Consider the following 55435-nt stretch of genomic DNA (forward strand, 5'->3'; position numbering starts at 1 on the left):
GTGATTGCTCCTTTGTTGATGATTTCTCGCAAAACCATTTTAACATGAAGCTTCACTATGGATTTTTGTTTTTTTGATTACCTGTTCAAATTCATTTTACAATTAACCTCAAAATAGGAGGTATATACCTATTGGATATATGGAACCCAAATTTATTTGTGGGGATGCTAATTTATTAATACCTAATGCCTCGTTATCTCTTTTTGGAATATTAACTTCTAACGTTCATATGGCATGGGTACGTACGGTATGCGGACGTATAAAAAGCGATTATCGGTATTCTAAAGATATTGTCTACAACAACTTCCCTTGGCCGACGCCGACAGACGAGCAAAGGGCCAAGATAGAACAAACGGCGCAGGGGATTCTTGCTGCGCGGGCATTATATCCTGACGCTAGTTTGGCCGACTTATACGACGAGCTGACCATGCCGCCGGAGTTGCGCGAGGCGCATCGGGAAAACGACAAAGCCGTCATTGCGGCGTACGGGTGGAATTGGCGCGGCCTGAGCGAATCGGAATGCGTTGCCAGATTGATGAAGTTATACCAACAGATCAGTTCACAGACTTAGCTTTTTCTTGTATATGCAATATCCCCGTTTGCAAGATATGTTTTGTTCTTGCAAACGGGGATGTTTCTATGCTGTATTGTCGTCATTTCAGCAGTTTATGGGCTAAGGCGTAGTCGACGAGCTCCGATTTCGTCGTGCAGCCCAGCTTCTGCATGAGCCGCGACTTATACGTCGATACGGTCTTGATGGAAATGTGGAGCGTATCGGCGATGGCTGCCAGGGAATAGCCGTGGACGAGGTAGGTCAGGACTTCCCGCTCGCGGGCCGACAGGTCGACGGGGTCCTTCGGCGGGTCGATGAGGCTGTTCAAGAGGGTGTGGGCGTCTTCGTCGCTGAGGTAACGGCGGCCGTCCATGACGGTGCGCAGGGCCTGGAACAGCTCCGTGTCGATGGCGTCCTTGCAGATGTAGCCGTCGGCGCCCTGGGTCATGACCTCCTTGATGTACTGCTGCTCGCTGTACATGGTGAGGACCAGGATTTTGACGGCCAGGCCGCGCCGTTTGATTTCCTTCAGGCAGTCGAGGCCGCTCATGACCGGCATGGACAGGTCCAGCAGGACGACGTCGACAGGCGTCGTTTTTAAGATGTCCAGTACCTCGCGGCCGTTGGAGGCCTCGGCGGCGACGTGAAAATCGCCTTGGGACGACAGGAGCAGCTTGAGGCCCGTGCGCAGGATGCGGTGGTCGTCGGCGAGCAGTATGTTAATCGGTTTGGTCATGGGAGAGGCCTCCTTCGTCAGATGAATCTTTCAGCGGCAAGGTGATGACGATGCACGTACCGTCGTTGGGATAGCTGTCGATATAAAAATGGCCGTTGAGCAGCTCCGCCCGTTCGCGCATGCTGACGATGCCCAGGTGGTTGTCGAGGCGGGCCTGCTCCAGCGTATCTTCGCTGAAGCCGATGCCGTTGTCCGTAATGGACAGGGTCAGGGTCTCGTCGTCGGTTTTGATTGTAATATCTACCGCATCGGCCTGGGAATGGCGGACGATGTTGGTCAGGGCTTCCTGCATCAGGCGGTAGCACAAGAGGGAAATCGGATGGGACAGGTGGGAAAAATCGCCGCTTTGGGAAAAGGAAATGTGAATGTGCGGCTGGGCGCGGCGGAACGTGTCGAGGTATTTTTCCATAGCGACGATGAGTCCCAGGTCGTCGAGCAGGGGCGGGTGCAGGTTGACGGCCAGGTGGCGCAGCCCTTCCAGAGTATCCTTCATCAGGTCGCGGACGCCGCACAGGAGCTCTTTGGCATCGGCGTCGCTCGTCTTGTCCATGATGATGCGCAGGTAGGCCAGCATGGTGACCATGGACTGGCTCGTCTCATCGTGGAGCTCCCGGGAAATGCGCCGCCGCTCGTCTTCGCGGGCCGAAAAGAGCTGGCTGATGAGCCACATCCGCATCTTTTCCTTTTCCTGCAGGGCCTGGAGGAGTCGCGAGTTTTCCTGCTCGCGGGCAGACAGGCGCAACGACAGGGTGTTGAAGGCCCGGGCCAGGCGGCCTACGTCGTCAGGCGTCTTTTCCGGTACCTTTACCTGATAATTGCCCCGTCCCAGCTGGCGCACGGCGGCGGCCATCTGCTGGATCGGCTTGAGGAAGCTGCGGGCGTAACGCGTAGCCAGCCATGAAGAAGCGAGGCAAATGAGGATGATGAGGACGATCATTTCCAGAAAGCGGCGCTGCATGACCTGTGTCATGGTCTTTTCCGACAAGCCGATGCGGAAATATCCGACCAGGCCGTTGTCGATGGGGCAGAGCACTTCGCGGATGTACCCTTCGTTGCTGTCAAAGGTCATCGTATCTACGGTGACGCCGGGCTTCGGCTCCCGCACCAGGGGCAGGCCCTTGGGGATGCCGTTCGTAAAGGTGCTGGCTAAAATCTGGCCGTTGGGGTGGAAGACGATGATGTAGCGGATCTGGTCGTTCAGGGACTGGATCTGCATGAGCCGCTCCGTCATGGAAAACCGGTCGTCCAGGAGAATGTCGCTGCTGATGACGGCGCTCATGGTCTGGCCGATTTCGACGCCCGACTTGTCGAGCTCCCGCTCCATTTCGGAGCTCGTCGTGTACAGCAGGAGGCTGCCGATGAGCAGGCCGCAGATGAAGATGGTGCCGACGATGAGGGCGTTAAATTTTACGTACAAACTGTAATTTCTCATGGTTATTCTCCAGGTACGTTGTTGCGGATACTGTATTTATGGCGGAGGGCGGCGTACAATTCCGGCTCAGGCGGCACGAATTTGTCGATGAGGGTGCGCTGCATGGCCTCGTGCAGGGCCGGGTCCTGGTCCATGCTGTAGAAGATGCGGCGCAACTCGGCCTTTTCGGCGTCGGGCAAATCGCTGCGCATCACGACGGGCCCTGTCGGAGCCGCCGGCAGGACGGCGAAGACCCGGACCTTTTCGCACAGCTGGGGATTCCGCCGGTTTACGAAGTCGTAAATCTGGCTGTCGACGCTGGCAGCGTCGGCCAGGTGGTTGGCGACGGCCCAAATGGATTTATCGTGGTTATAGGTGTAAAAGGTCGATTTGAAATAGGCCGAAGCCGACGTATTCATGTCCAGCAGGAGAAAGTCGATGGCCTGCCGGCCCGAATAGCTGAGGGGATCCGTAAAGGCGAAGACCCGGCCCTGCAGCTGGCTGAAGTCGGTAATGTCGCTGTCCGAGGCGGCGATGAGGTAGGTCTGGTATAATACTGACCCATTGGTCTGGGTCATGGCCAGCAGCTCGATCGGCGTTTTGCCCCGGTAGGCCGAATAGGCCCCGGTGGAGAAAAAGGCGATGTCGGCGCCGCCGTTGTCCATGAGCTTGTTCAGTTCCTCGTAGGTTCGCTTTTGCAGGAGGACGGCCGGCTTTTGCAGCTCCTGGGAAATGTGGCTGACGAATTTCTGGTACGACTGGCGCGTTTCCTTAGGCGACATGACCGAGGCGAAGGCGATGCGCAGGGGCTGGACAGACGACGCCGCGGCCGCCGGGGTTGTTTGCGGCTGAGTCTGGGTAAAGTCGATTTTTCCTGCCGGCCGGTCGCAGCCGGCGCAGCACATCAGGACGGCTGCCGCCGCCGTAGCGAGCAGGCGAAGCCAGGTTTTGCTCCGTTTCATAGCATAGCTCCTTCACAGAATGATACGTAGTCTTTATATGTATCATATCATGAAATGACAGAGAGAGAAACTGACGGCGCCGTATAAAAAAAGAAGCAAAGAACGATGTCTTCGCTTCTTTTTCTAACTGCCGGAGCAGTTCCCTAGAAGAGTTTTGAGATGTATATGAAAGAGAGAAAGCAAGGGGGATTAATCTTCCTGCGGTTTGGCGTTCCAAACGAGGAGAGCCAGCAGGGTGGAGACGACGGCCGCACCGACCCAGAATTCCGTAGCGTAGCCGAAGTCGTATACCTTTTCGCCGCCAACGACGGTGATGGTCATGAGCTTGCCCGTGACGAATTCCTGAATGGCCGCGCCGGCATAGCTCAGGAGGCCGATCATGCCCATAGCCGCGCCGGTAACGCGCTTCGGCACGATGTCGACAGCCATGAGGCCGCCCATGTAGCAGACCAGAGCGCCCATCGTAAAGCCGTAGAAGGTCATGCAGAGCATGTCGACTGTAAAGGAATGGGGAGCCCAGACGAAGCCGGCGATGGACAGGGAGTACAAGATGCCGTACAGCAGGGCCGGTTTATTGCGCTTGTGGTTGAAGAACTTGTCGGAAATGAGGCCGCACAGGAGAGCGCCGAAGATACCGGCAACCTGCATGTAGGCCATGACGCCGGCTGCGCCCATGATGTCGTAGCCCTTTTCCGTCGTGAGGTAGATGACGCCCCAGCTTTCGACGGCGTAGCGGGCGATGTATACGCAAAGGGAAGACAAGCCGAGAATCCAGACGGCCGGGTTTTTGACGACGGCGTTCCACTGCTGGGAGCTGACGGATTTTTTCTTTTCCGCGTCGACCTGTTCCTGCGTCTTTTCGCCGTAGTAGACGGCGCCGTTGGGCAGGCCCATCGTTTCGGGGCGGTCGCTCATGCCGAAGTAAATGAAAGCCGTGCCGATCAAGGAAATGATACCGGCGGCAACGAAGCCCATAGACCAGTTGTAGGCTGATACGATAGCGGCGATGGCGAAATAAGCGAAGGATGAACCGAGGTTATGGCTCGTAAACCATACGCCGTACAAGGTTCCGCGCTGTTTGTTGCTGAACCATTGGTTCAATGCGACGATAGACGGGCCTGCGCCGTAAGACTGGAACCAGCCGTTGAGGCCCCATAATACGGCTAAGGGGACGAAGGAGTTTACCAGGCCCATGCCGACCATCGTAAGAGATGAAATGAAAAGACCGAAGGAGAAGAAACGCTTGTTGTTCATTCGGTCGGCGAGGAAGCTGTTGGTAAATTTCCCTAAGCCGTACGTGACGAAGAAGATAGAACCGATAATACCGATTTCCGTCGGCGTGACGATGCCCGACGCCAGGAGCGGCTTTTTGATGACCGAATAGCTCTGGCGGATGATGTAGTAAAAGGCATAGCCAATGGTGATGGAGGCGAATACGCGCCAGCGGACGCTGTTGAACTTCCGCTTGACGACTTCCGAATCGGCGATCTGCGCGATATCCGGACCGGTTTTGAAGAACTGCCACAATAAATTCAACATACAGAAAAACTCCTTTCTTCATACTGCCTGTGTTTGGTCGTTCTTATTTGTTGAATTTATTATAATAAAACATAGTAACCATGCGGTATCGGAAAAAGTCTGATTTTGTTGTAGGAATTTTTCTGACAACGGAGGACGAGCCGGAGGGACTTTGATATATGAGATTTCTGCATGAAAGGGAGCGTTTTTGGCAAATATATATGGCAGTTTTGCGTGCGTGAAAATTTCTTTTGTATCACTCCATATTGTATAAAAGTATACAAATACATATTGAACAATAGTAGACATAAACGAGCGTTTTCTCCGGTAAAATTATTTCTAATTTGGAGAAAAGGCTCTTATTTTTTGAGAGTATCTTCAGAAAGTAAGAATGCTATGCCGTACACATTCAGACAAAATAACGCAAAACAAGACAATGAGAAAATACGATAGCATTTAACAAATGGGGAAAAATCCAGTACAATGTGCACGAAGCAAGAATTTGACAGAAAAACAGATGGTCTGAGCTTGCAGAAAGCTAAAATTTTTTTGAAGGAAAGGTGAAGTATGATGAACAAAGGTATTTTGGACGGCGTCGTTGTATTGGATTTGACTCGCGTATTGGCCGGCCCGTATTGCGGCATGTTTTTGGCCGACATGGGAGCGACGGTCATAAAAATTGAACGGCCGGGCAAGGGCGACGACAGCCGCGCGTTCGGACCGTTTCTCAACGGACAAAGCTGCTATTTTATGAATTTGAACCGCAATAAATACGGCGTCACGCTGAATTTAAAATCGGACGAAGGAAAAGAAATCTTCAAGGAAATGGTCAAAAAAGCCGACGTCGTAATTGAAAATTACCGGCCGGGAACAATGAAAAAATTGGGACTGGACTACGAGGTGCTGAAAGGGATTAATCCCCGCATTATTTACGGCGCTTGCTCCGGTTTTGGCCAATATGGGCCGTATAGCCAGCGTCCGGGATACGATATTATCGGACAGGCTATGGGCGGCTTAATGAGCGTTACGGGATGGCCTGGCGGACAGCCGACACGATGCGGGACGGCTATGGGCGACGTACTGGGCGGCTTAAGCTTGACGGCCGGCGTGCTCGGTGCGTTAGTTCGGCAGGCCAAGACCGGACAAGGCGAAATGGTAGACGTATCCCTTGTCGATTCGGTCGTATCATCGCTGGAAATTATTACGCAGATTTACCTGGCAGACGGCCGTATTCCTGAACGTATCGGCAACCGATATGAATCGACATATCCTTACGATTCCTTTATTGCCAAGGACGGCAGCGTCATTATCGGCTGCGGCAACGACAAATTGTGGAAGTTGCTGGCGACGGAAATGGGAAGACCGGAATTAGTCGACGATCCTGATTACAAGGCGACCAAGGATCGCGTGGCTCACCATGAACAGCTGAAGGTCATCGTTGAAAATTGGACGAAGGATCAACTTGTAGAAGATATTGCAGAACGTCTTACTAAAGTCGGCGTACCGTCTTGCCCGATTATGACGATTGATAAAATCGTCAAAGATCCTCACATTGCCGGAGCTCGCAAGATGTTTGTCGAAGTAGACCACCCTGTAGCGGGACATACGACGTTGACTGGCGATCAGATTAAATTTAACGATTGGGAACAGTCGGTTCGTATGCCTGCGCCTACGTTAGGTCAGCATAATGAAGAGGTGTACGGCAAACTGCTGGGATTTGACGCTGCTAAAGTTCAGACGTTAATGGAACATAACGTATTATAGGGCGTTGTGATGAGGGTAAAGGCATGAAGATGAAAAAAATAGACATATATGAAGTAGGCCCTCGGGATGGATTCCAGAATATAAAGGAGTATATTCCCGAAGCGACTAAAAAAGAGATAATTGACGGTTTGATTGCATCCGGAATAAAACATATCGAAATAACATCATTTGTTTCTCCAAAGGCCATTCCGCAATTAAGAGATGCGCAGGATATTGCAAAAGCTTGTTTAGAAACTTACCCCGATGTAGATTTTCTGGCGCTGGTTCCTAATCTCCGCGGCGCGCAAACGGCGGCCGACGTGGGGATTCAGCGAATTGCCTACGTAGTATCTTTGAGTGAAAGCCATAACAAAGCCAATATCAATAGAACGCACGAACAATCCTATGAAGCGTTAAAGGAGATTATGACCCAATGCCCGCAGCTGGACATTATCCTAGATTTAGCGACGACGTTCGGTTGTCCCTTTGAAGGAAAGTTTTTACCGGAACAGGTCGTTGAATTTTTAAAACAATACGTTGAGTTAGGCGTTAAGCAGGTCTGTTTGTGCGATACGATAGGGATTGCCAATCCGAGGCAGGTAAAAGACATTATTGCGGCCGTGTGGGAAGCCTATCCGCAGCTGGATTTGCAAGTACATATTCATGATACGCGAAATATGGGGGTCGCCTGTACCTTAGCGGCTATTGAAGCCGGCGTCACAAAGGTACAGTCGACGCTGGGCGGCTTAGGCGGATGTCCCTTTGCGCCGGGAGCGTCGGGAAATTTAGCAACGGAAGATCTGGTATATACGCTGAATGAAATGGGATATGATACGGGAGTTCAGTTTGAACCGATCTTGCAGCTGGCGAAGCAAGAGGTAAAAGCGATTCCGACCGGCGTATATAGCGGGCATCACATTCGGATAGATCAAACCTCCAAGTGTTTTAGATGATAAAATATAAGATATTTTTCGGTCATGTTTAGGTTAGAAAAGGAGAAATTTTTATGAAAGCTGTAACAAGAGGATATTTTAGAACATCTGACAACTATCATGTATATTACGAAGATTATCAAACTGCAGGAACCGGGACTCCTATTGTTATGTTGCATGGTTTTTTGTGTAGTTCAAAGTTTTTCCATAAGAACGTAGAAGCATTAGCGGAAAACCATAGAGTCATTTTAGTAGATTGGAGAGGCCATGGCCAATCGGCCAAAAATACACAGAATCTGACGATGAATCGCTGTGCAATGGATTTGAAAGAATTATTTGATTATTTAGATTTAAAAAATATTACATTATTTACACATTCTATGTCTAGTTCCATTAATTGTGAGTATTATAAGAGCTTTGGACCGTATCGTTTAAAAAAGATGGTTATTTGCGATAGTAATTTATATCCATTTTCTTCAGGAAGTTGGAATACGCATCAGTTGAAGAATTGCAATATGGATAGAGTTTCTGTTCTTGCAAACTATTCTAAAGAAGAATTTTTTGCTTATTGCGACGTATTTGCTGAAGCTTTATTTAATAAAAAAATTTCTGATGAGACAAAGACATATTTTGCCGATGAAATGAAAAAAATGCCTTATTGGATGGCGTGGCCATTATATTGTGATTTTGCAATTAATGATTATACAAGTATACTGCCAGATATAACAATTCCTCTTTTAATTATTGGAGCCAATAGCAAAGCCATTGATGGGATTGCTTGTGCTAATTACTATAGCAAACTTGCTTTAAATGCAGAAATACATTTGTTTAAAAAAAACGGGCATATGATGTTTTACGAGGTACCGGAAGAATTTAATCGCTTGCTTCTTGATTTTGTTGAGAAGAATTAGTTTATATATGGGGCTGCCGTATCCAGGTGTGACAGCCCCATAAAGCTCCAAAAGTATCTGAAAGGATGGAGGATCAGCTATGTTAAGTTATATTGCGTTATTTGCACTGGTTTTAGCAATTGCAATTGGCATTAAGATGCGTTTAAATATAGGGATTGTTGGAATCGGTATCGCATTTATTTTGGGAACAGCTAACCAAGTAAAAGATGTAGAAATTATTGCTGGTTTTGGGACTTCTTTATTCGTTATGCTGTTTGGCGTTATGTATATGTTTGGAATTGCGCAAGTAAATGGAACGATTGAATTACTTGCGAAGAAAATCATTTTTTTTACAGGTAAACGTGCTAATTTAATTCCAATCAGTTTGTTTTTTGTTGGCGCGTTTGTTGCGGGAATCGGGCCAGGAACTGTACCAACTATATTAATTTTAAGTATGTTTTCTATTGCTTTGGCAAAAGAATTAGGAATGAATCCTGCTATGATGGGAGCAATGGCTCTATATGGGGCAGAAACTGGCGGATTATCTCCCATTGCGGCTACCGGCATTATAGGGAATGATTTATCTGCTAAGATTAATGTGTTCAACGTGAACTTTGATTTTGCAATTGCTACTCTTATTGCTACATTTGTTTCGTCTATGATTATTTATGTTATGTGCAAGGGGTATTCTGTTAAAACATCAGTTGATGTCGAAAATTACACCCTGGCCCCGTTTAATAAGGTACAAAAATTGACATTAGCTGGAATGGTTATGCTAGTATTAATCGTACTAGTATTTAATGTCAATGTAGGCCTGACGGCATTTGCTATAGGTTTAGTTCTCTTATCTTTAGGATGTGCAAGTGAAAAAGAAACTATGGGAACTATTGCTTGGGGAACGATTATTCTTGTGTGTGGAATGGGCGTCCTTATGGGGGTTATTGCGAAATTAGGAGGAATAACCTTGTTAGCTAATATTTTAGCAACATTAATGGCTCCTTCTATTGAAACCTCAGTCATGACTGTGGCCGCTGGCGTGCTTTCTTACTTTAGTTCGGCTTCGGGTGTTGTTATGCCAACCTTAATTCCCACGATTCCGGATATTTTGACGAATATATCTGGGAGCACAACTCCTGTTGAATTGATATCTGCTGTTATTGCAGGCGCACATATAGGCGGGTTAAGCCCTTTGACTGGGGGAGCTTTAATTTTATCTGCATATAGCACGATTTATCAAGCTTCGACAGAAGAAGTGCAAAAAATGTACCTTACGTTATTTAAAATGGCAGTGATCTGTACCGTTGCTGGAGCAGTATTGGCTTTTGTCGGAGTATATAAGATCTAGGTGTAAATATAATAAAAGCTCATGGCAGGTTCTATGATGTGATGCCGTGAGCTTTTATTTTTATAGCTGAACAAGGAGAAAATACATTTGTCATTGTTTTTTATGGATTGCTTTTATATTATAATAGTATGACTTGACAAGATGGTGATACTGATGAAACAAATATTATTTATTGCTCCTTCTGAAGAAGTGGCAACACGTGCCCATGAAATTATCGCTAGAAAAAAAATAGCTGTTGATGTCAAATTAGGGGCCATTGAAAAAGCTAGAAAAATTGCAGAAAAAGCTATCAATTCTGGCGTTAAGGTAATAATTAGTAGGGGTGGAACAGCTTCTGAGTTAAGAAAGATAATAGATATTCCTGTCATTGATGTAAAGTTTTCTAGCGGTTGTTATATTGAAGCGTTTGAAAAGATTCGCAATATAAGAGGTAAGATTGCTTTTTTTTCAATAGAAGAAATTCAAGACAATGTAAAATCTCTCTGCTATATTTTGGATGTTGAAGCAGAATACTATAGATTTTATAATGAAGCGACCGCAGAGGCTGCGGTAAAACAAGCAATTCAATCGGGGAATGTATTGGGAGTTGGAGGAGCAGTTACTGCTAAGTATGCTAAATTATATGGGTTAAAATATATTACTTTGGAAAATACTCGGGAAGATATAGAGGTTTCATTAGATGCTGCTGAAATAACTTTAACATCGTTAAATATGGAAGAGGCGCGGAGAAAATCGCTGCAATTGCAATTAGAACGATACGAGGCTATTTTTAATTACACCCACGACGGAATCATCGCTATTGATAAATATGGCAAGGTTGAAGTCGTAAACAAACAGGCGGAGGAAATTTTGCCATTGGAAGGAAAGCCTTATGAAGGCAAGTTTATCGAAGACGTGCTGCCGTCGACAAAGCTATTGACGACTTTAAAAAATGGAGAGACGGAAACGGATGAACTCATGAAGGTGGGAAATTCTATTATCAATACCAATCGCATTCCCATTATTATTGATAGTAAGGTCGAAGGCGTAGTGGCTACCTTCCGCGACATTGAATCGATTCAGCTCAGCGAACAGAAAATCCGCAGCAATCTGCATAAAAAGGGAATGGTTTCAAAGTATCGGTTTGCCGATATGATTGGAACGTCCGAGGCCATTCAAAAAACGATACGAATTGCCAAAAGCTATGCCAAGAGTCATTCTAACGTGCTGTTATTAGGAGAGATTGGCACGGGAAAGGAAATGTTTGCCCACTCTATTCATCGGGATAGTAAAAGGCGGAATTGTCCTTTTGTTACGGTAAATTGCGCCAGCATTTCTTCTGTTGGATTATTGGCCGACTTGCAGGGATATGAAGAAAATGCCTGTCCCTTTGGGGCAAAGGGGAAAAAGGAAGGGCTGTTTGAATTAGCCCATGGCGGCACGATGTTCCTGGACAAGATAGATGAAGCGCCGCTGGAAGTACAGACCTTTTTGCTGAGGGTATTGGAGGATAAGGAGGTTCGTCGAATAGGCGGCGATCATGTGATTCCCGTCGACGTAAGGATCATTGCGGCCTCAAGTAAGGATTTGCTTCATGAAATGGAAGCAGGGAGATTTCTTGAGGAGTTGTATTATATGCTTGGCGTTTTGATTTTGGAAATTCCGCCGCTGCGCAAGCGAGGCGGAGACTACGTGTTGTTGTGCGATTACTGGTTCCGCCGGGAGTTTGGAGCCGAGTTCAAACAATACGAGGAGAAAATAAAGGAGATCGGGCAGTATGTCAATGAAAATACCTGGAAAGGCAATATACGGCAGCTATCGAATTTCGTAGAACGCGTCAGCGTACTGCTGCGAAGCGGAGAATCCGTAGAGGATATCGTATACACGATGCCCCAGGTACAAATTTATGAACCGAAGGAACTTGCTGATGTTACCATGAAAAAGTGGACGCGATCTGACATTATTAAAGCGCTATCAGAAAGCCGGTTAAATGTTTCCAAAGCGGCCCGCCTGCTCCATTGCAGCCGCAGTACCTTGTATAAGAAAATGGAAGAGTTCAACATTAAAATTACAAATATTAAATAGAAAAACGAACATACGCCGGCGATACACGAGCTAATGGCTGCGGTATCACCGGCGTATGATTTGTTTTTATTGGTAACGATAGTATTTTTTCTGAATAGCAGAGATGTCTTCTGTTGTAAGATTAGGAAGTTCCGTTGTCATTGTCTGTTCTATCGCCTTGGCGTCGACGGTCCAGCGTGTTTTCTTCATGGCTTCGCCGTGGGCTTGGATGTACCGGGCTGTGCTGCGGGCCGCGGCGCTGCAGGGCAGGCTTTGGACGACGTAGCGGAAATTGGTCCGCGGCACCGATTTCATGGGCTGCTTCCATACGTCTTCGATTTCCAGGGTATAGTCGCATTCGTGATAGCCGTTGGACACGGCTTCGCGGCCGATGTCTTCCGTGTTTTTCAGGCCCATATCCAGGAGCAGGTAATCGTAGAGGAGGATGTGCTCCCACTTTTCCCTGAGGAATTCCCGTTCGGGAAAGAGGCCGCACGGGTCTTCGCCGTACAGCCGGAGCAAATCCAGCAGGAAGGCCAGGCGGTGGCGCTTGAAGGTGAAGGACACGGCTTTGAGGAAGATCTCGCGCATCATGACGTACCGTTCCGCTTCGTCGCGGAAGTCGGCGTCAAAGTAGCTCAGCGGCGTTTCTTCCCGTATGTAGCGGACGAGCTTGCCTTCCAGGTCGACGAGGCGACGGCGGGCCGCCCTTCGTTCTGCCGGCGGCAGGGATGGGTCGAGGCGCCTCCGGTTCAGCCGTTCCATGCGGTTCAGGCAGGCCGTTTCCACGGCTAAGGCGCTGAACAGGCCGTTGGCCTGCTGGCGTGAAAATATTTCCGATATATCGTCTTTCGATAAGGACTGTGCCATTAGATATCATGCTCCTTATTGGCGAGATTAGTCGTCGATGGTAATTTTTACGTCTTTAAAATAGTCTTTAAAGGATTGGACCCACGTGCGGGCCGGATGGGACAGGAAGCCCTTGCTCTTCCATATCAGGGCCAGGGTCCAGTAGATAGACGGGTCGACGAGGGGGATATGGACGGCTTTGCCGGAAGGGATGCGTTGGCAGATGCTCCGCGGCAGCAGGGCGATGCCCATGCGGGCGATGACCATTTCTATCTGCAAATCCCAGTTGTTGCTCTGGCAGATGATCTTGGGATGGGCCATGATGTTCTGGTAGAACGAGTGTATGTATGGATTGAGGGCAAAGGACGGCGCATAGTATACGAGGGGCTCGTCTTTGATGTCGTCGAGGGTCAGCTCGCGGGCCTTCGCCAGCCGGTGGTCGGGAGGCATGACGATTTCCAGCGGTTCCCGGTGGAAGATGAAGAAATCGTAGGGCATTTCCGTCGTAATCGGCAAGGCGACGAAGCCGACCTGCACGAGGCCGTCGTCGATGGCCGAGACGATGTCCAGTGAGCCGACCTCTGTCAGCTCCAGCTCGATTTGCGGATAGGACGTGATGAAATGGCCGATAAACGGCGAAATGAGGGACGACGCGATCATCGGCGGGACGCCGACGGTCAGTTTTCCGGCGTTCAGCAGCTGCGGAGATTCCATTTCTTCGTTCAGGGCCGTGAAGTCGTTTAAAATGCCTTCGATGCGGGGAAGGAGGTATGCGCCCATTTCCGTCAGCTCGACGTTTTTTCCCTTGCGGTCAAAGAGGCGTATGTTCCAATGTTCTTCCAGCGCCTTGATGCCTTTGCTGATGGAAGGCTGACTGATATGAAGCGCTTTGGACGCTTTTGTAAAGCTTTTTTTATGGGCTACTTCGACGAAGTAGGTCAGCTGGAATAAATCCATAGTTATATTTCACCTCGCATTAATATCCTTAATAGTACCATATTTCAAAAGAGAATAGAATACGGTTGCCTTCGATTCCTTCCGAATTTCGTCACTTCGGCGGGATATGCTGAGATTTTAAGCGCAGGCTGTGGACAGGCGCAGGTTTTTGTGGGAAAATTTAATATGGATACGATTCTGTTTTACAGAGACAAAAGGATGTATAATACTTACAGAGAGAAGACGAAAAGGAGGAGCCTATGACGACGGTACGTTGGATCATGCACGTCGATATGGACGCGTTTTACGCGTCTATCGAGCAGCGGGACAATCCGGCCCTGCGGGGGATGCCGGTCATCGTCGGCGGACTGACGGGGCGCGGCGTCGTCGCGACGGCGTCGTATGAGGCGCGGCAGTTCGGCGTGCATTCGGCCATGAGCATGAAGCTGGCCCGCAGGCTTTGCCCGGACGGCGTGTTCCTGCCGGTGCGCATGTCCCATTACCGGCGTATTTCCCATCAGATTCGGCTCATTCTGTCCCATTACTCGCCCTTCGTAGAGCCCCTGGCGCTGGACGAAGCTTTTTTGGATGTGTCGGGCATGGGACTGAAATATCCCAATATCGTCGACATTGCCAAGGCGGTCAAGCAGGATATCCGGCGGACGACGGGCCTCGTCGCCTCGGCCGGCATCGGGCCGAATAAGTTTTTGGCCAAGCTGGCGTCGGATTTGAAAAAGCCCGATGGACTGATGTGGATTCCCTACGGCGAGGAACGGGCCATCCTGGCGCCCCTGCCGGTGAGCCGCCTGTGGGGCGTCGGCAAGGTGACGGAGCAGGCCCTGCGGCGGGCTGGATTTCATACCATCGGCGACGTTGCCGATGCCGGCCCGGAGGCGCTGATGCCCATTGTCGGCAATCAGGCTCATCGGCTGCACGACCTGGCGTTGGGCAAGGACAACCGGCCTTTGGAGGTCAGCCGCCGTCCCCAATCCGTCGGCAACGAGCATACCTATGCTCACGATTTGGTCAGCGACGACGAAGTGGACGAGCAGTTCCGCCTGCTGGCCAACGAGGTATCGTGGCGGCTGCGGCAGAATCATCTGATGGGGCGGACGATTACGATCAAAGTACGCTTCGCCTCGTTCCGCACCATTACGCGGTCCCTGACGATCGACGGCATGGGGACCTGCTCGGAAGAGCAGCTGTATTTCTCGGCCAAGCGGCTGTACAATAAATGTAGCGGTGCAGAGCCTATCCGGCTGCTGGGATTGTCCGTCAGCCAGCTGCAGCCCCTGCAGGTACAGTGCGATTTATTTTCCGACGATTCGGAAACGAAGGCCAAGGTAGCCGAGGCCATCGACAAGCTGCAGAAGCGGTTTGGCCGCCAGGCTATCATGAAGGGATTTTTATGGGAAATGTCTCATGAAAAAGACTAAAGCACCATATACTATAAACGAGGAGTGTATATCATGGCGATTTTTAAAGTAGCAGCCCATACGGGAGACAACAACAACGGATACATCGAATACGATACGGAAACGAAGGAGCTGGGCGTCCATCTGAACGACGAAGACATCAATGCCAAGGTCCGGGAGTACTTGACGACGGAACGGCCCCTGCACCGTTTTACGGATTTATCGTACTACGAAACGGTCAGCGTCGTGCCGACGGACGACGTAGAGTCGCTGAAATTAGCCTTGTGCTATATCTGGCTGGCTCTGGGTGTCCACGTCGACTGGAGCCGCCCTGTCGAAGGGTGAGGCGAAACGAGAGGGAAAACGACATGTCCACAAGATATCCACATTCTGTGCCCTGCGGTGTGGCTAGAATGTGGATGTTTTTTGCAAACGGCGAAAATACGCCGTCCGCGGCGGTGCATAACTTGGCGGATGAAGCGGGCAAAATGTGTATAACTGGACGCCGGGTTATGAAAACAAGCGTTTGCGTTAACATAAAAACCGCATAGCTGCGCCGTTTTCAGAAATTTGTAAAGACTTGTTTACAATGTGCATAACTGACGATGAATTGTGGATAATTTTTACGCACAGCCTGTGGACATCTGAAGAAAAGGGAAAAAATCAGGTAAATACGGGCTGTATGGGAGTTTCCCAGCTGTGAAATTTTCCAGTTATCCACAATGTATGCAGTGTATTCGATATGTAGGAGTGGAGTAGACAAATGAAAGCGATTATTGACGGATTACTCGTATTGTCTAATGAAATCGTAACGGGACATATTCTGATGTATGAAAAGGACATATGGAAAATCGTGCCGCGGCACCAGTTCCGCGCCGGCATGTGCACGGAATTGATTGACGCCAACGGCGGCTTCGTCGTGCCGGGCTTTATTAACGAGCACATCCACGGCTGCGCCGGCGCCGACGTGATGGACGAAGACGGGCAGGCCTTGGAAACGATGCGGAAGGCCCTGCCGGCTACGGGCGTCACGTCCTTTGTGGCGACGACTATGACCCAGTCGAAGGAAGCGATGGCCGGGGCGCTGGAACGCATTCGCCAGGCCATGGGCAAGCAGGGCGGCGCTCAGGTTCTCGGCGCCCATCTGGAAGGACCCTTCGTGAGCGAAGCCTATAAGGGGGCCCAGGCGGCGGGGCACCTCGCGGCTCCCGATTTTTCCTGGATTGCGCCCTATGCTGACGTCGTGAAGATCGTCACCGTAGCGCCGGAAGTATTGAAGAACAAAGACTTTTTGAAGGATTGCCGGGACCATCAGATTCTCGTGTCGCTGGGACACAGCGCGGCGACGTATGAAGAGGTCATGGAAATCGTCGACGCCGGCGGACTGTGCCATGCGACGCACCTGTACAACGCCATGGCTCCCTTCCACCATCGGCAGCCCGGCCTCGTCGGCGCGGCCCTGCTGTCGCCGAAGGTACACTGCGAGTTGATCTGCGACAACCTGCATGTTCATCCGGCGGCGCAGAAGCTGGCCTATCAGCTGAAAGGCCGCGACGGCATTATTCTCATAACCGATTCGATGCGTGCCTGCCTGCAGGGCGACGGCGAATCGGAATTGGGAGGCCAGGCCGTATACGTCAAGGACGGACAGGCCCGTCTGGCCGACGGTACGCTGGCCGGAAGCACAGCCGTCATGAATCAGGTCGTGCTCAACTTCCTCATCAACAGCGGCGCGTCCCTGCCCGACGTCGTGGCCATGGCTTCAGCTAATCCGGCAAAGGACTTGGGCCTGTACGACCGCCTGGGCTCGCTGGAAGAAGGAAAGCAGGCCGACGTCGTCGTATTGGACAGCAACGATTTCCACGTGAAGCAGACGGTCATCGCCGGCGAGCTTGTGTATGATGAATTGGCAAAATAGGTTAAATCGATGGATCACAATCGGGGTCGGTTTTCTCGTAGCAGCAGCGCTGCTTACGGCCTGTCAGCCGGCCCCGGAAACAAAGGCAAATGTATCTGGCAGCGAAACAGTGGAAGAACGAGCTGCGCGCATCGTTGCGGCCATGTCGCCGGAAGATAAGGCCGGACAGGTGATGATGGTCGGTTTAATGAATGAGAAGCTGCAGCCTGAAGACCTGCGGCAGCTGGCAATCTGCCGGGCCGGCAACGTCATTTTGTTTGACCGCAATATGCAGTCGCCGGCGCAAGTCCGGGCTTTGTCCGGCGAAGTGAAACAAACGATTGAAAGGCAATGCGGCATAGCGCCATTTATTGCTGTTGACCAAGAAGGCGGACAGGTACTGCGCATGCGGGATCAGTTTCTTCCTGTTCCCAGTCAGGAAGAAATCGGCCGCGGCGGCAGCCCTGGGAAAGCCAGACAATGGGCTGCCGATACAGGACGTGAATTGAAGTCTATGGGGATTAACGTCAATTTTGCGCCCGTTGTCGATTTAGGTTCTTCGGCAGAGCGCTCATACGGCAGCGATCCGGAAATGGTATCGGCATATGCAGTACAGGCTTGTCAAGGCTATGCAGAGGCGGGTATTTGGTGTGCTCTTAAACACTTTCCCGGAATCGGCAAGGTTCAGACAGATCCGCATATAGACGGAGACAGCGTTGCGGCTTCTAAAGACGAGCTGATGCAGCAGGATCTGAAGCCCTTTGCAGCGATTATACGGCAAATACCTGCTGATGCCATGTTCGTTATGGTGTCGAATGTTACCTTTCCCTCTTTGGATGCGGAATATCCGGCATGCGTATCGCAGCCGGTTATGACGGATTTGTTGCGGGAGACATATGGCTACAAGGGCCTTATCGTATCGGACGATATGGAAATGGGCGCCATGGCCAAGCATTATGCCTTTTCCGACATGGGTGTCATGGCCTTGAAAGCTGGTGCCGATATGGTGCTGGTTTGTCATGATTACGGTCATGAACAAGAGACACATGACGGCATAGTAAGGGAATATAAGGCAAATCCGGAATTTCGCCAAATGGTTGATGAAAAAGTAATGCGTATTGTAGAAACAAAATTGAAAATGAATTATTTGTAAACTGTGTTCTGTAGAATATAGTAAAAGACCATGCAGCGTCGGTTCGTAACGGCCGAACGAGGCATGGTCTTCTTTGTTTCCGAAACGGCTTCAGCGAGGAGCCTTTCGGTATGTTTTTCTGTAGTCGCGGGGAAGAAGCTGCGTCGCTTCCTTGAAGGCCTTGGTGAATTTTCCCTGCGTTTCGTAGCCTACGGCGGCGGCAATCGCGGCGATGGAGTCGTCCGTCTGCTGCAGGAGCTCCATAGCCCGGCGGATTCGGTAGGATCGCATGTAGGCGGCGATGGGCTGGCCGTAGACGGCTTTGAAGGTCGTTTTCAGGGACGACGTGTTGATGAAATACGTCTTGGCTAATTCGTCGATGGTGTACCGCTTGTCCAAATTGGCCGTCATGACGGCGTGGATGTCCTGTACGACCGACGCCAGCTGGGCGTCGCAGCTTTGCTGGGCCGCGGGAGCGTCGATGTCGGCGCGGACGAGATACAGGAGCAGCTCCAGGGCGGCGATCTTGCAGGCCGCCGGGCGGTAGGGCTCCGGCGTGTCGTACAGGGAGGAAAAGAGACGTTCCAGCTCCTGATTCGGCGGGAAAACGACGGGCGCCGCACCGTATTTTTCGATGAGTTTCTCCGCCGTCGTGCCGGCGCTGGCGATGATGTCGGCCGGCGTGCCATTCAGAGCGCGGAAATCGACGGCCAGTCCCGCCCCTTCAAAATAGCCTAAAGGCAGGGACATGGCCGAATCGGCGCAGCAGTCCATCATGTGAGCTGCCGTCGCTCCCGCGCCGACGTAAGAGACGAAGCCCTTCGTCAGGTTCCAGCCGGCCCGGCCGCTGCGGCAGAAGGTGACTTCGATGGCGTCGTGCAGCGCTTCATGGCGGAACGATACGGTCGGCGCGAGGATTTGCCAATAGGACAGCTCGATGCCGGGAAATATCGTCGCCGCCGTCATGCATCCCTTGCCCTCTGTGCGGACGGTCACGCTGCGGATAGGCGGCAGGCCCGTTTCCAGTATCTGAATGGAGCAGACGCCGTCCGGAATAGAGCGCAGCGCGTCTTCTAACTGAGCCCGGCGGTCATTCATAGGAATCACCTTCCTTGTCCGGCATCGGGCAGGCGATGTCGACGAGCTGCTCCGTCATGGCGTGCAGTGCTTCGGCTTGCCGGGTTCGTACGGCCTGATAGTATACTTCTTTGCCGTCGCGGCGGCTGGTAATGAGGCCGCCGGCCTTCAGCAGCTTTAAGTGATGGGATACGGCGGGGCTGCTCATGCCGACGAGGGCGGAAATATTGATGACGCATTCTTCGCAGTGGCACAGCAGCCAGAAAATGCGCAGGCGGCTGGCGTCGCCCAATAATTTAAATATATTCGATACGGTTTCAAAATCCTGTACGGCCGGCATGTGCTCCAGATGCTCGATAGACTGGCCGTGATGGTGCGGCAACGTAATCGGTTCCATAGAATCGGGTCTCCTTTCGCCCTTATTGTATCATAGGGGGCTGCCGAAGAAAACGGGAAGATAGGCTGCGGAAGCGGCGACGCCGGACGATTTTGCCCGATTGGAAATGGTTTTTGCCCAAACGGAACGGACTGGCTGCGCCGCGTTGACTTTCGCCGCCTCTATGGTATGATGTAGTCAAGAAAACGATTAAACAAACATTTAATCGTAAATGCACATACAACGAGAGGAGAGCTTACACATGAAAAAGACCTATAAAATCGACGTAGACTGCGCGAACTGCGCCAACAAAATGGAAGATGCGGCCCGCCGTACGGCAGGTGTCGCGGCGGCGACGGTAAACTTCATGACCTTGAAGATGATCGTCGAATTCGAAGAAGGGGCCGACGTAAAGGCCGTCATGGAGGAAGTCCGCAAGAACTGCAAAAAGGTCGAAGACGACTGCGAGGTTTTCATCTGATGTACAGAAGCCGCCTGGTACAAGGCGGCATTTGCTTTACGAGGTGACAGAATATGAATAAGAAACAGAAAAAAATGCTCCTGCGCATCGTCGCTGCGGCCATACTCATGGTGGCCCTGGCCTTTGCGCCTGTCGACGGAGCGGCCCGGTTCGTGGCGTATACCGTGCCGTACCTGCTCGTCGGCTATGATATTTTATGGAAGGCCCTGAAGGGCATCAAGAACCGTCAGGTCTTCGACGAAAATTTCCTCATGGCCGTAGCGACGGTCGGAGCCATCGCCCTGGCCGTATACAGCGGCAGCGGCGACTATACGGAAGCCGTCGCCGTCATGCTCTTTTATCAGATCGGCGAACTCTTCCAGAGCTACGCCGTCGGCAAGAGCCGCCGCAACATCAGCGAGCTTATGGATATCCGCCCCGATTACGCCAATATAGAAAGAGACGGCCAGCTGGAACAGGTCGATCCTGACGAAGTGGAAATCGGCAGCATCATCGTCGTCCAGCCCGGCGAAAAGGTACCCATCGACGGCGTTGTCACAGAAGGGATGTCGAATCTGAATACGAGCGCCCTGACCGGCGAAAGCCTGCCGAGAGACGTCGCGCCAGGAGACGAAATCATCAGCGGCTGCATCAACATGACCGGCGTCCTGCGCATTCGGACGACGAAGGACTTCGGCGAATCGACAGTATCGAAGATTTTGGATTTGGTCGAAAACGCCAGCTCCCGCAAGTCCAAGTCGGAAGACTTCATTTCCAAGTTCGCCCGCGTCTATACGCCGGCGGTCTGCATCAGCGCCCTCGTCCTGGCTATTGCGCCGCCTGTCGTCCGCATGGCCGCCATGGGCCTTGCGCCTGAATGGGGCACGTGGATTTACCGGGCTCTGACCTTCCTGGTCATCAGCTGCCCCTGCGCGCTGGTCATCAGCATTCCCCTGAGCTTCTTCGCCGGTATCGGCGGGGCCAGCAAGGAAGGCGTTCTCGTCAAGGGCTCCAACTATTTGGAAACCCTGTCCCAGACGAACATCGTCGTCTTTGATAAGACGGGCACCTTGACCCAGGGCGTCTTTGAAGTCAACGGCATTCACCACAGCGGCATGGATGAGGCCGAACTCATCGAGCTGGCGGCCCTGGCTGAAAGCGCTTCGTCCCATCCTATCAGCAAGAGCCTCCAAAAGGCTTACGGCAAGCCGATCGACAGAAGCCGCGCGATGGATATTCAGGAAATCAGCGGCCACGGCGTCATAGCTATGGTAGACGGCCGGCAGGTCGCCGCCGGCAACGACAAGCTCATGGCCAAGCTCGGCGTCAAAGCCATTCCCTGCCATCAGGCCGGCACGATTATCCACATGGCCGTCGACGGGGTCTATGCCGGCCATATCGTCATTTCCGATGTCGTAAAGCCCACGTCCCGCCGGGCCATCGCGGCCTTGAAGGACGCCGGCGTTCGCAAGACCGTCATGCTGACGGGCGACGCCAAGGCTGTGGCCGCACAGGTTGCCTCGTTCTTAGGCATCGACGAAGTATTCAGCCAGCTCCTGCCGGCCGATAAGGTGACAAAGGTAGAAGAGCTGCTGAGCCGGAAAGGGAAGAAGGAAAAGCTGGCCTTTGTCGGCGACGGCATCAACGACGCGCCGGTCCTGCGCCGGGCTGATATCGGCATCGCCATGGGGGCCATGGGCTCCGACGCGGCCATCGAGGCGGCCGACGTAGTCCTCATGGACGACGACCCGCTGAAAATCGCCAAGGCTATCCGCATTTCCCGCAAATGCCTGGGCATCGTATACCAAAACATCGTCTTTGCCATCGGCGTCAAGCTCCTCTGCCTTGCCTTGGGAGCTGTGGGCCTGGCCAACATGTGGCTGGCCATCTTCGCCGACGTCGGCGTCATGATCCTCGCCGTCCTCAACGCCATCCGGGCGTTATTCGTACACAACCTAGGAGGAACAGACTATGAAATTTCAACAGATTCGCAACGCGACGACCAAGCTGGAGTACGGGGGAACGACGTTCCTCGTCGATCCGTGGCTGGCTGATACCGATGCTATGGGCTCGTTTCGCCAGATCAATAATCCTGACTTTTCCCCAATGCTGGACGAACAGCTCGATATTCCCATGCCTATGTGCGGATTGCCCATGGCGGCCAACGAAGTATTAAAAGGCGTCGACGCCTATATCGTGACGCACGTGCACCCGGACCATATCGATATGGGCCCCGACGGAACCTGCGGCGGACCACTCTGCCATGATACGCCCCTATGGGTGCAGAACGAAGGCGACGCCGCTGTCATGAAGGCATCCGGCTTTACCGATGTTCGCCTGCTATCGGAACAAGGGACGACGGTACAGGGCGTTAAGTTGACGAAGATTGAAGGTCAGCACGGTACCATCGAGCCCTGCGGCCCGTCGTGCGGCGTCGTCTTAGAGGCTGAAGGCGAACCGACGGTATACCTCGTCGGCGATACGGTCTGGTTTGACGCCGTAGAGCAGGCTCTTCGGACCTATAGGCCCGCCGTCATCGTCGTCAACGCCTGCGCGGCGTACCTCAAAAAGAACGGCCGCCTCATCATGAATGCCGACGACATTGAGCTGATTCGCCGGGTTTGCCCCGACGCCTGGATTATTGCCAGCCATATGGACACAGTAGCCCACGCGGCTTTGACGAGGTATTCCCTGCGCCTGGTCTTGGAGGCTAAGGGTTTAGACAACGTATATATCCCCGACGACGGCGAAACGTACGTCTTCGATTGACATATTCATATCCCCTCTTTAATATATAAACGCGGCGGGGCAGATTCCATGATGCAGTATCGGGAATCTGCCCCGCCTTTGTTATGCGCTGTCGGATATTGTGAATTTGCAGTGAAAAAGACATGTCGGAACTTCTGGCGAGAATATAAGCTGGCGATACGATTGGCGATAAGCAGATAGTTGTTATGCCTGCCATGTTTTGATGGTATAATATAAATGAATAGAATTTTGTTTGCCATAGCAAAAGAATGAGAGGAGGCGATTGTTTTGAGTGAAATGGCTATGTTTTTTGGCGAGTCTCGGTACATAGAATATAAGCGGGAAGTTCCGAAAGATAGTTTAAAATACATGAAATCTGTTGTAGCGTTTGCTAATGGTGACGGCGGACAAATTATCTTTGGCGTTGAGGATAATACCGAAAAGGTTATTGGTGTACCTGCCGAGACCTTATTTCAAACGATGGATGCGTTGACGAATGCCGTAACGGATAGTTGTGAACCCATGATTATACCTAATATAATGGTTAGAGAAATAGATGAAAAGCAAATTATTATCATGGAGATAATGCCGGGAATGGAACGGCCATATTTTATTAAAAGCAAAGGAATGATTAACGGTACCTATATCAGGACTGCTGGAACGACTCGTCCTGCCGATCAAGTTATACTGCAAGAGCTAATTTTAGAAGGCCGTAATAAATTTTTTGATCAGGAACCTGTTTGGCATGGAATGGTTGCCGACTATGAAATTGATGCATTATGCCGGCAGTTGTATGAGATTGCGTTAAAAAATGCTAAAACGGCAGAACAAAGACAGGCTGTAAAAAGAGTTACAAAGAATACGCTGTTGTCTTGGGGCGTATTAGCGGAACGGCAGCATATGGTGCTGCCGACGAATGCATATTCCATGCTGACGAATACGAACGGTTTGCCGCCGCTTATCCAATGCGCCGTCTTTAAAACGGAAAACAGAGCTATATTTGTAGATCGCAGGGAAATAACCGGGACAGTACAGGAGCAAATAGAAAAGGCGCTGCAATATGTGCTGGAAAAAATAAATATGGGTGCCCGATTTCACGGCATCTATCGAGAAGATGTGTATGAATTGCCGCCAGATAGTCTAAGAGAATTAATTGCAAATGCAGTAGTACATCGAAGTTATTTAGAACCAGCTCCCATACAAATTGCCTTATTTGCCAATCGACTGGAGATTACATCTCCTGGTGGTTTGATGCGCGGCGTGACCGTGACAAAAATGAAAGAAGGCTTTTCGAAGATTAGAAATAGAGCTTTAGCAAGCGCTTTTGCTTACATGAATATCATTGAGCAATGGGGAAGTGGTATTCCTAGAATTATGCATGAGTGCCAAAAGTATGGGCTTCCAGAATTGGAAATTATAGACTTAGACGGAGATATGCGAGTTAATTTATATAGGTGTACCAAGGCGAAGACTGACCAAAAGACTGACCAAAAGACTGACCAAAAGACTGACCAAAAGACTGACCAAAAGACTGACCAAAAGACTGACCAAAAGACTGAAAGCAACCCTATACTAACAGACAATGAAGCGGCTATTTGGCAAATATTGCAGCAAAATCCAAGTTGTACGCAGAAGGAAATGGCCGGGATCCTGCGATGGAAGCCGGGAAAAATTAAATACCATATCCGCAATTTGCAGGCAAAAGGCCGAATCATACGAGTTGGGTCCCATAGGAAGGGATATTGGCAGCTCGTTCAGCCAGAAAAATGATGAATATTCCCGATTCGAAATGAAGAAGCCGGCGATGCCGTTTACATTTTAGACTATACGCACAACGCTCCGGCTTTATAACGAGAAAACGCCCCGTGTCAGCAGTATGACTGATACAGGGCGTTTTGTCATTTCTTCGTATTGGACAGTACGATGGCGGCGACCATGAGGACGCTGCCCAGGCATTCCTGGAGGCTGACGCCGTGGTTGTAGAACCAGACGGCCAGGAGAAAGCCGAAGACGGCTTCCATGGAAATGATGAGGGAGGCGTGGGCGTCGCTCGTGTGCTGCTGGGCGATGTTTTGGGCCGAGAAGGCGAAGACCGTATTGAGCAGGACGAGGTAAGCGATGCCGGTCAGGGCGTTTTCACCGGCGCAGACCAGGGCGTCGGGCAGGCCGGAAAAGGGCAGGGCCAGCAGCCCCGGCGTCAATAGCTGAAAGAAGGTCATGGAAAACATGTCGGCTCCCTTGACGAAGTTGCCGACATATACGATTTGAATGGAAAAGCAGATGGCCGCCATGAGGGACAGGACGTCGCCCAAGGTAGGCGTCAGATTTCCCGGCTTCAGGCACAGCAGGGCCAGGCCGGTTACGGCCAGCAGGGCGCAGCCGACGTCGCGGCGGCGCAGGGGATTGTGAGCCAGGGCGACGGACAGAAAGGGGACGAAAACGGCGTAGGATGTGACGAGGAAGGAATGGCGCTCTACCGTCGTCAGGGCCAGGCCGTTGAGCTGGAAGATAAAGGCGATGAACTGAATGGCGCCGATAATGACGCCGTATCGTATTTCGCGCCCCGTGCCGCGGAGAATTTTCTTATGGAAAATCAAGAACATGACGGCGGCGGACAGGAGGAAGCGGGAGCTCATGACGCCGAAGGCCGACAGGGAGGACAAGGCTTCTTTCGATGCGATAAAGCCGCCGCCCCAGATGGCGGCGACGAGGAGAAGGGCAAGGTCTGCGGCGAGCATTTTAAGCCGCGGCGTACGGGACAGGTTCATGAAAACACCTCTGTATTAATGTGGCTGAAGACGCGGCGATGGCGTCTTGACTAATTACTGTATTATAACAAGTTTTTGCCATGCTTAAAAGGTAGGGCGAGACATGTGTCCAAAGTATTTGCCTGTCGGGGCTTTTCTTTTTATAATGGAAGACATGAAACCGAGAGCGCCGCAGCAGGCGCACTATAGAAAGGGAGAATATACGATGAAACGCGTACTGATAATTACTTCGAGCCTGCGGGCTCACAGCAATTCCGACGCCCTGGCCGAGTCCTTTGCCCGCGGGGCGAAGGACGGCGGCTGCGACGTGACCTGCGTCAGCCTGAAAGGAAAGAACATCGCCTTCTGCCGGGGCTGCCTGGCCTGTCAGGAACGGCAGGACTGCGTCATTGCCGACGACGCCGCGCCCATTGCCGAAGCGATGAAAGAGGCCGACGTCATCGCCTTTGCTACGCCTGTATACTATTACGGCTTGGCAGGACAGCTCAAGACCCTGCTGGATCGGGCCAACTGCCTGTTCCCGTCGGACTACCGGTTCCGGGACATTTATCTGCTGGCTTCGGCGGCTGAAGACGAGGCGACGACGATGGACGGGCCTATCCGCGGCATACAGGGCTGGATCGACTGCTTTGAAAAGGCACGGCTGGCCGGCACGGTCTTTGCCGGCGGCGTCAACGACGGCGGCGATATCGAAGGCCATCCGTCGCTGCAGCAGGCCTACGAAATGGGAAAAGAAATCTAAAAAAAAGAGTTGAAATCGCCGTTTTTTGGTGATATAATTAAAAAGCTTGAATCGTGTCAAGCTCCTAACCCTTCTGCGGGAAGGGTCATATGTCCAAAAGAGGAGGTGATTTCGTGAACAAGTACGAAGTCATATTTATTGCAAAGCCGCTTGAAGAAGCAGAAGTAGATCCGATCGTTGAATTCGTGTCTAATTTGCTTACGAAAAACAGCTGCAATATCGAAAAGGTAGATCGCTGGGGCAAACGCCATTTAGCTTACCCGGTCAAGAAACAGGCCGACGGCTACTATGTGTTGATCAACTTTGAAGCAGATCCTGCTACGATCAAAGAAATCGACCGCGTTTTGAAAATCCGCGACGAAGTCCTGAAACACTTGATCGTCAAGATCGACGAATAACCGGAGGCGCGAAGGTATGAATTCAGTACAGTTATTAGGCAATTTGGCCCGTGACCCGGAAATCCGTTTTACGAAGACGGGCAGAGCCGTAGCCATGTTTACCGTCGCCTGCACTCGCACGTACGTGCCGATGGGCAGCACGGAACAGAGAGAATTAACTGATTTTATTCCTTGTGTTGCTTGGGGTAATTTGGCGGAAAGCTGCGGCAACAACTTAGCAAAAGGCAGCCGCGTGTTCGTTCAGGGCCGTATTTCCGTGCGTTCCTATGAAACGCCGGACGGTCAGAAACGGTACCGCACCGAAGTCGTTTGCGATCTCGTTGCCCAGGCCTTGGGAAGCGATCACCAGCAGCAGATGCCTGTTCATCAGGCCGCTCCTGTACAGTCCAGACCGGCCGCTCCTGGCGCAGGTTTCGGCAGCATGGGTTCCGATGCTGTTGACGAAGAAATCCCATTCTAAAGTCAAACAAAGCCCTTCTTAATTTTTGAAGGAGGATACATAGATGAGAAGAGAACGCTCGAGAAAACCGAGAAGAAAAGTTTGCAGCTTCTGCGTAGATCATGCTGAACAGATCGACTACAAAGATATTGCAAAACTTCGCCGTTTCACAACAGAACGTGGCAAAATCCTGCCGCGCCGCATTTCCGGCGTTTGCGCAAAACATCAGCGCAAACTGACTGTTGCAATCAAACGGGCAAGAGCTATCGCTCTGCTTCCGTACACGGCAGAATAATACACCATGACATGAACTGTCCTGTAAGATCGTCTTGCAGGACAGTTTTTTTGCGCCTGTTTTGCGGCAGATGCAAGGGGCGAAATATGGTATAATTGGAATCATACCTGCGAAAGAGAGAAGGAGGCGCCGCTCGTGTCGATGCTGGAAGAAATGCTGTTTTTGCTCGTCCTGTTTGGAGCCAACGTCATTCAGGGGATTACGGGCTTTGCCGGGACGCTCCTGGCGATGCCGGCGTCGATTCTGCTCATCGGGCCGGATAAGGCCAAGGCTATCTTAAATATCATGGCCGTGCTGTCGTGCAGCATTATCGCCGTGCAGTCCCTGCGGTACGTCGACGTCCGGGAGCTGCTGAAAATCATCGCGGCGATGCTGTTTGGCATGGCCGCCGGCATGTATGCATACGCTGCCTGTCCCCTGTCCTATCTGATACCCGTGTACGGAGCCTTCGTCATGGCCGTCGGGGCGCGGAATCTGTATGCGAAAAAAGCCCCTTCCTTCTCGCGGAAAGGGGCTTGGGCCGTTCTCCTGGGAGCCGGCGTCGTCCACGGCATGTTCGTGTCCGGCGGGGCCCTCCTCGTCGTGTATGCGGCGGCGACGTTCCGGGACAAAGAGGTGTTCCGCAGCACCCTGGCCGCCGTGTGGGTCATTCTCAACGGACTGCTCATGGGAAAGGATTTTTTCAGCGGCGTGTATGACGGCGACGTCGTCTTTCTTACGGCGGTCAGCGTCGTCCCCCTGGCAGCGGCGATTTACGTCGGCACGGCGATTCACCGCCGCATCAACCAGGCCTTGTTCATGAAGCTGTCCTACGCCCTGCTGATCCTGTCGGGAGCTATGCTCGTCCTTTAGCGGCGGAGGATTTTTTCGATGCCTTCAATAGACGTAACGAAATTCGCTTTTTCACGGCCGGCTTGATTGAGAAAGCCGGCTCTTACCATGTGGTCGAATAATTTCTCTAAGTGGTCGTAGCAGCCATGGATGTTGTACAGTATACAGGGCTTGGCGTGGCGTCCCAGGCGGGCTGCCGAGATGGCTTCGGCGATTTCCTCCAGCGTGCCGGCCCCGCCGGGCAGGGCGATGAAGGCATCCCCCATCTGGAGCATGGTATCCTTGCGCTGGCTCATCGTGTCTACCGTAATGAGCTGGGTCAGGCCCGTGTGGACTTCTTCGGCTGTCTTGAGAAACTCCGGGATGACGCCGACAGCCTTGCCGCCGTTGGCTAAGACGGCGTTCGCCAGCTTTCCCATCAGGCCGGTCCGGCCGCCGCCGTATACCAGCGTAATGTCATGGGCGGCCAGCCATTGGCCCAATTCCGACGCCTTTTGTTCATAAATCGGTTCGCTGCCGGCGCTGGCGCCGCAGTAGACGGTAATATTCACGAATATGACCTCCTGTCTTTGTCTTTCTTTTTATTATACAGCAATATGCCTTCGGCGGCTTGCCGTTCTTGTAATCCCTTGGCGAAATATATGTAATATTTTTGTCGGGTCATTGGAAAGGGCCGCCGTTTTTCTGCGATTTTCGTTGTATTCCGGGAAGGGCAGGCGTATAATGTGATGTTGCAAGAGGTAACAAAAGGAGTTGACCTGAATTGAAAGCAACTACATGTATCGCCTGCGCAGTCTGCGCCTTAGGCCTGACGGCGCCGTGTCTGGCTGAGGAACCGCTGCCGGCAGCGGCTGTCGCCGTCGTATCGGTCCAGCCGGCGCAGGATGCGTCGGCTGCGTCGTGGCTCGAACCGGCTGCCGGCGAATGGTACGACCTGAAGGGTGAATTGGCTATGACGATCAGCGGCAGCACGATCAACGGCTGCCCTGTCGCGGCATCAGGAAACTGTACGTACGGATATCCCCGCACGGGCCATTTCACGATTTCCGAAAGCCAGGGGACGAGAACCCTGACGCTGGATTTGCTGGGCCATAAATCCCACCAGTATCTCATCGTCGACGGCAAGACGGCCCTGCGCCGCTCTATTCATCCCGAATACAGCGAATCGGTCGGCGGCATATACCTGGGCATGACAAGGGACGACGTGACGGCAAAGTACGGCTATCCTAATGAAATCACGGCCGATCAGGGCATGGAGCACTGGTCGTACGGCCTGCACCGCATGGACGTATTCTTCCAGGGCGGCATCGTCATGGCCGTCCGCCTGTATAAAGGCAGCGATATCAAATTTGATAAGTCCGGCCTGGGTGCCGACGCGGCGATGGCGGCCTACGCCGAAGCGTATAAGCTCGCTGCAGTGCCGGTCATTCCGGCAGACGACGGCGTCCTGTCGCCGGCCTACGACTTGCCTCAGGGCGAAAAATTCCACGTCAGCCAGCGTTACGTCCAGCTGTCCGTGGACTGATGAAAATATATCATAAACGCAGGTTCTTTACTCCGTTTCGCGGGGCAAAGGGCTTGCGTTATTTTTGTATGGAACGCTCCATGGCGAAATTGACCAAAATTTGTCCTGCCCGGCGAATGCGCTGCCGGCGTATGACAGTGTAGCCTCGCCTTTCGAAAAAGGGACGGGCCGTCAGGGAGGCATCGGTGCGAATCCGCGTATAGCCTTCGGCGGCGGCGCGCCCTTCGATGCGTTCCGCCAGGGCTTTGGCGACGCCGCGGCGCTGGTAGTCCTTGTGGACGTAGAGGCAGTCGAAGTACTCGCCGTCCCGGTTGGCGAATCCGACGATACGGCCGTCCTGCACGGCGACCCACGTGTCTTCCCCTTTTAAGAGGCCCTGCCATCGGGAGAGGTCCGGCTTTTTCGGGGCCCAGGCGTCGGCCTGCTCCGGTGTGTAATCCTTGAGGTTTACGCTGTGAATCGTATCGTAAAACAGGGATACGACGGCCTGCAAATCTCCTTCTTCATAGGGGCGCAGGCAGAGCTGCGCTGCTGATGGTTTCATATCCTCTCCTTATCCCGTGACGGCCAGCATGTTGTAGAGCTTTAAAATGCGGATGTCTTCCTTTGAAATATGCAGTGCTTTGATAAAATCGGCTGTTTCGGCAGTCGGCTTTTTCGTAATCAGGGCCTTGGCGGCAATGGGCATAAAGGGCCGCGACGACAAGCCGTAGTTTAAGACCCATTTGTACGGGGCGTCTAAATACGAGGCCAGCATATTGATGGTATACTGCTCCATGGGCGTGTCCCGGTTCTGAAAGACGAGGCGCGTCAGGGCGTCGTAGTGAACCATGCGGCCCGTGTAGGTGTTTTCGCAGTGCTGATACTGGGCGACGTCGTCACAGGTCATGTACATCATGACCTTGTATGTGTTGTCGGCCTGCTTTCCGCCGATTTCGATGAGGCTCCGCGACAGGCTGTTGTTGCGGCCGTCGAAGGTGTACATGTACAGGCGGCGTATTCCCTGGAAAAAGGAAGGAACGGCGTCTTCCTGGCGGACAGGCTCCGGCTCGGGCGCGTAATACAGGAGCTGCTCTGGCGAAACGCCTAAGGCCGCGGCGATGTCGTATAAGGTGTCGACATCTAAGGAAATCTGCCCCTTTTCATATTTGGAAACGGTGGCCTTGCTCTTGCAGATAGCGTCGCCGAGTTCCTGTACGGTCCAACCCTTCTTTTTTCTGAAAATATTAATTTTTTTGCCTATCTCCTCGCTTATACGCATGATGCTCACCTGTTTCTTATAAATCTTTCTGGAATCGGAAATACGAGGTTATATACATAAGTATAAGAAAAAAATCGGTGATTTTCTACTATAAGGAAACAAATTTAGAAATATTGTTTCGTTTCGCGAGAAAGGTCCTGCTTTGACGAGGGATGTCTTCTTTGATATGCTGTGTACATAACGAAACGCATACTGATGAAGGAGATGACTGCCATGACTTACGATTTTGATGAAATCATCGACCGCCGCCATACGAACGCCCTCAACACGGACGGCTTCCGCGGCTATATTTTCCACGCCGGACCGGAGAAGAAATTTCCCTTTGCTGACGACGAATTCGTCCGCATGTGGGTGGCCGACATGGAATTCGCCACGCCGCCGGAAATCTGCCAGGCCATGAAAGACCGCATCGACCGCCGCATTTTCGGCTATACCCTGCTGTGCGACGACTCCTACTACGACGTCTTTGCCGGCTGGTGCCAAAAGATGTACGGCTGGACCTTCCCCAAGGAAGAGCTCGTCTTTTCGCCGGGCATCATTCCGGCCCTGTACGAGCTCGTCGAAGACCTCGTCAAGGACACGGAAAAAATCCTCATGGTATCGCCGGCGTACGGCTTTTTCCAGCACGCCGCCGAATACGCCGATCGGACTTACGTATGCTCGCCCTTGATGTACGATGCGGGCAAATTTTCCATCGACTTCGACGACTTCGAGGCGAAGGCCGCCGACCCGCACATGAAGCTGGTCATCTGGTGCAATCCTCATAACCCGACGGGCCGCATCTGGACGGAAGAGGAGCTCCGGCGTGTCGCGGCTATCGTCGAAAAGTATAACCTCTGGATTATCAGCGACGAAATTCACTGCGATCTCCTGCGCTGCGGCAAGACCCACACGCCGATGGGCAAAATCATGGCGGACTATCCCAAGCTCGTGACCTGCATGTCGGCCAGCAAGACCTTCAACATGGCCGGCCTCATGTTCTCGGATATCATCATCCGCGACGCCGAGCTGCGGCGTCATTTTACAGCCCGCGACAAGACGGTGGGCTTCATCAATCCCTTGTCCCTCGAAGCTCACAAGGCGGCCTATCTCCACTGCGGCGACTGGCTCGACCAGCTGCGGGTATATCTGGACGGCAACTTCCAGTTCGTCAAGGACTACGTAGCGGAGCACCTGCCGAAGATTGCCTTTGAAATTCCCGACGCGACGTACCTGGCCTGGATGGACATGAGCCCCTACCTCGGCGACGTGGAAAACATCCCCGATTTCTTTGCCAACGAAGCGGGCGTCCTCCTCGAAGGCGGCGACAGCCTGTTTGTCGGCAACGCTAAGGGCTTTATCCGCCTGAACCTGGCCATGCCCCGTTCGATTATCGCCGAAGGCCTGAAGCGGATGGACGAAGCGATTCAGAAGCATTTGGCGGCGAAATAAGAAAAACAATTCTATAGCTGCAAATTGACATACCTCTCCGGTGAAGACGAGCCTTGCCTTTGCCGAAGAGGTTTTTTGCTGCCGATACAAGGGGGCAGATATTTGACGTGTTTTAGCAAATTCAGTATAATGGAAACATGCCGAGGCAGGTGCAGGCTTGTTTGAAACTGAATCGGCGTACCGGGCTGATACCGGTTATTTTTTTGCGGTTTTGATGACTTGTTTGATGCGAAATTGTGAGGAGTTTCTATGTATACAGTAACGAAACGGCTGGAAATCGCGGCGGCTCACCGCCTGAGCCTGAACTACGAAAGCCAGTGCGAAAACCTGCACGGCCACAACTGGATTATCTACGTGACGTGCCGGCGGGAAGAGCTGAATGAAAACGGCATGGTCGTCGATTTCAAGGACATATCCAATATCGTGAAGAGGAAGCTGGATCACGCTTATCTAAACGACGTGATTCCCGGCAATCCGACGGCGGAAAATATCGCCAAGTGGATCTGCGATTCCATTCCCTTTTGCGTCAAAGTGAGCGTGCAGGAATCGGAAGGGAACGTGGCGACGTATGAAGTATAAGTTTCCCGTCGTAGAAATCTTTGACAGCATCGAGGGCGAAGGAAAGCGAACAGGCTACCTGAGCACCTTTATCCGCTTCGCCGGCTGCAATCTCCGTTGCTCGTACTGCGATACGGCCTATGCCTTGTCGGCAGACGACGCGGCGGCGGAATACACGGCGGACGAATTGGCGCAGATCGTACAGTCTAAGCCGTGGAGCCGCGTGACCCTGACGGGAGGCGAGCCTATGCTGCAGCCCTTGCAGGAGCTGACGGAACGGCTTTGCCGCGGCGGCTGCGAGGTCAATATTGAGACGAACGGGGCCGTCCTCTTGCCGAAGGAGCGTCCTGCGGGCCTGTTTTATACGATGGACTGGAAATCCCCCTCGTCGGGCATGAGCGAAGCCATGAAGCTGGAAAACCTGCAGGAACGGCTGACGCCTGCCGACGTCGTCAAGTTCGTCGTCGCGACGAAGGACGATTTAGACGACATGGCCTATACGATTTCCCACCTGCTGCCGGCATCGCGGCCCTTGCTGTACGTGTCGCCCGTGTGGGGCGAAATCGAATCGGCGGCCCTCGTCGATTTCGTCAAGGAGAAGGGCCTGGACGACGTGTGCGTGCAGGTGCAGCTCCATAAAATCATCTACGATCCGGAGGCCAGAGGCGTATAATGGACAGAGAAAAATTAAAGCAGGCAGCGGCGCTGATCCTGGAAGCCGTCGGGCAGGACGGCCGCGACGGGACAAAGGAGACGCCGGAGCGGTTTGCCAAGATGATGGAGGAACGGCTGGCCTATGCAGGTGTTTCCAACGAAGAAATCGCCAGGGAATTCGACAAGGTGTTTCCCTGCGATGACGGCAATATGGTCGTCGTCAAGGACATCGACGTGTTCAGCTTTTGCGAGCATCACATTGCCCTCATGTACGATATGAAAATCGCTATTGGCTATATTCCGAAGGGCTGCGTTATCGGCTTGTCGAAGCTGGCCCGCATCGCCGACGCCGTCTGCCGGCGTCTTCAGCTGCAGGAACGCATCGGCGCCGATATATACGACGTGCTGCGGCGCATCGTCAAGACCGACGACATCATCGTCTGCATTCAGGGCGAGCATTCCTGCATGACGGCCCGGGGCATCAAGAAGCCGGGCTCCCAGACGCGGACCTTGTATGCCGGCGGCGTCTTTGACGATCCCCTGCGGAGAAATGAATTTTTTAACCTCATACGGTAATGCATACAGGCTCCCCATCAGACGGATACGCTGTCTGATGGGGAGCCTGACGTCATTTTGGCCTTATGGAAGGATTTGGATTGCGTCTTGCAGTTCTTTTTCTAATTTCAGGCGATGGGCTTTTTCATATAAGCCGGCCATGCTGCCGTCGTGGAGGAAAATGACCTGCCGCCCTAATTTGATTTTCTTTTCCTTGATCATGTCGAGGACGGCGGCGAAGGCCTTGCCGGAACTCGTCGGGTCGAGGAGAATTCCCTCGTGGCCGGCCATGAGGCGGACGGCGTCGCGGACATGGCGGTCCGGTTCGCCGTATCCCTTGCGGATATAGGCCGTCTCGATGTGCATGTCGCTGTCGTCGAAATCAAAGCCATACGTTTCCTTTACCTGCCGGAAGTAGTCGCCCAGGCGGTCTTCGTCGAGGGGCTTGACGGCGATGCCGACGGGCTTTAAGGACGAGCCGATGGCTTTCAGGCCGCAGTATAAGCCGACGTACGTGCCAAGGGTCGTCACGGGGACGTAGACCGTCGCTCCCTGCAGGTACTGTTCCTGAGCCTGCTTGTCCAGCTCGGCGGCGCAGTCGTAATAGCCCAGCATGCCCGTCGCGTCGCTGCCGCCCATAGGGATGAAGTACAGACGGTGGCCCTGGGCGATTTCCTGTTCCATGACGGCCTTTGCCGTTTCTTCCAGCTGGACCGCTTCAGGGCGGCCGTCGTCCTTCTTGATGACGGTGCGGGCGCCGAATAGGCTGCTGAGGAGCAGGTTGCCGCTCAGTTCGCCGTCGTAATTACCGACGGAAATGACGATGCTGCGCAGGCCGTATTTGGCTGCCGCAGCCGCCGTGAGACGGCAGTGGTCGGAGCGAATGTCGCCGACGGTGACGACGGTGTCGGACTGGGAATTGACGGCGTCGAACAGCAGGTATTCCAATTTCCGCAGCATGCCGCCGCCTCCGCCGAAGGGCGTCACATCGTCGCGCTTTATGTAGAGTTCCCGGAAGAGCTCCTGAGACAAGCCCGAAAGGTACTGCAGCGGCGTCGGGTGCTCGTCCAGAAGGGTCAGTTTCGGTCGTAATGTGTTCATAATCAGGCCTCCTTTTATCTTCTACGCTTAATAGTATCATAGATAAAATGGGGAGAAAAGAGGAAACCACGGGCCCCGCCTGCAGAATATGCGGCGGGGCCCGTGGTTGGGGAAGCGATATGAGTCGCGGCGGCTGGCGTCAGATTGACAGGCGCTGCCGCCGGCGGTCGGTTATAAGCCGGGCAGTACGACTACCATGATGTGCGAAATGATGTAGTAGGAAATGGCCCCCATGATGGCCGTGCAGGGAATGGTCATAACCCAGGCCGTGACCATCTGACGGGCTACGTTCCAGTGGACGGCTTTGGCCCGCTGGGCCGCGCCGACGCCCATGATGGAGCCGGAGACGACGTGCGTCGTCGAGACGGGCAGGTGGAGCATCGTCGCCGAGAAGATGACGACGGCCGAGTTCAGGTCGGCTGCAAAGCCGTGGATGGGGTGCATCTTGAAGATCTTGCCGCCGACGGTGCGGATGATTTTCCAGCCGCCGACGCTGGTGCCGAGAGCCATGGCCAGGGCGCAGAGGAACTTGACCATCGTCGGGACTTCCAGCGTGTCGATGACGCCGCCCGACAAGAGGGCCAGGGTGATGATGCCCATGGACTTCTGGGCGTCGTTGGAGCCGTGGGAGAAGGCCATGAGGGCCGCTGAGACGACCTGCAGCCTGTTGGCCGTCATGTTGATCTTAGCCGGCTTGAAGTTGCGGCAGACGACGAACAGGATGTTCATGATGATATAGCCGACGACGATAGCCGTAACGGGCGACAGGATGAGGGACAGGAAAATCTTGATGATGCCCCAGTCGTTGAGGGCCGCCGTGCCGACGGAAAAGGCGACGGCGCCGATCATGCCGCCGATGAGGGCGTGGGACGAGCTGGAGGGCATGCCGAACCACCAGGTCAGCAGGTTCCAGACGATAGCGCCGACGAGGCCGGCGACGATGACCAGCTCGTTGATCATGGCCGGCGACGTGACGATGTCGCCGCCGATGGTCTTGGCGACGCCGGTGGAAATCATGGCGCCGACGAAGTTTAAGAAGGCCGACCCCATGATGGCGATGCCCGGCCGGATGGCCCGCGTCGAGACGCAGGTGGCGATGGCGTTGGCCGTATCGTGGAAGCCGTTGATAAAGTCGAAGGCCAGGGCCAGGACGACGACCAGGATAATTAACGGGGTATCAAGCATACTTCATCGTCACCTCTTTTATGATATTGCCGAGCTCTTCCACTTCGTCCGACGTGTCTTCCAGCGTGCCCAGCACGTCTTTCCAGCGGATGATGTCGAGCAGGTCCATTTCGCCATTGAAGATGCGGGAAATTTCGCGGCGGTAAATGTTGTCGACTTCCGTTTCGATTTTGCTCAGGCGGTTGGCTCGTTCCATGAGCTCCGCTTCGTTTTTGTCGATATTTTTCAAGAGCGAGAAAATATCTTTCAGCTCTTTGCCCATGAGCTCCAGCTGGTCGACGATGTCGACGGCGGCCGGCGTCATCGTTTTGATGTGGTACAGGCTGATGCGCATAAGGGAGCCGTGAAGCTGGTCGATGCAGTCTTCGAGCTGGCATGTGAGCTTGTAAAAGTCTTCGCGGTCGATGGGCGTAATAAATACGCGGCATAACTTCATGATGACGTCTTCATTGATTTTATCCGACGTGTGCTCCAGCTGGGCGATATCCTTCATGTACATGGAAATATTGGCCGTGTTGGTCATGACGTCCTTGGCGATGAGGGTGCCGCGGTGGAAGTTTTCGGCGTTTTCAACCAAATAATCAAAAAACTCTTCATGCTTGTTGCTGATACTGAACATCTATGTGACTCCTCCTAAGTAATGATTGGTTCCAGTATATAATATATCGTTTGTCATTATGTAAAAGAAATGTAAAGAATTTGTAAAATTATTGGGGAAAATGGGAAAAAATCGGGACGATAAACGTTTTTTTTACCCTTGTATATGCTATAATCTATACATACGAGTAAAGCAAATTTTACACACCCATGCCTGAAGGAGGATATGTTTTATGGTAAACACACGCAAGGTGGTCATCGTCGGAGCCGGCCACGTAGGCTCTCACGTCGCATTGGCCCTGATTCAGTCCGGCGAAGCCGACGACATCGTCTTGATTGATATTTTGAAGGAAAAGGCCCAGGGACAGGCGATGGACCTGGACGACGGCGTCAGCGGCGCCTTGTGCGGCAACGATGCCCAGATCCGCGCCGGCGGCTATGAAGAACTCAATGACGCCGACATCCTGGTCATGGCCTTTGGCCGCAGCCGCAAGCCCGGCGAAACGCGCCTCGACATGTTCGACGATTCGATCCGCATGGCTCAGGAAGTCATTTCCCATCTGAAGCAGGTAGACTTCAAGGGCATCATGCTCAGCATATCCAACCCTGCCGACATCATCTGCGAATACATCCGCCGTCAAATGGGCTGGGAACGCAATCGCTGCTTCTGCACCGGCACGAGCCTCGAAACGTATCGCCTGCTTCGCGTCCTGTCCCATCGGACGGGATACGCCCGCCGCTCCATTCAGGGCATGTGCATGGGCGAACACGGCAACTCCAGCTTCATCGTCTGGTCCCAGGTCTATGTCGGCGGCAAGCCCTTCGCGGCCTTCATGGCGGAAAAGCCGGAGCTGGCGGCGCTCAGCCTGGACGACTTGCAGACGGAAGTCAAGCGGGCCGGCGACATTGAAATCGACGGCAAAGGCTGCACCGAATTCGGCATCGCCAACGCGGCGTGCATGATCATTTCGGCTATTTTCCATGACCAGAAGCTCGTATGGCCCTGCTCGACGGCCTTGTTCGGCGAATACGGCGAAGAAAACGTAGCGGCCGGCGTGCCCTGCGTCATCGGCAAGGACGGCATGGAAGGCGTCGTCGAAGTCGCCCTGACGGAAGAGGAACAGAAGAAGTTCCACGATTCGTGCGATATTCTCCGCAGCTTCCTGGAACGGGCCGAAGGATTATAATTTTCATGCGTTATGGCAGGCTGTGACGAAGGCTTTCGCCGCAGTCTGCTTTTGTATTTAACTACTGTGTTGAGGTGAAAAGAAGACATGAATTTCTTATTGACCAGACAGGCGTCTCATCCTGTAGACCGGATGCTGCCGTTGCCGAAATTGTTTGCCTATGGGCTGCAGCATGTCCTGGCCATGTATTCCGGAGCCGTCGCCGTGCCGATCATCGTGGCCCAGGCCCTGCATCTGACGCCGGAGCAGCTCATTCATTTGATTAACGCCGACTTGTTTACCTGCGGCATCGCGACGATTCTCCAGACCGTCGGCTTTTGGAAGGTCGGCTCCCGCATCCCCATGATACAAGGCGTCACCTTCGCGTCGGTCACGCCGATGATCATGATCGGACAGGAGCACGGGATTACGGCCATATACGGGGCGATTATCGCCGCCGGGTTGTTTACCTTCCTCATCGCGCCCTATTTCAGCCGCCTGATCAAGCTGTTTCCGCCCGTCGTCACGGGTACGATTATCATGATGATTGGGATTACCCTCCTGCCCGTGGCCGTGCGCTGGGTCGGCGGCGGCAACCCGTCTTCGCCCGATTTTGCCAGCCCCATGAACCTGTTCCTGGCAGCCTTTACCTTGGCTATCGTCGTGGCCATTTACCGCTGCGGCAAGGGCTTTGTCAGCAACGTATCCGTCCTCATCGGGCTGATCTGCGGCACCATATTGTCCATGGTATTGGGCGTGGCTAACTTTGACGAAGTAGGGCGGGCCGATTGGATCGGCATCATCACGCCCTTTTCCTTCGGCCTTCCGACCTTTAACGTCGGCTCGATCATTTCCATGATCATCGTCATGCTCGTCGTCATGGTAGAAACGACGGGCGACTGCATCGCTATCGGCGAAATCGTCAAGCGCCCCGTCGGCAGAGGCCGGCTGGCCCGCTGTCTCCGCGCCGACGGCTTGTCGACGCTCATCGGCGGCATCTTCAACAGCTTCCCCTATACGGCTTTCGCCCAGAACGTCGGCCTCATCGCCGTCACGCGCGTCAAGAGCCGTTTCGTCGTCGCCGCTTCGGGCGTCATCCTCATCCTGCTGGGGCTGTTCCCGAAAATGGCTGCCGTTGTAGCCTGCATTCCCAACGCCGTTCTCGGCGGCGCAGGCATCGCCATGTTCGGCATGGTCATCGCCAGCGGCGTCCGGGCGTTGGCGAAAGTCAAATTTGACGGAAACTATAACCTCATGCTCGTCGCCGTCAGCATCGGCATGAGCATGATTCCCCTGACGGTTCCGAATTTCTTCCAGCATTTCCCCGATGTCGTGAAGGTTATCTGCCAGAGCGGCATCACCCTGGGCAGCCTGACAGCCGTCGTGCTGAACATCTTGTTCAACGGGTTTAAGCCGGAAGAAGATAAGACCCAGGCTGACCAGGCATAATATCGTAGTATTTGCAGAGGGAGCGTACATGAAGAGACAATTACTGACCCTGGCCTGTACATGGGCCGCAGCAGCCGGAATTGCCTTGGCTGTAGAACCGCCTGCGCCGAACCTGTCGGTGCAGGCAGCGCAGATTCAGACAGCAGAGGACGAGAGCCGCCGGTCTGACGCGGACAGTGCGCCGCCTCGCAGCCGCGCGGAAGCGGGTGAGCCTGCTTCTGACGATACATCTGCGCCTGCCCGTTCTTCCAAAGACAGACGGCAGGATCGCAACGCCGGAACGAAAACCGGCGAAGCTAAGGCCGGACAAGCGGCTCCGGATCCGATAGTGACGGTACAATCGAAAACGCCGCCCGACGTAACCGTCGAAATCAAGAAGGCCCCGGCGGCAAAGGCGCCGAAGCCCCGGAAGCAGACGGAGCAAGGCCGGAAAATCGGCATCAACGCGGCCAGCCGTATGCTCATTTTGTATGAAAACGGCAAAAAAGTCCGCATGTATCACGTAGGCGTCGGCACGCCGTCTACGCCGACGCCGCCCGGCTTTTACAGCGTGCAGACGAAGGAGGTCAACCCGACGTGGATCGACCCCAGCGATACGACCGTACAGATTCCGGCAGGGCCGGACAATCCCCTGGGCTATCGCTGGATCGGCTTTCACGGCACCTACGGAATTCATGGGACCAATAATCCTTCCTCCGTAGGCTATTACGTGTCCAACGGCTGCGTCCGCATGCATGAGAAAGACGTGGAAGAGCTGTATCCTCTCGTATCTATCGGCACGCCGGTCATGGTCTATTACGACCGCATCGTCATCGACAGCGCGGCGGATCATACCGTATCGTACTACATCTATCCCGATGGCTACGGCTGGCAGCCGCTGACCGTTCAGGACGTGCGGCGGGCCTTAGCCGGCTACGGCGTGGAAAACTTTGTGACGGCCGAATCCATTGCCGCCAAAATCGCCGCCTCAGACGGGCAGCCGACGTATATCGCCAAAGCGTACGACCTGTATGTGAATGAGAAAAAGCTGCCCCTGCGGGCCTTGAAAGCCAACGGCGTCACCTATCTTCCGGCTGTCGCCGTCGCCACGGCGCTGCGCCTGGACCTGCACTGGGACAACAGCCGCGGGCTGCTGACCAGTCCCTACGGCTCGGCTCCAGGCGTCGTGAGAAATAACGTCGTATACGTAAACGCCGCCTTTGCCGACAGGCTGTTTCACTTGTCCGGCGCCCTGACCGGGGACTTGACTTACGACATGCAGTCCCAAGCGCCGCCTGCGCCTAAGGCGGCTGTAAGCGTGACCATATCGCCGACGGACGGCCCGTCGCTGAAGACGACGTGATAAAAAACGGCTCCGCTGTTAGGAGAATCGCCTGTATTTAAGGCGATTTCCTACGGCGGGCCGTTTTCTTTTGTTTCTATGGAGCGGTCTCGTGTTGACAAATAGAATATAGTGATTTATAATTGACATATGTCAAAAATAAAACGTCGCACAGGCTGGCAGCAGCCGGTCATAGAAAGGGATGGACAAGTATGAAAATTGCAGTTACTTATGAACAGGGCCAGATTTTTCAGCATTTCGGCCATACGGAACAATTCAAGATTTACGAAGTAGAAAACGGCGCAGTCGTCAGCGCGGAAGTCGTCGATACGATGGGCAGCGGCCACGGTGCGCTGGCCGGATTTTTGCAGGCTCAGGGTGTCCATACGCTGATCTGCGGCGGCATCGGCGGCGGAGCGCAAATGGCTCTGGCTCAGGCCGGCATCGCCTTGTACGGCGGCGTACAGGGTTCGGCAGACGAAGCCGTAGCAGCTCTGCTGGCGGGAACGCTCTCCTTTAATCCTGACGTGCACTGCGACCATCATGACCATGCCCACGGCCACGGCGATCATGCCTGCGGCGAACACGGCTGCGGCCAGCATGAACATCATGGCTGCGGCCATCACCACTAATCACAAAGCAAGACCATATACGACAGCGAAAGAAGGGTTGAAGATGAAAGAAATTACGGCATTTTATTTAAACGGCTGCCCCTACTGCCGCAATGCGAAGGCGGCGCTGGCAGAATTAGTCAGTGAAAATCCGGCCTACGGCGAGGTGCCCGTCCATTGGTATGAAGAATCGGAATCTCCCGACGTCGTCCAGGGACACTCCTATTATTACGTGCCGTCTATGTTCATCGGCACAGAAAAGCTCTACGAAGCCCAGCCGGGCCAGTCCTATGATGAAATTAAGAGCCATGTGAAGGCAGCCCTCGACGCTGCGATGGCTTAGGTATACCATACCTGCTGATTTTTCCCACAGAAATCGGCAGGTATTTTTTTATGCGTACAGGGACGCGACGCGCTCCGGCGATAGGCCAATATCGGACTGATTGGGGGAAACGCAGGCCAGTACCGGGAGATTCGTCAGCTCCTGGATTTGTACGACGTTGTCCCGTTCCATCAGCGTGTCCTTGTAGTTGTTGACGATAAAGCCCTTGACCGGCAGGTTCTGGGCTTTCATATAGAAGGCCGTCAGAGCTGCGGCGTTGATCGAACCGAGGCCGGCCGGCGATACGATGACCGACGGGAGGCCGAGCCAGCGGATCAGGTCGGTCAAGTACCAGCGATGAGCGGCGTCGATTCGGATCGGGCAGACGATGCCGCCGCAGCCTTCGACGGTCACGTAGGGATAGGCTGCGCAGACGGCCTGCCAGGCGCGCAGCACTTCCGATTTTTCGACAGGATTTCCTTCTAAGCGGGCCGCTAAGTGGGGCGAATAGGCTTGGGCGTAGCGGTATGACAGCAGGAGCTCTTGCGGCTCTCCGATGCCAGCCGCGCTGTTTACGAAGGCGGCGTCGCTTTCAGCGAAGGACGGCGCGCCGCTGACGACGGCTTTGTAATACCCGGCGTCGTATCCGCCGCGCCGGAGGGCTTTGAGCAGCAGGGCTGAAATATAGGTTTTGCCGACATCGGTTCCCGTGCCGACGACATATAATCCTTTGGACATGAACATCTCTCCTTAAACGAATACCTGCAGGCGGCGAAGGCGGCGAGACAGGATGGCTGCTGCAAAGCAGACGGCGACGTCGCCGGGGACTTCGACGGCAAAGGCGTACAAAAATAAAGACCATAAGGCCGTGTCGTTTCCCAGGTAGCAGCTGCTGATGAGATAGGTATAGGAAACGCCGAAGCCATATACGACGGCCAGATTGACATACACGGCGGCAAAGACGCGGCGGCGCGTCCAGGGATAATGCGGGCCGGCGAGAAGGCCGGCTATCCAGGCTCCGGCAATAAATCCCAACAGGTAACCGAAGGTAGGCTGAAAGACGTAGGACGGCCCGCCGCCGGCAGTAAATACGGGCAGGCCGGCTAGGCCCAGAACGACGTACAGCGTTACGGCGGCAGCTCCTTTCGCCGGGCCCAGGACAAGGCCGGCCAAGGTCGTGAACAGGAGCTGCAGCGTAAAGGGGCAGACTGGGATGGGGATGCGGATAAACGCGCCGATGGCGGTCAAAGCGGCGAACAGGGCGATATAGGATACGTCGCGGATCGTGCCGGGCGGAGAACCAGGGCGAGAACACGGCGGCATGGACATCACTCCTTATTTGTTATCTTTTTAATTAAGGCGTATATGTTTACAAATATAAGGAAAGTATAGCCTAAACAAAGACGTAAGTCAATTTCTTTTGTAGAATAAAAATTAACATACTGCGATAAAAGTGAACTAAAAAAGTATTGATTGAGCGTGCGAAGTGTGCTATACTAAAGGTACTCAATAGATAATCATTATTTTTTAGATAGATGAGGAGGGAGTCATATGCGAATTGGCGAAGGCACCATTACGGAAATCCTCGACGGCGGCCTGGCGAAAGTCCGCGTCAACCGCGATCATTTATACGTGGCCTGCAGCGCCTGCTTTGGCGCCGAGCACGTCTACGTGACGGCGAGAAACAGCCTCGGCGCTCAGGAAGGACAGGACGTGCGGTATGAAGTGCAGGACGAGCACCTTGTCATGGGGGCTTTTATCTGTTTTATCGTCCCCTTGTTCCTGGTTATACTAGGCGGCATCGGCGGCTACTCCTTCGGCGAGACGGTTTTGTCGGCCTTGATCGGCGCGGCAGCCGGATTGATAGTCAGCGCCGTATTGGTCAAGCTGTACGATTCGTCCCTGGGAAAGAAAATTGATACGAAGGCTACGATCACGGAGATCATCGAAACAGACGACGACGAGTCGTAAATACAAAAAGGCTGGCCCGAAGACACAGGAGTTCTTCGGGCCAGCTTTTTGTATTGTAGAGAGGTGATTATTTGTTTAATACGCCTTCGAGGTATGTGGCCGTATCGGTCAAGCTGTCCGATACGTAGCTTTCGATATCGCCCTTGTCGCAGTGCATGGCGAATTCCGGGTCGATAGGCAGCTTAGCCGTATGGGGGATTTCGTATTTCGCCGCCGATTCTTCTACATGGCTCGGGCCGTAGATTTCATGACGGGAATGACAGTCGGGACATTCGAAATAGCTCATGTTTTCGATGAGGCCGAGGACGGGGATGTGCATGATTTCCGACATCTTCAGGGCCTTTTCGACGATCATGGAGACGAGCTCCTGCGGCGACGTGACGATGAGGATGCCGTCGACCGGCAGGGACTGGAATACCGTCAGGGGGACGTCGCCCGTTCCCGGCGGCATGTCGACGAACATGTAGTCGATATCGCCCCAGACGACGTCGGTCCAGAACTGTTTTACGGCGCCGGAAATGACCGGTCCGCGCCATACGACGGGAGCCGTCGTGTCTTCCAGGAGTACGTTCATGGACATGACTTTAATGCCCGATTTTGTTTCTACAGGGAAAATGCCGTTGGCGTCTCCTGTAGCCCGTTCTGTCAGGCCGAAGGCCTTCGGGATGGACGGGCCGGTGATGTCGGCGTCGAGGATCGCCGTCTTGAAGCCGCGGCGCTGCATCTGTACGGCCATGAGGGACGTGACGAGGGATTTACCTACGCCGCCTTTGCCGCTGACGACGGCGATGACGTGCTTTACGTGCGTTCCTTCATGGGGCTGAGCCTGGAGGCTCTGCGGCTGCGTGCGGCTGGAGCATTCGCTGCTGCAGCTGGAGCAGTCGTGATTGCAATTTTCACTCATTACTATCATTCTCCTTTTTGGGATTACATTTTCCGGCCTGACAGCGCGTATGGCGGCAGGAGCCGGCATGTTCACAGAGTTGTATGTGGCCGCCTTCGATGAGAAGGCGCTTTCCATGGACGAGAGCGTCGGCAATCTTTCGGCGGGCGCCGTCGTAAATCCCCGTGACGGTCGTGCGGGACACGTCCATCTGGGCGGCGCACTGCTCCTGCGTCAGCCCGAGCAAATCGATCAGGCGGATGACTTCGTATTCATCGATGCGCATGATGATGACCTCTGCGTCGGCTGCGCAGCCGGACGGGGCGAACTCGCCGGCTTTGGGCAGAGAACAGACGCGGCGGCACCGCGGCGGTCTCGGCATGGAATTACCTCCCTTTTCAGTGATTCAGTATTATTATAAAAGTATAGATGACATATGTCAACAATGCCTCAGGCCTTATTTCCATAGGTTTCTTCATAGCGCTTGCGCTTGCGGACAAAAGTCGACGGCGTGATGCCCAGGGCCTTGGCGGCGGCGCGGACGTTGCCTTCCTGTTCGTAGGCCATCGTCAGGTAATGGTATTCCAGCTTTTCCAGCGTTTCGTTTAAGTCGGAAGGGAGTTCGTCCGGTACTTCGGCGGCCGTCTCCGGCGCGGCTTCTTCGGCTGCCTGTTCGGCTGGGACGACAGGGTTCGTCGGCCGGAGCAGGTGGAGGTCTTCCGGCTTGATTTCGTCGCCGGAGCTGATGATGACGGCCCGTTCGACGATGTTTTTCAGCTCGCGGATATTGCCGGGCCAGGGGTATTCGTTCAGGAGCTGAATGGAAATGTTGGAAAACCTCTTTTTAAAATTGTATTTTTGATTGAGCTTGCCCAAAAACGACAGGGCCAGGGGGGTAATATCCTTTTTGCGGAACCGCAGGGGCGGAATGGAAATGGGGAAGACTGTGAGGCGATAGTATAAATCCTCGCGGAATTGGTCGTTCTTCACCATGTCTTCTAAATTGCGGTTCGTCGCCGCGATGATGCGCACGTCGATTTTTATCGGCTTGGTGCCGCCGACGCGCATGATTTCCTGCTCCTGAAGGGCCCGCAGCAGCTTGACCTGCATGTCTTTCGGCAGCTCGCCGATTTCGTCGAGAAAGAGTGTTCCCTTGTCGGCTAATTCGAACAGGCCGATTTTGCCGCCCCGGCTGGCTCCGGTAAAGGCGCCGCTTTCGTAGCCGAAGAGCTCGCTTTCGATGAGGCTGGGCGGGATGGCCCCGCAGTTTACCTGGATGAAGCTGTTTTTGGCCCGGCTGCTGTGCTGGTAGATATAGCGGGCCATGACTTCCTTGCCGACGCCTGTTTCGCCGAACAAGATGACCGTCGTGTCCATGGGGGCGACGCGGTTGGCCAATACCATGGCTGCCAGGGCCGTTTCATCGCGGACGATGAGCTCCCGCTCCGTAAGGGGCGTCTGAATGTGCTCCAGCTCGAGGCGAAGGCGCTCGATGGCGTCGGTCTTTTCCTGTATCGATTCCTTGAGGTTGTATATTTCCGTCAGGTCGCGGACGTTGGTGACGATCATGATGAGTTCGCCGTTTTTGTCGAAAATAGGCGAGCTGGTGACCAGGGCTTCCTTCCCCGATTTGAACCGCTGCTGCAAGGTGACGGGCCGCTTCGTGCGGGACACGATGAGAGAGCCCGACTCGGAGATGAGCTTCTGCTGCACCAAATCGGCCATATTCTTTCCTAAGATTTCGTCTTTTGTCAGGCCGGTAATTTCTTCGTACGAATGGTTGATGCGCAGGACGTTGCAGTTTTTATCGGTAATGAAAATACCGTCGAAGGAGTATTCGATAATCGCGTTCAGGTGTTCTGCCGCTTCGGCGACAGTGGAAAAAATTTCTTTCGTTCCCATAGGACTCCTCTCTTCCAGCATGCTGTTTAGTGTAGGGCGGTCATGGCTGGATCTTTCGCGCGTAAGAATTGGGGATATGAAGCAGGCTGCGGTATTTTTGAACAACTCGCCGGGAAATTGCTGTATGGAATTGCGCCGACAGCATTTCTACCAGCTGGGCGTCGCTGTACGGGCGTTCCTTATCTTCTTCGCGGATCAGCTGGCAAAGGGCTTTCTTGACGGCGTCTTTGGAAAGGGACTGGCCGTCTTTCCGCAGGGGGCATTGGAATAAGGCCTTGAAGGGAAGGGTCCGGTACGGCGTCTGCACGTATTTGTCCTTGATGGCACGGCTGATCGTCGATATATGGAGTCCCGTTTTCTCCGCCATGTCCTTGAGCGTCATAGGCCGCAGGGCATGGTGAGTCTCCAGGTATTCGCGCTGCCATTCCCAAATTGCGCCGGTCAGCGCGGCGAGGGTCTGGCGCCGTCGTTCTATATTGTGGAGCAACAGGGAGCAGCGGGCGTGCTTCTGCTGGAAATAGGTTTTGATGTCCGGGTCGTCGGCCTGATGCATCATGGCGATATAGTAATCGCTCATGGAATAGGAGGCGAACCACGTGTCGTTCAAGATGATTTCATATTCCCCTTCAGTTGGCCGGATGACGACGTCGGGAACGACGTAGGCGTCTGCGCTGTCAAAGAGGCCCTTCAGCGGGGCCGGGTCGAGGGCGCGGATGCGCCGGATAGTCGGCAGGACCTGCTGTTTCGGAAGGCCCAGGGCCCGGCAGACGGCGGTGATATGATTTTTTCCGATATCTTCTAAGAACGAGTCGACGAGGGTTTCCGCTAAGGGCGTCAGCTCACCCTTTCGCCGCAGCTGCAATTTCAGGCACTCCTGCAGCGACGACGCGCCGATCCCCGGCGGATGCAGGCCCTGCAGGATGGCGACGGCCTGGGAAAATAGTCCGTCCGGCAGGGGAAAGCGCGATACATCTTTTTCCGTCACCGTCAAATAGCCTCGGTCGTCGACGCACTGGGCCAGGTAATTCAGCAGGGCCCATTGGGGCTTGGTAAACTGGCTGGGATTGAGCTGCTCTATGAGGAAATTTTTGATCCTGTCCTTGTCCGGCGCAGCGACGAACTGGAGAAATTCTGCTGCGCCGCCGCGGGACGCTGAAGGATGATAATCGAGAAAGGGATTTTCTTCCGACTCCTTCTGCAGCAGGCTGCGCAGGTCTTCCGAGGACATGGACAGGATTTGCAGCGATTGAATCTGCATGGCCGACAGCTTTTGAATTTGTTCTTGCGTAAGGGTCATACGTGCGTCCATTGACATATCCTCAGTCCTTTGTGCCGGGTAAGTCCGTATACTGCGTTTTGCCCGACGAGTTTTTGGGAATCGCTGCAATAGAACGGATGGTGAAGCAGCTGGGATGAAGGCCCGCCTTGGCGACGAGGAAATCCTCCAAGTCGGAGCAGTCCGTTTCCGGAGCCGTCGTAAAGACGAGCAGGTCGTCGTCGCCGCCGGTGCAGGCGAAATCCCTGTCGGCGAAGGCGTTTTTGAACAGCTGCTCGACTTCGTCCATGTTGACCCGCTTGCCCATGATTTTGACAAACCGTTTTTTGCGGCCGGCAATATAGTAGAAGCCGTCTTCGTCGCAGTAGGCCAAGTCGCCCGTAAGCAGGCGGCCGTGCCGTTCGTCTCCTAATTGGAGGTCGTCGGCGCCATGGGCGTAGCCCAGGGATACGTTGGGGCCGTCGTAGCACAGCTCGCCGATTGCGTTGGGTTCGGTCAGCTCGGCGTGGTCGTCGTCCAAGATGCGGAAGGAGCCGCCGGGGATGGCGACGCCGATGCTGCCGATCTTGCGGAGGCAGTCTGCCGGCGGCAGGTAGGACATGCGGGCCGTCGCCTCGGTCTGGCCGTACATGACGACGAAGCGCTTTCCTGTGCCGGCAGCGTATTGGCCAAATTCCTTCTGCAGCTTTTTCGACAATTTTCCGCCGGCCTGAATCATCAGCGTCAAGTCGGGAAGCTCCATGGCCGTGAATTTCAGGCGGCGCAGGCATTCGTACGTAAAGGGAACGCCGGCGATGGACGTCACTCTTTTTTCCTTGCAGAACTGCCAAAAGGCTGCGTCGAAAACCGTCGCCGTCGTCAGGCATTCCGCCGCGCCGCAGAGGACGTGGCTGTTGATGACGGACAGCCCAAAGGTATAGTGCATGGGCAGGCTCGATACGGGCCTGTCGGCGGCGGTTAGTTCCAGATACTGGGCGATAGAGGCGGCGTTGGATTGGATGTTGTCGTAGCTCAGACGGACGAGCTTCGGGCTTCCCGTACTGCCTGACGTCGTCAGCAGCAGGCCCAGGCCTTCGTATAGGGCCGGCGACGTATCATTATAGCGGTATACGTCGTAGTCATACAGCGAATAGAGGGGCTTGCCGCCTTCCGTTCCGCAGGGGCAAAAGATGAATTCCGGGCGGTACGCGGCCAGGAGTCCCTGCTTGAGCTCGTCGTCCATGGCTTCGTCTATGAGCAGGGGGACGACGCGGCGTTGCAGGCAGCACAAGTAAGACAAGGCCGAACCGATGGTATTGCGGCATACGATGGCCGCCAGGGACCGGGACGGCATGATGCCTCCCAGCTCGTCGGCGTGGGCATACCAGGTTTCATATGTCGCCGCCTGTCCGCAATCGTCTTCAAAGAGCGTATGCGCCTTGGAGTTGGGATGTTTGTCAAAGAAATACATAGGAAAGCCTCCTCACTCTATGACGCGGGACAGGGCTTCGAGCATGTTGTACCCGTCCCACAGGACGCTCATATCCAAGGCCTGGCCGACCGGTACGACGCGGTCGACGCCCATGGCGCCGGCTTCGACGAGGGCCTGTTTCAGCACTGCCGGATCGATGCCCAGGGTGGAGACGGTCTGGACCTTCTTGACGGCAAAGGGCAGGACTTCGTCGAGGGTTCGGATTGGGAATTGGAAGAACTGGCCGAAGGAGCCTGATAAGGCCGTAATGTCCGGCGGCAGGGACGACAGGGTGTATACGTACAGTCTGTTGGTCCGGAAGGCCGCCGACTGGAGGTGCGGCTGGGTCATGGCGAATTCCCAGGCGTCGGTGTATTTGCCGCTGGTCTTGATGGGCTGCAGGTCATAGGCTTTAGCTTCGGCAGCGACGGCGTCCCACCAGCGCCGTTGCGCCGCTTCAAAGGCCGAGCCCCTTTCGTCGAGCCAGAAGACGAAGCGCGGGCTGGAGCAGGCGTTCTGGTCGGCTTCGTACGTGTCGTTGTAGAAGCGGTGCGCCCAGGCGCGCAGCTCGTCGTCCGAACCGTTCTGAATACTGGAGCAGTCGAAGACGGCGAAGGAATATCGGTCGGCAAAGACCAACTCTACGCCTTGCGGCGGCAGGGGAAAGATCCGTATTTCGGCGATAGACTTGTCGCCGCCCCAGACGATACGGCCGTCGCATTGTTGGGAAAAGCGGCCCGTCAGCTCGTCGTCGCGGCCGTAGGTGACGATGGCGTTCTGCCTGCGCAAGGCGGCGAATTTGTCGTCCTGCCAAATCTTGTGAATTACATCGCATATAGGGGCGACAGCCGGAGCCAGGCGCGGTGAGACGCGGACGATGTTGCCGTTTCCAGCCAGCAGGGAAATGCACAGGCTGTAGGCGAAGATGGTCGGCATGTTTGCCGGCGCGATGTGAAAGATGAGGCCCCGGCCGAGGCGGGCCTCCTGCGGGGAAAGGTGCCGGCGCAGCTGCTTGAGGTGATTGGGGCGCAGCCAAAAGCCGAGAGCGCCCCAGGCAGGCTTGGTCCGGGCTATGGGATGATGACGCAGCTCGTGGGACAGGACGGCGAGAAAATCCAGTACGACAGGGGCGAAGGGCTTCATCGGGAATGGTTTTTCCGGTATAGAGCCGGCTAAAAGCGTGTATTGATTATTCATGCGTATCGCTGCACCCCCTGATTTCAGCTTGCGGAATGCGGCCGTCGATGCGGAAATACTTTCCCTTGCGGCCGCAGGGACAATCGTCAACGCCTAAGATGGCCCCCATGTCCTCCGTCAGGAGCGAATGGCCGGGATAGGATACGGCCATGGGAGAGAGGACTTGGAGGATTCCCGGTTTTCCTATGGGACAGGGCGAAAAATCCTCCGGGTCTCTGACAATGACATCGGAAAAAATGCTGGCGTGGAGATGGCCGGCTTCGCATTCCATGTATACGCAGCCCGTCTGCTCGGCCATGCCGTAGTAGTTATGGACGCGGGAAATGCGGAACTGGTCGTACAACCGCCGCTTATAAGCCTCGGCCGACACGGCCTGGGCTTCCATTTTTTTCCAGCCGCCGCCGTGGATGACGACGGCATTGGAAAAGTCGAAGGAAAGGCCTGCGGCGGCAATGGCCTGGCACAAATATTTCCAAATCATGAAGGTAAAGCCGAAAATGAGGACCGGCCCCGTGCGGGAGGCGAAGGCCTGCAAGGCTTCTTTATTTAAGGTCAAGTCGTCCGTCAGGGCGTAATACTTTTTCTTAGCGAAGATGGAAAAACCCAGGATAGCGGCTCCGCGGGCGTTGAACGCCGCCCGGTCAGTAAAGACGGACGGCGAATCGACGATGAGCATGGGCACGCGGCCTGCGCCGAGAAAATCCTTGACGATGGCGTATAAGGTGAGCTGCTGGTTTTGCGCCGTCGCCGCGTCCAGGACGATGCGGGAGCGAGCCTGGCCCGTCGTTCCCGACGACGTGATGATCTTGAAGATTTCTTCGTCAGGAATGCTCTGCAGTTTTAAGTATTTGAATAAGCGGATTGGCACCATGGGAATCTGCTCCAGCGCCGAAAACTGACTGCCGTACCCGAATACGTCGAGGGCTTGGCCATAGGGCCGGCAATGACGGCGATGATGCTCTATCAACTCTTGAAAATAGGGCAGATACTGCTTTTCTTTTTCTTCCTGCGTCCAGGCGTAGGGCGCGTACGACAGCCATTGGCTATAGTCCATACTGTTTCTTCACCTCCTGGGTGAGCATGAAAGGAAGGCCGTGGCCGGGATAGGTCCAAATGGGAGCCGGCAGAGAGCGCAGTACGTCTTTGCCGACGGTTTGGTAAGCCTCGTCGTCGCCGCCGGGCAGGCGCGTAATGACTTCTTCGCCGGGAATGAAGTAATCGCCGGAAAACAAGAGAGCGTCGTCGGCGACGATGCAGATACTGCCCGGCGTATGGCCCGGAGCGGCAATGCAGCGGAAGGAGTGTCCCTTCCAGACGAAATCGTAGACTGGGGCGTCGAAGACGATATCCGCTGCCTGACAGGTAAATTTCGGATAAGAAACGTGCAGCTTGCCGCCGCTTTTAAAATACAGATACGATTCCATGATGCGCGTCATGTTCATCTTCGTATTTTGGATGCCGTCGCTGCATTTTTTGCTGGCGACAACGGAGAGGGGCCAGCGGCTGCGCAGGTCGTTGAGGCCAGCTATGTGGTCGCAGTGCTCGTGAGTGAGCAGCACGTATTCCGGGACGAGATGGTGTTCCGCTGCATACGTGTTGATCAGGTCGGCATTGTTCGGGTCTATGAGCAACGCACTGCTGCCGGACGTGAAGATATAGCAGTTGCTTTCCGTCAATGGATCGACCAGGCATGCCGGCTCTGGGAATTTAAATGTCGACTCCATAGTTGCGGAGAATGTCCATGCCTTTTTCATAAGAGCTGAAAGCCAATACGTCCGGCGTATCGATGGAAATGTCGAAGGTATCTTCCATGTCTTCCATAAGCGTCATGTGGCCCATGGAGTCCCATAATTTGATGGAACGGTATTTTAAACCGGGGAGCTGGTCTTTCGTCAATTTGAAGTTGGTCATGAAGAGTTTGTCGTATTTTTCTAAGTTTGTCATAGTATCACCTTTTTTAGTCATTTTGTTAAAGCGTACAGGAAAATAATGCCTCCGGCAGCAGATGGCGGTACGTGCCTTCGGCGACGATGGTTCCGTCTTGATTCGTGCAGACGCCGCGCAATGTCGCCGCATAGCCGCGGCTGTGCGGCCTTATTTCCAGAATCGCTGCCGTCGACGTCACGGTGTCGCCGACGTAGGCCGGCTCTGGGAAGCGAACGCTGCTTTCCATGAGGATGGCGCCGTCGCCGGGAAGCTGCGTTTCCATGAGGGCTGACAGCAGGCTTTCGACGAGCGAAGGCGGGACGACGGGCCGTTTAAATCCGCACTGAGCGGCAAAGGCCGCGTCGGCGTGGAGCTTTCCGTAATTCCCTGTCAGGGCGGCAAAGGCTTGTATATCGGCCTCGGTTATCGTTTTTTTCACAGACGCCATATGGCCGGCGCAGAGTCGTTTTTTCTCCGGCCGTTGGTCGTCGGACTCTGCTTTCAGCGCCGCCGCCAGCTGAGCAAACTGGGCTGGTGTGCAGAGCTGCTCGAAGCGTTTCGCCGCCAGCCCCTCCGGAGACGCGCAGGCCGTCATGCAGCCGCAGACGAGGAGGCAGATATCACAGATGGCTGTATCTACCTGGTAAGTAAATTCATGCTGGGGAAATTGTTTCTTCAGCTTTTCCACTTCTTTGGTGCGGTCGTACCGGCTGTTGCAGCCGCCGCAGTATTTTATCCCTATCTTCATGCGGAACTCCTACAAGTGCCCGTTCTGTAAGATGGCCTTGGCCTGGGCGATTAATTCGTCGCTGACACCGCTGACTAAGATGACGTCTTCGATTTCAGGGATGTGTTCTTTGATCGTTGCAGAGATTAGCTCTTCTGTTGTTAATTGAGCAGAGGGGCAGCCGCTGCATTTTCCCGTCAGGCGGATGCGAAGCACCTTGTCGGTATAATCGACGACGACGACGTTTCCTTGATGTGAAGCCAACGACGGGCGGACGTAGGTGTCCAATACGCCTTCGATTTCGGCGCGAGTAGCTGTAGACATGGGGGTCACTCCTTTTCCTTAACTATTATATGGTAATATATAAGCAATAACTATGCCAAATGCTGTGGGGACACCTGCTTGCCGGCCTGCGCGCAGGATTATCCCAGCTGAAAATGGCAAAAAATCCAAGTGAAAATGAAAAATACAAGGCGATGAAGCGGCGTGATGCACCGTTTTTTGTCAAACTGCCGGCAATTTCTCCTGCTGCATCTCCTGTTTTGAAACAAAATTGGTTTTGATATCTATTATTGTGCCAAAAGTGACGTATTTAGAAACGTTGAACCATTATTGAAACAATGGTGTAATTTCTCTTGTTGCAATTTTAGCACAAAAGACAATGTTTGCCTATGGTAAGAACCAAAAATGAAGCAAAAAGAGGCATGAAGATTTTTATTTTTCCCCACAATCATGGATTCAGTTCCTGTTTGCAGAAAAATTTTTCTGAATTTCAGCCTAATCGCATTAACTTGGCACGATTATTGCTAATTATATAAGCAAGACACTGCGATGAAACGAGACCCTTGTGCGTCCGTGCAGTCTTTACTATCTCTCGATGTATTTTCCCGGAAAGGATGATTTATTTATGACGTTAATGACTGGCGAACAGTATATTGAAAGCATGAGAAAACTGAACTTGCAGGTATACATGTTTGGCAAAAAAGTAGAATGTCCTGTAGACGACCCGATTCTCCGTCCGTCTCTGAATTCTGTCCGCATGACTTATGACTTGGCTCAGATGCCGGAATACCAGGATTTGATGACTGTTATTTCTCCGTATACAGGCGAACGGGTAAACCGCTTTACGCACATTCATCAGAGTACGACTGACTTGATGAACAAAGTAAAAATGCAGCGTCTCCTCGGCCAGAAAACGGCTTCCTGTTTCCAGCGTTGCGTAGGCATGGACGCTTTCAACGCCGTATTCTCCACGACGTACGATATCGACCAGAAATACGGCACCCACTATCATGACAACTTCATGACCTTCATGAAACGGGTGCAGACGCAGGACCTTACAGTTGACGGCGCCATGACCGACCCGAAGGGCGACCGCGGCCTGGCTCCCCACGCACAGGAAGATCCTGATTTGTACCTCCACGTCGTAGAACGTCGCCCCGACGGCGTCGTCGTTCGCGGCGCCAAGGCTCATCAGACAGGCTTTATCAACTCCCACGAAGTTATCGTCATGCCGACGATCGCTATGGGCGAAGACGACAAAGATTATGCCATTTCCTTCTCCTGCCCGACCGACGCCGAAGGCATTTTCATGATCGTCGGCCGTCAGTCCTGCGATACGCGTAAGCTCGAAGGCGCTGAAATGGATACGGGCAACCCCGAATTCGGCGGCACGGAAGCTCTTGTTATCTTCGACAACGTATTCATTCCGAACGAAAATATCTACCTCAACGGCGAATATGAATTTGCCGGCGTTCTCGTCGAACGCTTCGCCGGCTACCACCGTCAGTCTTACGGCGGCTGCAAGGTCGGCGTAGGCGACGTCCTCATCGGCGCTGCTGCTTTGGCTGCTGACTACAATGGCTGCCCGA

General features: G+C 53.8%; 59 protein-coding genes and 1 pseudogene (1 of these 60 cut by a window edge). 32 read left to right on the forward strand and 28 right to left on the reverse strand.

Going from position 1 to position 55435, the window contains the following annotated elements; genetic code table 11:
• Nucleotides 1-121: 121 nt before the first annotated feature.
• Nucleotides 122-571, forward strand: a pseudogene (locus tag B5F80_RS02205) (type IIL restriction-modification enzyme MmeI); the annotation flags it as partial.
• Nucleotides 572-653: 82 nt separating this feature from the next.
• Here the strand turns inward: B5F80_RS02205 and B5F80_RS02210 are convergent.
• The 4 genes from B5F80_RS02210 to B5F80_RS02225 all read right to left on the reverse strand — a co-directional run bounded on the left by B5F80_RS02210 (nt 654) and on the right by B5F80_RS02225 (nt 5201).
• Nucleotides 654-1289, reverse strand: coding sequence for a response regulator transcription factor (locus B5F80_RS02210; protein ID WP_233127872.1), 636 nt, complete (start codon nt 1287-1289; stop codon nt 654-656).
• Nucleotides 1273-2721 carry a sensor histidine kinase gene (locus tag B5F80_RS02215; RefSeq protein WP_087477189.1) on the reverse strand — a complete coding sequence of 483 codons (1449 nt, stop codon included), beginning with the start codon at nt 2719-2721 and terminating at the stop codon, nt 1273-1275. The genes B5F80_RS02210 and B5F80_RS02215 overlap by 17 nt, the downstream gene beginning before the upstream one ends.
• Before the next feature lie 2 nt (nt 2722-2723).
• Complete coding sequence (gene phnD / locus B5F80_RS02220) at nt 2724-3662, reverse strand: phosphate/phosphite/phosphonate ABC transporter substrate-binding protein (RefSeq protein WP_087477190.1); 939 nt, start codon at nt 3660-3662, stop codon at nt 2724-2726.
• A 189-nt stretch (nt 3663-3851) separates the two neighbouring features.
• Nucleotides 3852-5201: an MFS transporter gene (locus B5F80_RS02225; RefSeq protein WP_087477191.1), complete on the reverse strand. Its 1350-nt coding sequence runs from the start codon at nt 5199-5201 to the stop codon at nt 3852-3854.
• A 546-nt stretch (nt 5202-5747) separates the two neighbouring features.
• Between B5F80_RS02225 and B5F80_RS02230 the strand changes: the two genes are divergently transcribed.
• The 5 genes from B5F80_RS02230 to B5F80_RS02250 all read left to right on the forward strand — a co-directional run bounded on the left by B5F80_RS02230 (nt 5748) and on the right by B5F80_RS02250 (nt 12154).
• Complete coding sequence (locus B5F80_RS02230; RefSeq protein ID WP_087477192.1) at nt 5748-6944, forward strand: CoA transferase; 1197 nt, start codon at nt 5748-5750, stop codon at nt 6942-6944.
• A gap of 23 nt (nt 6945-6967) precedes the next feature.
• A complete protein-coding gene (locus B5F80_RS02235) occupies nt 6968-7876 on the forward strand; it encodes a hydroxymethylglutaryl-CoA lyase (protein WP_204246325.1) in 909 nt (302 codons plus the stop codon).
• A 53-nt stretch (nt 7877-7929) separates the two neighbouring features.
• Nucleotides 7930-8766, forward strand: a complete 837-nt coding sequence (locus B5F80_RS02240) for an alpha/beta hydrolase (protein WP_087477193.1) — start codon at nt 7930-7932, stop codon at nt 8764-8766.
• A gap of 79 nt (nt 8767-8845) precedes the next feature.
• Nucleotides 8846-10090: an SLC13 family permease gene (locus B5F80_RS02245; protein WP_087477194.1), complete on the forward strand. Its 1245-nt coding sequence runs from the start codon at nt 8846-8848 to the stop codon at nt 10088-10090.
• Nucleotides 10091-10243: 153 nt separating this feature from the next.
• Nucleotides 10244-12154, forward strand: coding sequence for a sigma-54-dependent Fis family transcriptional regulator (locus tag B5F80_RS02250; RefSeq protein WP_158099947.1), 1911 nt, complete (start codon nt 10244-10246; stop codon nt 12152-12154).
• A gap of 66 nt (nt 12155-12220) precedes the next feature.
• Here the strand turns inward: B5F80_RS02250 and B5F80_RS02255 are convergent, their stop codons facing one another.
• Together B5F80_RS02255 and B5F80_RS02260 are read right to left on the reverse strand one after the other, a co-directional pair.
• On the reverse strand, nt 12221-13003 hold the full coding sequence (locus B5F80_RS02255; protein WP_087477196.1) for a hypothetical protein: 783 nt from the start codon (nt 13001-13003) through the stop codon (nt 12221-12223).
• A gap of 27 nt (nt 13004-13030) precedes the next feature.
• Nucleotides 13031-13939 (reverse strand): LysR family transcriptional regulator, encoded by a 909-nt coding sequence (locus B5F80_RS02260; RefSeq protein ID WP_087477197.1) that lies wholly within the window; start codon nt 13937-13939, stop codon nt 13031-13033.
• A 239-nt stretch (nt 13940-14178) separates the two neighbouring features.
• On the opposite strand from B5F80_RS02260, the gene B5F80_RS02265 reads away from it, so the two are divergent.
• From B5F80_RS02265 to nagZ, 4 genes are all read left to right on the forward strand, one after another.
• On the forward strand, nt 14179-15354 hold the full coding sequence (locus tag B5F80_RS02265) for a DNA polymerase IV (RefSeq protein WP_087477198.1): 1176 nt from the start codon (nt 14179-14181) through the stop codon (nt 15352-15354).
• 33 nt (nt 15355-15387) lie between these two features.
• Entirely contained in the window at nt 15388-15678 is a 291-nt protein-coding gene (locus B5F80_RS02270; RefSeq protein WP_087477199.1) for a hypothetical protein, read from the forward strand.
• A 418-nt stretch (nt 15679-16096) separates the two neighbouring features.
• On the forward strand, nt 16097-17251 hold the full coding sequence (gene nagA / locus B5F80_RS02275; RefSeq protein ID WP_087477200.1) for an N-acetylglucosamine-6-phosphate deacetylase: 1155 nt from the start codon (nt 16097-16099) through the stop codon (nt 17249-17251).
• Between the two features lie 109 nt (nt 17252-17360).
• Complete coding sequence (gene nagZ, locus B5F80_RS02280; RefSeq protein WP_239386284.1) at nt 17361-18383, forward strand: beta-N-acetylhexosaminidase; 1023 nt, start codon at nt 17361-17363, stop codon at nt 18381-18383.
• A gap of 90 nt (nt 18384-18473) precedes the next feature.
• Here the strand turns inward: nagZ and B5F80_RS02285 are convergent, their stop codons facing one another.
• The gene (locus B5F80_RS02285; RefSeq protein ID WP_087477202.1) at nt 18474-19460 is read right to left on the reverse strand and encodes an AraC family transcriptional regulator; all 987 of its coding nucleotides are present in this window, start codon (nt 19458-19460) and stop codon (nt 18474-18476) included.
• The gene (locus tag B5F80_RS02290) at nt 19453-19836 is read right to left on the reverse strand and encodes a metalloregulator ArsR/SmtB family transcription factor (RefSeq protein ID WP_087477203.1); all 384 of its coding nucleotides are present in this window, start codon (nt 19834-19836) and stop codon (nt 19453-19455) included. Before B5F80_RS02290 ends, B5F80_RS02285 begins: the two co-directional genes overlap by 8 nt.
• Nucleotides 19837-20077: 241 nt before the next feature.
• Here B5F80_RS02290 and B5F80_RS02295 point away from each other — a divergent pair, with 241 nt between their 5' ends.
• From B5F80_RS02295 to B5F80_RS02310, 4 genes are all read left to right on the forward strand, one after another.
• On the forward strand, nt 20078-20296 hold the full coding sequence (locus B5F80_RS02295) for a cation transporter (RefSeq protein WP_087477204.1): 219 nt from the start codon (nt 20078-20080) through the stop codon (nt 20294-20296).
• A 53-nt stretch (nt 20297-20349) separates the two neighbouring features.
• The gene (locus tag B5F80_RS02300) at nt 20350-22329 is read left to right on the forward strand and encodes a heavy metal translocating P-type ATPase (RefSeq protein ID WP_087477205.1); all 1980 of its coding nucleotides are present in this window, start codon (nt 20350-20352) and stop codon (nt 22327-22329) included.
• Nucleotides 22247-23044, forward strand: coding sequence for an MBL fold metallo-hydrolase (locus B5F80_RS02305; protein WP_087477206.1), 798 nt, complete (start codon nt 22247-22249; stop codon nt 23042-23044). The genes B5F80_RS02300 and B5F80_RS02305 overlap by 83 nt, the downstream gene beginning before the upstream one ends.
• Nucleotides 23045-23320: 276 nt before the next feature.
• On the forward strand, nt 23321-24793 hold the full coding sequence (locus tag B5F80_RS02310) for an ATP-binding protein (protein WP_204246329.1): 1473 nt from the start codon (nt 23321-23323) through the stop codon (nt 24791-24793).
• Nucleotides 24794-24921: 128 nt separating this feature from the next.
• Here B5F80_RS02310 and B5F80_RS02315 read toward each other — a convergent pair whose 3' ends face one another.
• Nucleotides 24922-25791, reverse strand: coding sequence for a DMT family transporter (locus B5F80_RS02315; RefSeq protein ID WP_087477208.1), 870 nt, complete (start codon nt 25789-25791; stop codon nt 24922-24924).
• A 205-nt stretch (nt 25792-25996) separates the two neighbouring features.
• Between B5F80_RS02315 and B5F80_RS02320 the strand changes: the two genes are divergently transcribed.
• From B5F80_RS02320 to B5F80_RS02340, 5 genes are all read left to right on the forward strand, one after another.
• Nucleotides 25997-26533: a flavodoxin family protein gene (locus B5F80_RS02320; RefSeq protein ID WP_087477209.1), complete on the forward strand. Its 537-nt coding sequence runs from the start codon at nt 25997-25999 to the stop codon at nt 26531-26533.
• Nucleotides 26534-26646: 113 nt separating this feature from the next.
• Nucleotides 26647-26931, forward strand: coding sequence for a 30S ribosomal protein S6 (rpsF, locus tag B5F80_RS02325; protein WP_087477210.1), 285 nt, complete (start codon nt 26647-26649; stop codon nt 26929-26931).
• Nucleotides 26932-26947: 16 nt separating this feature from the next.
• Nucleotides 26948-27391 (forward strand): single-stranded DNA-binding protein, encoded by a 444-nt coding sequence (locus tag B5F80_RS02330; RefSeq protein ID WP_087477211.1) that lies wholly within the window; start codon nt 26948-26950, stop codon nt 27389-27391.
• Between the two features lie 43 nt (nt 27392-27434).
• Nucleotides 27435-27665: a 30S ribosomal protein S18 gene (gene rpsR / locus B5F80_RS02335; protein ID WP_087477212.1), complete on the forward strand. Its 231-nt coding sequence runs from the start codon at nt 27435-27437 to the stop codon at nt 27663-27665.
• A 141-nt stretch (nt 27666-27806) separates the two neighbouring features.
• Nucleotides 27807-28517, forward strand: coding sequence for a sulfite exporter TauE/SafE family protein (locus tag B5F80_RS02340; protein ID WP_239386287.1), 711 nt, complete (start codon nt 27807-27809; stop codon nt 28515-28517).
• Here the strand turns inward: B5F80_RS02340 and B5F80_RS02345 are convergent.
• A complete protein-coding gene (locus B5F80_RS02345) occupies nt 28514-29047 on the reverse strand; it encodes a TIGR00730 family Rossman fold protein (protein ID WP_087477214.1) in 534 nt (177 codons plus the stop codon). The two genes, B5F80_RS02340 and B5F80_RS02345, sit on opposite strands and share 4 nt — an antisense overlap.
• 212 nt (nt 29048-29259) lie before the next feature.
• Here B5F80_RS02345 and B5F80_RS02350 point away from each other — a divergent pair, with 212 nt between their 5' ends.
• On the forward strand, nt 29260-30021 hold the full coding sequence (locus B5F80_RS02350; protein ID WP_087477215.1) for a hypothetical protein: 762 nt from the start codon (nt 29260-29262) through the stop codon (nt 30019-30021).
• Nucleotides 30022-30079: 58 nt separating this feature from the next.
• Here the strand turns inward: B5F80_RS02350 and B5F80_RS02355 are convergent, their stop codons facing one another.
• Both B5F80_RS02355 and B5F80_RS02360 read right to left on the reverse strand, forming a co-directional pair.
• The gene (locus B5F80_RS02355; RefSeq protein ID WP_087477216.1) at nt 30080-30565 is read right to left on the reverse strand and encodes a GNAT family N-acetyltransferase; all 486 of its coding nucleotides are present in this window, start codon (nt 30563-30565) and stop codon (nt 30080-30082) included.
• Nucleotides 30566-30574: 9 nt separating this feature from the next.
• Complete coding sequence (locus B5F80_RS02360) at nt 30575-31282, reverse strand: helix-turn-helix transcriptional regulator (protein ID WP_239386285.1); 708 nt, start codon at nt 31280-31282, stop codon at nt 30575-30577.
• A 213-nt stretch (nt 31283-31495) separates the two neighbouring features.
• Here B5F80_RS02360 and B5F80_RS02365 point away from each other — a divergent pair, with 213 nt between their 5' ends.
• The 4 genes from B5F80_RS02365 (at nt 31496) to folE (ending at nt 34501) form a co-directional block, all read left to right on the forward strand.
• The gene (locus B5F80_RS02365; protein WP_087477217.1) at nt 31496-32713 is read left to right on the forward strand and encodes a PatB family C-S lyase; all 1218 of its coding nucleotides are present in this window, start codon (nt 31496-31498) and stop codon (nt 32711-32713) included.
• A 249-nt stretch (nt 32714-32962) separates the two neighbouring features.
• Nucleotides 32963-33292, forward strand: a complete 330-nt coding sequence (gene queD / locus B5F80_RS02370) for a 6-carboxytetrahydropterin synthase QueD (protein ID WP_087477218.1) — start codon at nt 32963-32965, stop codon at nt 33290-33292.
• The gene (locus B5F80_RS02375) at nt 33282-33944 is read left to right on the forward strand and encodes a radical SAM protein (protein WP_087477219.1); all 663 of its coding nucleotides are present in this window, start codon (nt 33282-33284) and stop codon (nt 33942-33944) included. The genes queD and B5F80_RS02375 overlap by 11 nt, the downstream gene beginning before the upstream one ends.
• Complete coding sequence (gene folE, locus B5F80_RS02380; RefSeq protein WP_087477220.1) at nt 33944-34501, forward strand: GTP cyclohydrolase I; 558 nt, start codon at nt 33944-33946, stop codon at nt 34499-34501. The genes B5F80_RS02375 and folE overlap by 1 nt, the downstream gene beginning before the upstream one ends.
• A gap of 63 nt (nt 34502-34564) precedes the next feature.
• Here folE and B5F80_RS02385 read toward each other — a convergent pair whose 3' ends face one another.
• From B5F80_RS02385 to B5F80_RS02395, 3 genes are all read right to left on the reverse strand, one after another.
• Entirely contained in the window at nt 34565-35581 is a 1017-nt protein-coding gene (locus B5F80_RS02385) for a pyridoxal-phosphate dependent enzyme (protein WP_087477221.1), read from the reverse strand.
• A 171-nt stretch (nt 35582-35752) separates the two neighbouring features.
• Nucleotides 35753-36766 (reverse strand): inorganic phosphate transporter, encoded by a 1014-nt coding sequence (locus B5F80_RS02390; protein WP_087477222.1) that lies wholly within the window; start codon nt 36764-36766, stop codon nt 35753-35755.
• Nucleotides 36759-37385: a DUF47 family protein gene (locus B5F80_RS02395; RefSeq protein ID WP_087477223.1), complete on the reverse strand. Its 627-nt coding sequence runs from the start codon at nt 37383-37385 to the stop codon at nt 36759-36761. The genes B5F80_RS02390 and B5F80_RS02395 overlap by 8 nt, the downstream gene beginning before the upstream one ends.
• A gap of 211 nt (nt 37386-37596) precedes the next feature.
• On the opposite strand from B5F80_RS02395, the gene B5F80_RS02400 reads away from it, so the two are divergent.
• The 5 genes from B5F80_RS02400 to B5F80_RS02420 all read left to right on the forward strand — a co-directional run bounded on the left by B5F80_RS02400 (nt 37597) and on the right by B5F80_RS02420 (nt 42253).
• Nucleotides 37597-38550, forward strand: a complete 954-nt coding sequence (locus B5F80_RS02400; protein ID WP_087477224.1) for an L-lactate dehydrogenase — start codon at nt 37597-37599, stop codon at nt 38548-38550.
• Nucleotides 38551-38637: 87 nt separating this feature from the next.
• On the forward strand, nt 38638-39978 hold the full coding sequence (locus B5F80_RS02405; protein ID WP_087477225.1) for a nucleobase:cation symporter-2 family protein: 1341 nt from the start codon (nt 38638-38640) through the stop codon (nt 39976-39978).
• Between the two features lie 28 nt (nt 39979-40006).
• A complete protein-coding gene (locus B5F80_RS02410; RefSeq protein WP_087477226.1) occupies nt 40007-41320 on the forward strand; it encodes a L,D-transpeptidase in 1314 nt (437 codons plus the stop codon).
• 191 nt (nt 41321-41511) lie between these two features.
• Nucleotides 41512-41931 (forward strand): NifB/NifX family molybdenum-iron cluster-binding protein, encoded by a 420-nt coding sequence (locus tag B5F80_RS02415; protein WP_087477227.1) that lies wholly within the window; start codon nt 41512-41514, stop codon nt 41929-41931.
• A 43-nt stretch (nt 41932-41974) separates the two neighbouring features.
• Nucleotides 41975-42253 carry a glutaredoxin gene (locus B5F80_RS02420; protein ID WP_087477228.1) on the forward strand — a complete coding sequence of 93 codons (279 nt, stop codon included), beginning with the start codon at nt 41975-41977 and terminating at the stop codon, nt 42251-42253.
• A 48-nt stretch (nt 42254-42301) separates the two neighbouring features.
• Here the strand turns inward: B5F80_RS02420 and bioD are convergent, their stop codons facing one another.
• Together bioD and B5F80_RS02430 are read right to left on the reverse strand one after the other, a co-directional pair.
• Nucleotides 42302-42970 carry a dethiobiotin synthase gene (gene bioD, locus B5F80_RS02425; protein WP_087477229.1) on the reverse strand — a complete coding sequence of 223 codons (669 nt, stop codon included), beginning with the start codon at nt 42968-42970 and terminating at the stop codon, nt 42302-42304.
• 12 nt (nt 42971-42982) lie between these two features.
• The gene (locus B5F80_RS02430; RefSeq protein ID WP_087477230.1) at nt 42983-43555 is read right to left on the reverse strand and encodes a biotin transporter BioY; all 573 of its coding nucleotides are present in this window, start codon (nt 43553-43555) and stop codon (nt 42983-42985) included.
• A gap of 228 nt (nt 43556-43783) precedes the next feature.
• Between B5F80_RS02430 and B5F80_RS02435 the strand changes: the two genes are divergently transcribed.
• A complete protein-coding gene (locus B5F80_RS02435) occupies nt 43784-44203 on the forward strand; it encodes a SoxR reducing system RseC family protein (protein WP_087477231.1) in 420 nt (139 codons plus the stop codon).
• 67 nt (nt 44204-44270) lie between these two features.
• On the opposite strand, the gene B5F80_RS02440 is transcribed toward B5F80_RS02435, so the two are convergent.
• From B5F80_RS02440 to B5F80_RS02490, 11 genes are all read right to left on the reverse strand, one after another.
• On the reverse strand, nt 44271-45107 hold the full coding sequence (locus B5F80_RS02440) for an Mrp/NBP35 family ATP-binding protein (protein ID WP_087477232.1): 837 nt from the start codon (nt 45105-45107) through the stop codon (nt 44271-44273).
• Nucleotides 45100-45468: a DUF134 domain-containing protein gene (locus B5F80_RS02445; protein ID WP_087477233.1), complete on the reverse strand. Its 369-nt coding sequence runs from the start codon at nt 45466-45468 to the stop codon at nt 45100-45102. Before B5F80_RS02445 ends, B5F80_RS02440 begins: the two co-directional genes overlap by 8 nt.
• Before the next feature lie 68 nt (nt 45469-45536).
• Nucleotides 45537-46988 carry a sigma 54-interacting transcriptional regulator gene (locus B5F80_RS02450; RefSeq protein WP_087477234.1) on the reverse strand — a complete coding sequence of 484 codons (1452 nt, stop codon included), beginning with the start codon at nt 46986-46988 and terminating at the stop codon, nt 45537-45539.
• A 40-nt stretch (nt 46989-47028) separates the two neighbouring features.
• Nucleotides 47029-48297 carry an RNA polymerase factor sigma-54 gene (gene rpoN / locus B5F80_RS02455; RefSeq protein ID WP_087477235.1) on the reverse strand — a complete coding sequence of 423 codons (1269 nt, stop codon included), beginning with the start codon at nt 48295-48297 and terminating at the stop codon, nt 47029-47031.
• A 10-nt stretch (nt 48298-48307) separates the two neighbouring features.
• A complete protein-coding gene (locus B5F80_RS02460; RefSeq protein WP_087477236.1) occupies nt 48308-49714 on the reverse strand; it encodes an AMP-binding protein in 1407 nt (468 codons plus the stop codon).
• A gap of 12 nt (nt 49715-49726) precedes the next feature.
• A complete protein-coding gene (locus B5F80_RS02465) occupies nt 49727-50911 on the reverse strand; it encodes an acyl-CoA reductase (RefSeq protein ID WP_087477237.1) in 1185 nt (394 codons plus the stop codon).
• Nucleotides 50904-51965: an AMP-binding protein gene (locus tag B5F80_RS02470; RefSeq protein WP_087477238.1), complete on the reverse strand. Its 1062-nt coding sequence runs from the start codon at nt 51963-51965 to the stop codon at nt 50904-50906. The genes B5F80_RS02465 and B5F80_RS02470 overlap by 8 nt, the downstream gene beginning before the upstream one ends.
• The gene (locus tag B5F80_RS02475) at nt 51955-52635 is read right to left on the reverse strand and encodes an MBL fold metallo-hydrolase (RefSeq protein WP_087477239.1); all 681 of its coding nucleotides are present in this window, start codon (nt 52633-52635) and stop codon (nt 51955-51957) included. Before B5F80_RS02475 ends, B5F80_RS02470 begins: the two co-directional genes overlap by 11 nt.
• Entirely contained in the window at nt 52619-52855 is a 237-nt protein-coding gene (locus B5F80_RS02480) for a hypothetical protein (RefSeq protein WP_087477240.1), read from the reverse strand. Before B5F80_RS02480 ends, B5F80_RS02475 begins: the two co-directional genes overlap by 17 nt.
• Before the next feature lie 25 nt (nt 52856-52880).
• Nucleotides 52881-53585 carry a MaoC family dehydratase gene (locus B5F80_RS02485; RefSeq protein WP_087477241.1) on the reverse strand — a complete coding sequence of 235 codons (705 nt, stop codon included), beginning with the start codon at nt 53583-53585 and terminating at the stop codon, nt 52881-52883.
• 9 nt (nt 53586-53594) lie between these two features.
• Nucleotides 53595-53888, reverse strand: a complete 294-nt coding sequence (locus B5F80_RS02490) for a NifU family protein (RefSeq protein WP_087477242.1) — start codon at nt 53886-53888, stop codon at nt 53595-53597.
• A gap of 59 nt (nt 53889-53947) precedes the next feature.
• On the opposite strand from B5F80_RS02490, the gene B5F80_RS11160 reads away from it, so the two are divergent.
• Together B5F80_RS11160 and B5F80_RS02495 are read left to right on the forward strand one after the other, a co-directional pair.
• Nucleotides 53948-54127, forward strand: a complete 180-nt coding sequence (locus B5F80_RS11160) for a hypothetical protein (protein WP_143747153.1) — start codon at nt 53948-53950, stop codon at nt 54125-54127.
• A 344-nt stretch (nt 54128-54471) separates the two neighbouring features.
• A protein-coding gene (locus B5F80_RS02495) for a 4-hydroxyphenylacetate 3-hydroxylase family protein (RefSeq protein WP_087477243.1) crosses the window boundary here: on the forward strand, nt 54472-55435 show its 5' portion. The gene runs 488 nt beyond the window's last position; the window shows 964 of its 1452 coding nt (coding positions 1-964); its start codon is at nt 54472-54474; its stop codon lies beyond the right edge, outside the window.

This window comes from Megasphaera sp. An286, from assembly GCF_002163455.1.
Lineage (GTDB): Bacteria > Bacillota > Negativicutes > Veillonellales > Megasphaeraceae > Megasphaera > Megasphaera stantonii.

Bases quoted from the DNA above. Each gene is read 5' to 3' on its own strand.
- B5F80_RS02210 (WP_233127872.1), bottom strand. From the start codon at position 1,289: ATGACCAAACCGATTAACATACTGCTCGCCGACGACCACCGCATCCTG.
- B5F80_RS02215 (WP_087477189.1), bottom strand. From the start codon at position 2,721: ATGAGAAATTACAGTTTGTACGTAAAATTTAACGCCCTCATCGTCGGC.
- phnD (WP_087477190.1), bottom strand. From the start codon at position 3,662: ATGAAACGGAGCAAAACCTGGCTTCGCCTGCTCGCTACGGCGGCGGCA.
- B5F80_RS02225 (WP_087477191.1), bottom strand. From the start codon at position 5,201: ATGTTGAATTTATTGTGGCAGTTCTTCAAAACCGGTCCGGATATCGCG.
- B5F80_RS02230 (WP_087477192.1), top strand. From the start codon at position 5,748: ATGATGAACAAAGGTATTTTGGACGGCGTCGTTGTATTGGATTTGACT.
- B5F80_RS02235 (WP_204246325.1), top strand. From the start codon at position 6,968: ATGAAGATGAAAAAAATAGACATATATGAAGTAGGCCCTCGGGATGGA.
- B5F80_RS02240 (WP_087477193.1), top strand. From the start codon at position 7,930: ATGAAAGCTGTAACAAGAGGATATTTTAGAACATCTGACAACTATCAT.
- B5F80_RS02245 (WP_087477194.1), top strand. From the start codon at position 8,846: ATGTTAAGTTATATTGCGTTATTTGCACTGGTTTTAGCAATTGCAATT.
- B5F80_RS02250 (WP_158099947.1), top strand. From the start codon at position 10,244: ATGAAACAAATATTATTTATTGCTCCTTCTGAAGAAGTGGCAACACGT.
- B5F80_RS02255 (WP_087477196.1), bottom strand. From the start codon at position 13,003: ATGGCACAGTCCTTATCGAAAGACGATATATCGGAAATATTTTCACGC.
- B5F80_RS02260 (WP_087477197.1), bottom strand. From the start codon at position 13,939: ATGGATTTATTCCAGCTGACCTACTTCGTCGAAGTAGCCCATAAAAAA.
- B5F80_RS02265 (WP_087477198.1), top strand. From the start codon at position 14,179: ATGACGACGGTACGTTGGATCATGCACGTCGATATGGACGCGTTTTAC.
- B5F80_RS02270 (WP_087477199.1), top strand. From the start codon at position 15,388: ATGGCGATTTTTAAAGTAGCAGCCCATACGGGAGACAACAACAACGGA.
- nagA (WP_087477200.1), top strand. From the start codon at position 16,097: ATGAAAGCGATTATTGACGGATTACTCGTATTGTCTAATGAAATCGTA.
- B5F80_RS02285 (WP_087477202.1), bottom strand. From the start codon at position 19,460: ATGAATGACCGCCGGGCTCAGTTAGAAGACGCGCTGCGCTCTATTCCG.
- B5F80_RS02290 (WP_087477203.1), bottom strand. From the start codon at position 19,836: ATGGAACCGATTACGTTGCCGCACCATCACGGCCAGTCTATCGAGCAT.
- B5F80_RS02295 (WP_087477204.1), top strand. From the start codon at position 20,078: ATGAAAAAGACCTATAAAATCGACGTAGACTGCGCGAACTGCGCCAAC.
- B5F80_RS02300 (WP_087477205.1), top strand. From the start codon at position 20,350: ATGAATAAGAAACAGAAAAAAATGCTCCTGCGCATCGTCGCTGCGGCC.
- B5F80_RS02305 (WP_087477206.1), top strand. From the start codon at position 22,247: ATGAAATTTCAACAGATTCGCAACGCGACGACCAAGCTGGAGTACGGG.
- B5F80_RS02310 (WP_204246329.1), top strand. From the start codon at position 23,321: ATGGCTATGTTTTTTGGCGAGTCTCGGTACATAGAATATAAGCGGGAA.
- B5F80_RS02315 (WP_087477208.1), bottom strand. From the start codon at position 25,791: ATGAACCTGTCCCGTACGCCGCGGCTTAAAATGCTCGCCGCAGACCTT.
- B5F80_RS02320 (WP_087477209.1), top strand. From the start codon at position 25,997: ATGAAACGCGTACTGATAATTACTTCGAGCCTGCGGGCTCACAGCAAT.
- B5F80_RS02330 (WP_087477211.1), top strand. From the start codon at position 26,948: ATGAATTCAGTACAGTTATTAGGCAATTTGGCCCGTGACCCGGAAATC.
- rpsR (WP_087477212.1), top strand. From the start codon at position 27,435: ATGAGAAGAGAACGCTCGAGAAAACCGAGAAGAAAAGTTTGCAGCTTC.
- B5F80_RS02340 (WP_239386287.1), top strand. From the start codon at position 27,807: ATGCTGGAAGAAATGCTGTTTTTGCTCGTCCTGTTTGGAGCCAACGTC.
- B5F80_RS02355 (WP_087477216.1), bottom strand. From the start codon at position 30,565: ATGAAACCATCAGCAGCGCAGCTCTGCCTGCGCCCCTATGAAGAAGGA.
- B5F80_RS02360 (WP_239386285.1), bottom strand. From the start codon at position 31,282: ATGCGTATAAGCGAGGAGATAGGCAAAAAAATTAATATTTTCAGAAAA.
- B5F80_RS02365 (WP_087477217.1), top strand. From the start codon at position 31,496: ATGACTTACGATTTTGATGAAATCATCGACCGCCGCCATACGAACGCC.
- queD (WP_087477218.1), top strand. From the start codon at position 32,963: ATGTATACAGTAACGAAACGGCTGGAAATCGCGGCGGCTCACCGCCTG.
- B5F80_RS02375 (WP_087477219.1), top strand. From the start codon at position 33,282: ATGAAGTATAAGTTTCCCGTCGTAGAAATCTTTGACAGCATCGAGGGC.
- folE (WP_087477220.1), top strand. From the start codon at position 33,944: ATGGACAGAGAAAAATTAAAGCAGGCAGCGGCGCTGATCCTGGAAGCC.
- B5F80_RS02385 (WP_087477221.1), bottom strand. From the start codon at position 35,581: ATGAACACATTACGACCGAAACTGACCCTTCTGGACGAGCACCCGACG.
- B5F80_RS02390 (WP_087477222.1), bottom strand. From the start codon at position 36,766: ATGCTTGATACCCCGTTAATTATCCTGGTCGTCGTCCTGGCCCTGGCC.
- B5F80_RS02395 (WP_087477223.1), bottom strand. From the start codon at position 37,385: ATGTTCAGTATCAGCAACAAGCATGAAGAGTTTTTTGATTATTTGGTT.
- B5F80_RS02400 (WP_087477224.1), top strand. From the start codon at position 37,597: ATGGTAAACACACGCAAGGTGGTCATCGTCGGAGCCGGCCACGTAGGC.
- B5F80_RS02405 (WP_087477225.1), top strand. From the start codon at position 38,638: ATGAATTTCTTATTGACCAGACAGGCGTCTCATCCTGTAGACCGGATG.
- B5F80_RS02410 (WP_087477226.1), top strand. From the start codon at position 40,007: ATGAAGAGACAATTACTGACCCTGGCCTGTACATGGGCCGCAGCAGCC.
- B5F80_RS02415 (WP_087477227.1), top strand. From the start codon at position 41,512: ATGAAAATTGCAGTTACTTATGAACAGGGCCAGATTTTTCAGCATTTC.
- B5F80_RS02420 (WP_087477228.1), top strand. From the start codon at position 41,975: ATGAAAGAAATTACGGCATTTTATTTAAACGGCTGCCCCTACTGCCGC.
- bioD (WP_087477229.1), bottom strand. From the start codon at position 42,970: ATGTCCAAAGGATTATATGTCGTCGGCACGGGAACCGATGTCGGCAAA.
- B5F80_RS02430 (WP_087477230.1), bottom strand. From the start codon at position 43,555: ATGCCGCCGTGTTCTCGCCCTGGTTCTCCGCCCGGCACGATCCGCGAC.
- B5F80_RS02435 (WP_087477231.1), top strand. From the start codon at position 43,784: ATGCGAATTGGCGAAGGCACCATTACGGAAATCCTCGACGGCGGCCTG.
- B5F80_RS02440 (WP_087477232.1), bottom strand. From the start codon at position 45,107: ATGAGTGAAAATTGCAATCACGACTGCTCCAGCTGCAGCAGCGAATGC.
- B5F80_RS02445 (WP_087477233.1), bottom strand. From the start codon at position 45,468: ATGCCGAGACCGCCGCGGTGCCGCCGCGTCTGTTCTCTGCCCAAAGCC.
- B5F80_RS02450 (WP_087477234.1), bottom strand. From the start codon at position 46,988: ATGGGAACGAAAGAAATTTTTTCCACTGTCGCCGAAGCGGCAGAACAC.
- rpoN (WP_087477235.1), bottom strand. From the start codon at position 48,297: ATGGACGCACGTATGACCCTTACGCAAGAACAAATTCAAAAGCTGTCG.
- B5F80_RS02460 (WP_087477236.1), bottom strand. From the start codon at position 49,714: ATGTATTTCTTTGACAAACATCCCAACTCCAAGGCGCATACGCTCTTT.
- B5F80_RS02465 (WP_087477237.1), bottom strand. From the start codon at position 50,911: ATGAATAATCAATACACGCTTTTAGCCGGCTCTATACCGGAAAAACCA.
- B5F80_RS02470 (WP_087477238.1), bottom strand. From the start codon at position 51,965: ATGGACTATAGCCAATGGCTGTCGTACGCGCCCTACGCCTGGACGCAG.
- B5F80_RS02475 (WP_087477239.1), bottom strand. From the start codon at position 52,635: ATGGAGTCGACATTTAAATTCCCAGAGCCGGCATGCCTGGTCGATCCA.
- B5F80_RS02480 (WP_087477240.1), bottom strand. From the start codon at position 52,855: ATGACAAACTTAGAAAAATACGACAAACTCTTCATGACCAACTTCAAA.
- B5F80_RS02485 (WP_087477241.1), bottom strand. From the start codon at position 53,585: ATGAAGATAGGGATAAAATACTGCGGCGGCTGCAACAGCCGGTACGAC.
- B5F80_RS02490 (WP_087477242.1), bottom strand. From the start codon at position 53,888: ATGTCTACAGCTACTCGCGCCGAAATCGAAGGCGTATTGGACACCTAC.
- B5F80_RS11160 (WP_143747153.1), top strand. From the start codon at position 53,948: ATGCTGTGGGGACACCTGCTTGCCGGCCTGCGCGCAGGATTATCCCAG.